The 57,671-nt window shown below is 45.1% G+C and carries 58 protein-coding genes and 1 tRNA gene (2 of these 59 only partly in view); 15 read left to right on the top strand and 44 right to left on the bottom strand.

Annotated features, from left to right (window positions below; translation table 11 throughout):
- The 5 genes from NSQ20_RS21740 to NSQ20_RS21760 form a co-directional block, all read right to left on the bottom strand.
- Positions 1 to 51, bottom strand: partial view of a YlaN family protein gene (locus tag NSQ20_RS21740; protein ID WP_036614657.1) — the start only. It extends 243 nt beyond the left edge of the window; only the first 51 of its 294 coding nucleotides appear in the window; it begins with the start codon at positions 49 to 51; the stop codon falls past the left edge of the window.
- A 225-nt stretch (positions 52 to 276) separates the two neighbouring features.
- Positions 277 to 522: an HPr family phosphocarrier protein gene (locus NSQ20_RS21745; RefSeq protein WP_036614658.1), complete on the bottom strand. Its 246-nt coding sequence runs from the start codon at positions 520 to 522 to the stop codon at positions 277 to 279.
- Positions 523 to 618: 96 nt separating this feature from the next.
- Complete coding sequence (locus tag NSQ20_RS21750; protein ID WP_076328038.1) at positions 619 to 1,734, bottom strand: aminopeptidase; 1,116 nt, start codon at positions 1,732 to 1,734, stop codon at positions 619 to 621.
- 111 nt (positions 1,735 to 1,845) lie between these two features.
- Positions 1,846 to 2,736, bottom strand: coding sequence for a hypothetical protein (locus tag NSQ20_RS21755; RefSeq protein ID WP_076250858.1), 891 nt, complete (start codon positions 2,734 to 2,736; stop codon positions 1,846 to 1,848).
- 101 nt (positions 2,737 to 2,837) lie between these two features.
- Positions 2,838 to 4,829 (bottom strand): sensor domain-containing diguanylate cyclase, encoded by a 1,992-nt coding sequence (locus NSQ20_RS21760; RefSeq protein ID WP_340017933.1) that lies wholly within the window; start codon positions 4,827 to 4,829, stop codon positions 2,838 to 2,840.
- Between the two features lie 465 nt (positions 4,830 to 5,294).
- Between NSQ20_RS21760 and rpsD the strand changes: the two genes are divergently transcribed.
- The 3 genes from rpsD to NSQ20_RS21775 all read left to right on the top strand — a co-directional run bounded on the left by rpsD (position 5,295) and on the right by NSQ20_RS21775 (position 11,513).
- Positions 5,295 to 5,894 (top strand): 30S ribosomal protein S4, encoded by a 600-nt coding sequence (gene rpsD / locus NSQ20_RS21765; protein WP_017687421.1) that lies wholly within the window; start codon positions 5,295 to 5,297, stop codon positions 5,892 to 5,894.
- Positions 5,895 to 6,082: 188 nt separating this feature from the next.
- The gene (locus NSQ20_RS21770; protein WP_340017934.1) at positions 6,083 to 8,188 is read left to right on the top strand and encodes a methyl-accepting chemotaxis protein; all 2,106 of its coding nucleotides are present in this window, start codon (positions 6,083 to 6,085) and stop codon (positions 8,186 to 8,188) included.
- Positions 8,189 to 8,417: 229 nt separating this feature from the next.
- Positions 8,418 to 11,513, top strand: a complete 3,096-nt coding sequence (locus tag NSQ20_RS21775; protein WP_340017935.1) for a transglycosylase domain-containing protein — start codon at positions 8,418 to 8,420, stop codon at positions 11,511 to 11,513.
- A gap of 238 nt (positions 11,514 to 11,751) precedes the next feature.
- Here NSQ20_RS21775 and acsA read toward each other — a convergent pair whose 3' ends face one another.
- On the bottom strand, positions 11,752 to 13,476 hold the full coding sequence (gene acsA / locus NSQ20_RS21780; RefSeq protein ID WP_076328043.1) for an acetate--CoA ligase: 1,725 nt from the start codon (positions 13,474 to 13,476) through the stop codon (positions 11,752 to 11,754).
- Between the two features lie 298 nt (positions 13,477 to 13,774).
- Here acsA and NSQ20_RS21785 point away from each other — a divergent pair, with 298 nt between their 5' ends.
- Entirely contained in the window at positions 13,775 to 14,407 is a 633-nt protein-coding gene (locus NSQ20_RS21785) for a GNAT family N-acetyltransferase (RefSeq protein ID WP_076328044.1), read from the top strand.
- Positions 14,408 to 14,542: 135 nt separating this feature from the next.
- Here the strand turns inward: NSQ20_RS21785 and NSQ20_RS21790 are convergent, their stop codons facing one another.
- From NSQ20_RS21790 to NSQ20_RS21805, 4 genes are all read right to left on the bottom strand, one after another.
- Complete coding sequence (locus tag NSQ20_RS21790) at positions 14,543 to 15,238, bottom strand: 5'-methylthioadenosine/adenosylhomocysteine nucleosidase (RefSeq protein ID WP_076328045.1); 696 nt, start codon at positions 15,236 to 15,238, stop codon at positions 14,543 to 14,545.
- Between the two features lie 123 nt (positions 15,239 to 15,361).
- Entirely contained in the window at positions 15,362 to 16,375 is a 1,014-nt protein-coding gene (ccpA, locus tag NSQ20_RS21795; protein WP_036674877.1) for a catabolite control protein A, read from the bottom strand.
- A gap of 92 nt (positions 16,376 to 16,467) precedes the next feature.
- On the bottom strand, positions 16,468 to 16,815 hold the full coding sequence (ytxJ, locus tag NSQ20_RS21800; protein ID WP_036674876.1) for a bacillithiol system redox-active protein YtxJ: 348 nt from the start codon (positions 16,813 to 16,815) through the stop codon (positions 16,468 to 16,470).
- A 122-nt stretch (positions 16,816 to 16,937) separates the two neighbouring features.
- Entirely contained in the window at positions 16,938 to 17,351 is a 414-nt protein-coding gene (locus NSQ20_RS21805) for a hypothetical protein (RefSeq protein WP_083677402.1), read from the bottom strand.
- 276 nt (positions 17,352 to 17,627) lie between these two features.
- On the opposite strand from NSQ20_RS21805, the gene NSQ20_RS21810 reads away from it, so the two are divergent.
- The gene (locus NSQ20_RS21810; RefSeq protein ID WP_076328047.1) at positions 17,628 to 18,152 is read left to right on the top strand and encodes a type 1 glutamine amidotransferase domain-containing protein; all 525 of its coding nucleotides are present in this window, start codon (positions 17,628 to 17,630) and stop codon (positions 18,150 to 18,152) included.
- A gap of 120 nt (positions 18,153 to 18,272) precedes the next feature.
- On the opposite strand, the gene ptsP is transcribed toward NSQ20_RS21810, so the two are convergent.
- From ptsP to aroA, 4 genes are all read right to left on the bottom strand, one after another.
- On the bottom strand, positions 18,273 to 20,033 hold the full coding sequence (ptsP, locus tag NSQ20_RS21815) for a phosphoenolpyruvate--protein phosphotransferase (protein ID WP_036674873.1): 1,761 nt from the start codon (positions 20,031 to 20,033) through the stop codon (positions 18,273 to 18,275).
- Positions 20,030 to 21,910 (bottom strand): glucose PTS transporter subunit IIA, encoded by a 1,881-nt coding sequence (locus tag NSQ20_RS21820; protein ID WP_036674872.1) that lies wholly within the window; start codon positions 21,908 to 21,910, stop codon positions 20,030 to 20,032. The genes ptsP and NSQ20_RS21820 overlap by 4 nt, the downstream gene beginning before the upstream one ends.
- Positions 21,911 to 22,106: 196 nt before the next feature.
- Positions 22,107 to 22,541 carry a CoA-binding protein gene (locus NSQ20_RS21825; RefSeq protein WP_017687409.1) on the bottom strand — a complete coding sequence of 145 codons (435 nt, stop codon included), beginning with the start codon at positions 22,539 to 22,541 and terminating at the stop codon, positions 22,107 to 22,109.
- Positions 22,542 to 22,600: 59 nt separating this feature from the next.
- Positions 22,601 to 23,896, bottom strand: coding sequence for a 3-phosphoshikimate 1-carboxyvinyltransferase (gene aroA / locus NSQ20_RS21830; RefSeq protein ID WP_076328048.1), 1,296 nt, complete (start codon positions 23,894 to 23,896; stop codon positions 22,601 to 22,603).
- A gap of 105 nt (positions 23,897 to 24,001) precedes the next feature.
- On the opposite strand from aroA, the gene NSQ20_RS21835 reads away from it, so the two are divergent.
- A complete protein-coding gene (locus NSQ20_RS21835; RefSeq protein ID WP_017687407.1) occupies positions 24,002 to 24,307 on the top strand; it encodes a rhodanese-like domain-containing protein in 306 nt (101 codons plus the stop codon).
- Positions 24,308 to 24,443: 136 nt separating this feature from the next.
- Here the strand turns inward: NSQ20_RS21835 and NSQ20_RS21840 are convergent, their stop codons facing one another.
- From NSQ20_RS21840 to NSQ20_RS21855, 4 genes are all read right to left on the bottom strand, one after another.
- On the bottom strand, positions 24,444 to 24,953 hold the full coding sequence (locus NSQ20_RS21840) for a shikimate kinase (protein WP_036614703.1): 510 nt from the start codon (positions 24,951 to 24,953) through the stop codon (positions 24,444 to 24,446).
- Positions 24,954 to 25,549: 596 nt separating this feature from the next.
- Positions 25,550 to 26,959: an NADP-dependent phosphogluconate dehydrogenase gene (gene gndA, locus NSQ20_RS21845; RefSeq protein WP_036614715.1), complete on the bottom strand. Its 1,410-nt coding sequence runs from the start codon at positions 26,957 to 26,959 to the stop codon at positions 25,550 to 25,552.
- 172 nt (positions 26,960 to 27,131) lie between these two features.
- The gene (locus NSQ20_RS21850; RefSeq protein WP_036614719.1) at positions 27,132 to 27,731 is read right to left on the bottom strand and encodes a hypothetical protein; all 600 of its coding nucleotides are present in this window, start codon (positions 27,729 to 27,731) and stop codon (positions 27,132 to 27,134) included.
- 253 nt (positions 27,732 to 27,984) lie between these two features.
- Positions 27,985 to 29,277, bottom strand: a complete 1,293-nt coding sequence (locus NSQ20_RS21855) for an MFS transporter (RefSeq protein ID WP_101313582.1) — start codon at positions 29,275 to 29,277, stop codon at positions 27,985 to 27,987.
- A 176-nt stretch (positions 29,278 to 29,453) separates the two neighbouring features.
- Between NSQ20_RS21855 and NSQ20_RS21860 the strand changes: the two genes are divergently transcribed.
- Positions 29,454 to 30,929: an aminotransferase class I/II-fold pyridoxal phosphate-dependent enzyme gene (locus NSQ20_RS21860; protein WP_036675042.1), complete on the top strand. Its 1,476-nt coding sequence runs from the start codon at positions 29,454 to 29,456 to the stop codon at positions 30,927 to 30,929.
- Between the two features lie 207 nt (positions 30,930 to 31,136).
- Here the strand turns inward: NSQ20_RS21860 and NSQ20_RS21865 are convergent, their stop codons facing one another.
- The 9 genes from NSQ20_RS21865 to NSQ20_RS21905 form a co-directional block, all read right to left on the bottom strand.
- Positions 31,137 to 31,454 carry a DUF1292 domain-containing protein gene (locus NSQ20_RS21865; protein ID WP_036614722.1) on the bottom strand — a complete coding sequence of 106 codons (318 nt, stop codon included), beginning with the start codon at positions 31,452 to 31,454 and terminating at the stop codon, positions 31,137 to 31,139.
- A gap of 97 nt (positions 31,455 to 31,551) precedes the next feature.
- Complete coding sequence (locus NSQ20_RS21870) at positions 31,552 to 32,106, bottom strand: copper amine oxidase (protein ID WP_036614723.1); 555 nt, start codon at positions 32,104 to 32,106, stop codon at positions 31,552 to 31,554.
- Positions 32,107 to 32,581: 475 nt separating this feature from the next.
- On the bottom strand, positions 32,582 to 32,761 hold the full coding sequence (locus tag NSQ20_RS21875; RefSeq protein WP_036614724.1) for a hypothetical protein: 180 nt from the start codon (positions 32,759 to 32,761) through the stop codon (positions 32,582 to 32,584).
- Positions 32,762 to 32,903: 142 nt separating this feature from the next.
- Positions 32,904 to 33,323 carry an organic hydroperoxide resistance protein gene (locus tag NSQ20_RS21880; protein ID WP_017687397.1) on the bottom strand — a complete coding sequence of 140 codons (420 nt, stop codon included), beginning with the start codon at positions 33,321 to 33,323 and terminating at the stop codon, positions 32,904 to 32,906.
- 201 nt (positions 33,324 to 33,524) lie between these two features.
- Complete coding sequence (locus tag NSQ20_RS21885) at positions 33,525 to 34,211, bottom strand: hypothetical protein (RefSeq protein ID WP_047843708.1); 687 nt, start codon at positions 34,209 to 34,211, stop codon at positions 33,525 to 33,527.
- 2 nt (positions 34,212 to 34,213) lie between these two features.
- Positions 34,214 to 35,212 (bottom strand): hypothetical protein, encoded by a 999-nt coding sequence (locus tag NSQ20_RS21890; protein ID WP_340030865.1) that lies wholly within the window; start codon positions 35,210 to 35,212, stop codon positions 34,214 to 34,216.
- Complete coding sequence (locus NSQ20_RS21895) at positions 35,199 to 35,471, bottom strand: hypothetical protein (protein WP_339186519.1); 273 nt, start codon at positions 35,469 to 35,471, stop codon at positions 35,199 to 35,201. Before NSQ20_RS21895 ends, NSQ20_RS21890 begins: the two co-directional genes overlap by 14 nt.
- A gap of 182 nt (positions 35,472 to 35,653) precedes the next feature.
- Complete coding sequence (locus tag NSQ20_RS21900; RefSeq protein ID WP_338706560.1) at positions 35,654 to 37,864, bottom strand: M1 family metallopeptidase; 2,211 nt, start codon at positions 37,862 to 37,864, stop codon at positions 35,654 to 35,656.
- A gap of 188 nt (positions 37,865 to 38,052) precedes the next feature.
- Positions 38,053 to 38,125 (bottom strand) — tRNA-Val (locus NSQ20_RS21905).
- A 144-nt stretch (positions 38,126 to 38,269) separates the two neighbouring features.
- On the opposite strand from NSQ20_RS21905, the gene NSQ20_RS21910 reads away from it, so the two are divergent.
- The 3 genes from NSQ20_RS21910 to NSQ20_RS21920 all read left to right on the top strand — a co-directional run bounded on the left by NSQ20_RS21910 (position 38,270) and on the right by NSQ20_RS21920 (position 39,558).
- Positions 38,270 to 38,527: a hypothetical protein gene (locus tag NSQ20_RS21910; protein ID WP_340030867.1), complete on the top strand. Its 258-nt coding sequence runs from the start codon at positions 38,270 to 38,272 to the stop codon at positions 38,525 to 38,527.
- Between the two features lie 238 nt (positions 38,528 to 38,765).
- Positions 38,766 to 39,209, top strand: a complete 444-nt coding sequence (locus NSQ20_RS21915; RefSeq protein WP_340033048.1) for a GNAT family N-acetyltransferase — start codon at positions 38,766 to 38,768, stop codon at positions 39,207 to 39,209.
- Positions 39,210 to 39,321: 112 nt separating this feature from the next.
- Entirely contained in the window at positions 39,322 to 39,558 is a 237-nt protein-coding gene (locus NSQ20_RS21920; protein WP_017687389.1) for a DUF3892 domain-containing protein, read from the top strand.
- Positions 39,559 to 39,633: 75 nt separating this feature from the next.
- Here the strand turns inward: NSQ20_RS21920 and NSQ20_RS21925 are convergent, their stop codons facing one another.
- The 4 genes from NSQ20_RS21925 to NSQ20_RS21940 all read right to left on the bottom strand — a co-directional run bounded on the left by NSQ20_RS21925 (position 39,634) and on the right by NSQ20_RS21940 (position 40,999).
- Positions 39,634 to 39,915: a hypothetical protein gene (locus NSQ20_RS21925; RefSeq protein ID WP_338706562.1), complete on the bottom strand. Its 282-nt coding sequence runs from the start codon at positions 39,913 to 39,915 to the stop codon at positions 39,634 to 39,636.
- On the bottom strand, positions 39,899 to 40,120 hold the full coding sequence (locus tag NSQ20_RS21930; RefSeq protein ID WP_017687387.1) for a hypothetical protein: 222 nt from the start codon (positions 40,118 to 40,120) through the stop codon (positions 39,899 to 39,901). Before NSQ20_RS21930 ends, NSQ20_RS21925 begins: the two co-directional genes overlap by 17 nt.
- Before the next feature lie 193 nt (positions 40,121 to 40,313).
- Positions 40,314 to 40,634 (bottom strand): DUF3889 domain-containing protein, encoded by a 321-nt coding sequence (locus tag NSQ20_RS21935; RefSeq protein ID WP_036614744.1) that lies wholly within the window; start codon positions 40,632 to 40,634, stop codon positions 40,314 to 40,316.
- Positions 40,635 to 40,690: 56 nt separating this feature from the next.
- The gene (locus NSQ20_RS21940) at positions 40,691 to 40,999 is read right to left on the bottom strand and encodes a hypothetical protein (RefSeq protein ID WP_340030868.1); all 309 of its coding nucleotides are present in this window, start codon (positions 40,997 to 40,999) and stop codon (positions 40,691 to 40,693) included.
- Positions 41,000 to 41,260: 261 nt separating this feature from the next.
- Here NSQ20_RS21940 and NSQ20_RS21945 point away from each other — a divergent pair, with 261 nt between their 5' ends.
- A complete protein-coding gene (locus NSQ20_RS21945; protein ID WP_340030870.1) occupies positions 41,261 to 42,163 on the top strand; it encodes a manganese catalase family protein in 903 nt (300 codons plus the stop codon).
- Positions 42,164 to 42,386: 223 nt separating this feature from the next.
- On the opposite strand, the gene NSQ20_RS21950 is transcribed toward NSQ20_RS21945, so the two are convergent.
- Both NSQ20_RS21950 and NSQ20_RS21955 read right to left on the bottom strand, forming a co-directional pair.
- Positions 42,387 to 42,680 (bottom strand): DUF6809 family protein, encoded by a 294-nt coding sequence (locus NSQ20_RS21950; RefSeq protein ID WP_340030871.1) that lies wholly within the window; start codon positions 42,678 to 42,680, stop codon positions 42,387 to 42,389.
- Between the two features lie 142 nt (positions 42,681 to 42,822).
- Positions 42,823 to 43,002 carry a ribbon-helix-helix protein, CopG family gene (locus NSQ20_RS21955; RefSeq protein ID WP_076328061.1) on the bottom strand — a complete coding sequence of 60 codons (180 nt, stop codon included), beginning with the start codon at positions 43,000 to 43,002 and terminating at the stop codon, positions 42,823 to 42,825.
- A 583-nt stretch (positions 43,003 to 43,585) separates the two neighbouring features.
- Between NSQ20_RS21955 and NSQ20_RS21960 the strand changes: the two genes are divergently transcribed.
- From NSQ20_RS21960 to NSQ20_RS21970, 3 genes are all read left to right on the top strand, one after another.
- A complete protein-coding gene (locus NSQ20_RS21960; protein WP_340030872.1) occupies positions 43,586 to 45,034 on the top strand; it encodes an SIR2 family protein in 1,449 nt (482 codons plus the stop codon).
- A 22-nt stretch (positions 45,035 to 45,056) separates the two neighbouring features.
- Positions 45,057 to 45,698: a TIR domain-containing protein gene (locus NSQ20_RS21965; RefSeq protein ID WP_340030873.1), complete on the top strand. Its 642-nt coding sequence runs from the start codon at positions 45,057 to 45,059 to the stop codon at positions 45,696 to 45,698.
- 337 nt (positions 45,699 to 46,035) lie between these two features.
- The gene (locus NSQ20_RS21970) at positions 46,036 to 47,226 is read left to right on the top strand and encodes a TIR domain-containing protein (protein ID WP_340030874.1); all 1,191 of its coding nucleotides are present in this window, start codon (positions 46,036 to 46,038) and stop codon (positions 47,224 to 47,226) included.
- A gap of 546 nt (positions 47,227 to 47,772) precedes the next feature.
- Here the strand turns inward: NSQ20_RS21970 and NSQ20_RS21975 are convergent.
- The 6 genes from NSQ20_RS21975 to NSQ20_RS22000 form a co-directional block, all read right to left on the bottom strand.
- A complete protein-coding gene (locus tag NSQ20_RS21975; protein WP_340030875.1) occupies positions 47,773 to 48,354 on the bottom strand; it encodes a DUF3221 domain-containing protein in 582 nt (193 codons plus the stop codon).
- A gap of 124 nt (positions 48,355 to 48,478) precedes the next feature.
- On the bottom strand, positions 48,479 to 48,808 hold the full coding sequence (locus tag NSQ20_RS21980; RefSeq protein ID WP_340030876.1) for a hypothetical protein: 330 nt from the start codon (positions 48,806 to 48,808) through the stop codon (positions 48,479 to 48,481).
- Between the two features lie 231 nt (positions 48,809 to 49,039).
- Entirely contained in the window at positions 49,040 to 50,755 is a 1,716-nt protein-coding gene (locus NSQ20_RS21985; RefSeq protein ID WP_076250814.1) for an ABC transporter ATP-binding protein, read from the bottom strand.
- Positions 50,756 to 50,799: 44 nt separating this feature from the next.
- Entirely contained in the window at positions 50,800 to 51,831 is a 1,032-nt protein-coding gene (locus NSQ20_RS21990; protein ID WP_036674863.1) for an iron ABC transporter permease, read from the bottom strand.
- A gap of 2 nt (positions 51,832 to 51,833) precedes the next feature.
- Positions 51,834 to 52,889, bottom strand: a complete 1,056-nt coding sequence (locus NSQ20_RS21995) for an iron ABC transporter permease (protein ID WP_036614761.1) — start codon at positions 52,887 to 52,889, stop codon at positions 51,834 to 51,836.
- A 272-nt stretch (positions 52,890 to 53,161) separates the two neighbouring features.
- Positions 53,162 to 53,899 carry a glycerophosphodiester phosphodiesterase gene (locus tag NSQ20_RS22000; RefSeq protein ID WP_340030877.1) on the bottom strand — a complete coding sequence of 246 codons (738 nt, stop codon included), beginning with the start codon at positions 53,897 to 53,899 and terminating at the stop codon, positions 53,162 to 53,164.
- Positions 53,900 to 54,130: 231 nt separating this feature from the next.
- Between NSQ20_RS22000 and NSQ20_RS22005 the strand changes: the two genes are divergently transcribed.
- On the top strand, positions 54,131 to 54,397 hold the full coding sequence (locus tag NSQ20_RS22005; RefSeq protein ID WP_036614763.1) for a hypothetical protein: 267 nt from the start codon (positions 54,131 to 54,133) through the stop codon (positions 54,395 to 54,397).
- A 216-nt stretch (positions 54,398 to 54,613) separates the two neighbouring features.
- Here the strand turns inward: NSQ20_RS22005 and NSQ20_RS22010 are convergent, their stop codons facing one another.
- The 5 genes from NSQ20_RS22010 to NSQ20_RS22030 all read right to left on the bottom strand — a co-directional run.
- Entirely contained in the window at positions 54,614 to 54,742 is a 129-nt protein-coding gene (locus tag NSQ20_RS22010; RefSeq protein ID WP_255319930.1) for a hypothetical protein, read from the bottom strand.
- 120 nt (positions 54,743 to 54,862) lie between these two features.
- Entirely contained in the window at positions 54,863 to 55,447 is a 585-nt protein-coding gene (locus NSQ20_RS22015) for a TIGR00730 family Rossman fold protein (RefSeq protein ID WP_076250810.1), read from the bottom strand.
- Positions 55,448 to 55,678: 231 nt separating this feature from the next.
- Entirely contained in the window at positions 55,679 to 56,098 is a 420-nt protein-coding gene (locus NSQ20_RS22020; RefSeq protein WP_017687369.1) for a hypothetical protein, read from the bottom strand.
- A 19-nt stretch (positions 56,099 to 56,117) separates the two neighbouring features.
- On the bottom strand, positions 56,118 to 56,786 hold the full coding sequence (gene ung, locus NSQ20_RS22025; protein WP_047843722.1) for a uracil-DNA glycosylase: 669 nt from the start codon (positions 56,784 to 56,786) through the stop codon (positions 56,118 to 56,120).
- Between the two features lie 240 nt (positions 56,787 to 57,026).
- Positions 57,027 to 57,671, bottom strand: partial view of a MalY/PatB family protein gene (locus NSQ20_RS22030; RefSeq protein WP_047844431.1) — the 3' portion only. 576 nt of this gene lie beyond the right edge of the window; 645 of the gene's 1,221 nt are visible here — the last part of the coding sequence; the start codon falls outside the window, past its right edge; its stop codon occupies positions 57,027 to 57,029.

Here is a 57,671-nt window from a genome sequence, read left to right on the forward strand (position 1 = left end):
AAGACTGATCGCTTTCAAACTCAGCTGGTCCTGCAGATCAGATGAAGTCATGCATTTTTCCCCCCTATGTCCCAAAAATCGCGTAAAGACGTTCTACCTCTAATATTAGACGAAATGAAGAGCTAATACAAGAACCTGACCAAAATAAGCCCGCAAAGTTAAGCCTTTTGTTGAAGCTTAATCCACCTGTTCCAGTCACGTCCAGACGAGTATTCAGATCATTCCATGCCAAAAAACACCCCTGCCAAAAAAGGCAAAGGTGCTTCTTGAGAGCTATTACTCAGATGCGATGCTTACATTCAGTCCATGCTTGGCAAATACTTCTGACATGGCTGCTTTCGCTTCAACTGCATCTGGACCATGAACATGCAGTTCATAGCTGTGCGTGCTGATCAGCGTTGTAAACAATCCGAGAATACTTTTTACATCGATATACTTGTTCTCCGAATGAAGCACGATTGAAGAAGTAAACTTGCCTGCTGTTTGAGCAATTTCTACTACAGCCGCGTTATTACTCGACATAGGAATCCCTCCGTCTTTTTACTATTGGTATCATCTATTAATTACCACTACATGATACCGTGAATCCGCTTTCCTAGCAACAGCAAAATCCTGTTCCTACTTCAAACGGTCCGGATTCAAGCATTCCAGCTCAGGAATGACAAAAATACCGTCTTTACGAATCAGCACATCGTCAAAATAAATCTCCCCGCCGCCATAATCCGGACGCTGGATTAATACGAGATCCCAGTGGATAGACGAGCGGTTGCCATTGTCGGTTTCTTCATACGCCTGACCTGGCGTAAAGTGTAAGCTGCCTGCGATTTTCTCATCAAACAGGATGTCTTTCATCGGATGAAGAATATGCGGGTTAAATCCAATTGCAAATTCACCGATATGACGAGCACCCTCATCCGAATTCAGGATTTCATTCAAACGCTCTGTATCGTTACTTGTCGCTTCAACAATTTTGCCATCCTTGAACGTGAACTTGATATTTTCAAAAGTCACTCCATTGTACAGGGTTGGCGAGTTATAACTAATCGTTCCGTTCACGGAATTGCGCACAGGGGCACTGTACACTTCGCCATCCGGGATATTTTTTTGGCCAGAACATTTCTCTGCACCGATATCTTTAATGGAGAAGCTCAGCTCTGTTCCTGGTCCGGTGATACGAACTTTATCCGTCCGCTTCATCAGGTTAGCAAGCGAGTCCTGCGCTTTGTCCATTTTGGCGTAATCCAGGTTACATACGTCGAAGTAGAAATCTTCGAACGCTTCTGTACTTGTATTGGCGAGTTGCGCCATACTTGCGTTAGGGTAACGCAGTACAACCCATTTCGTATGTTTGACACGTTGTTCACTATGTACCGGGTGGGAGTACAATGAATTGTACATTTTCATTTTTTCTTCCGGCACATCGGACAGATCATTCACATTTTCTCCCGCACGAATACCGATATAACAATCCATCTGTTTCATACGGTTCAGATCAATCTCTGCCCATGTTTTCATCATTTCTTCTGTGGCATTTTTCAGCATCGCACGCTGTACGGTTTTATCAGTCAACTGTACAAAGACGTTACCACCTTTTTTTCCTACCTCTTCAATAATGGCGTTAATCAGATCACGTTCCGATCCAATCATCTCAACCAATACATTTTCACCAGGCTGTACATCTACTGAATAGCCCACCAGGTTTGCTGCAAGCTTTTGAATTCTTGGGTCTTTCATCTTGGTAAAATCCTCCTGTCATCTGCCATACTTGAATTGAACAACGGTAAATTACGATACTATTGTAGCACGCGAACAGTCCTCCCGTCAGCAGGCAGTCCCTCACTTCGTTTATTGATATGACTTGAAGTTAACATCGGTGACAAGGGCTTCTTTGTTACTTTTACGGTTGTTGTCCGTGTAACTCATCTGACTTTCAGAGGATAAGCGAAGAGGCAGACTGCTCTTCCGATCTACCGTGAGATGATATACCGTCTGCACGCTCGCTTGTTTCATCATCTGTTGCATCGTTGTTTCACCCTGTTTCCAAACTTTCTCCAGATCCTTCTCAAGCTTCTCCTTACGCGCCCCTTTCACCGTAGCTGCCTTATGCATATATTCTGCCCGAATGGCGTTCATCTCGTCGTTTAGCTGGGTTACAGCCCATGATTTGGCGTCTTCCGGTGCAAGTTCAATCCGTAATGTTCTGGTTCGACGACCAGCACCATACTCGGATTGAATGGTTTTGTGCATCCCATCGATCTTCTCCAATTGGGCAATTGGATTAAATCGAGAAAGAGACCCACGCAGCGGCTCATGCTGCGCTGACAATGCCATCCATTGCCCTTGTTTCCGCTCGAAAGAGGCGCTAAACCCACTGGGCTGTCCATTATTTTTTACGGCAGTTGTTTGAATGCCTGTCCCCACAGCAGTTACTTCTCCAGGTAATCGGGTCTGAAGGGTCAAACGATCATGATTCTCCAGCTTGCCTTCGAATTTGAACTGATTCTCAAACAGCCCACTGTTTTCCCGTCGAAGTCCTGCCTCTCCTTCAAAACTCAACGTTTCTTTTCCCGCTATCCCCGATAAAGCCAAGGAAAAGACCTCTTCAGGCGTTTGATCTCGCTGGATTAATCCACAACCCGGAACACCAATAATCACGATGCTCACAAATAACCATAATGTACGTACCGAATGGCGGTTAAACATGTCTATCTTCACCCTTCCATGAACTTTCTCCATAGATTGCCCCGCCCGTATACGCTTATACTTCCTTCTATACACATCTTGATTCTCCCATGCACAAAAAAAGAGAACGACTCCGCAATTGGAATTGTTCTCTCTTAACGTGTTACTTCCTGTTCCTCTACAACGATTCTGTTCCGACCACCATTCTTGGCGCTGTACAAAGCCATATCAGCCCGATAAAACAAGGACTCTACACTGACCTTTTCATCCATCCAACTCCACTCTGCGATGCCACTGGATACCGTAACGGGCGGTCTGGTCTCTTCTGCGACTCTCTTTCGAATCACTTCCGCATAATCTAACGCCTGCCTTACACTCACCTGTGGCATATAGATCGCCAGTTCTTCTCCACCCCATCTGGCGCAGACATCCTCCGAGCGAACAGAGCTGGTGACGATCTCACTCACTTGCTTCAATACTTGATCCCCCGTCTGGTGTCCGAATGTGTCATTCACCTGTTTGAACTGATCAATATCCACCACAATGAGGGAGCCACAGAATTCATGAGCCTGTCGCTCGTGAATCACACTGTCCAGATAATGCCTCACGTACAGGCCTGTCAACATATCCAGATTAGCCAAGCGCCGAACCTCGGCATGCAGTGTGGCATTTGACAGGGCAAGCCCGATATGAATAGATAACATCTGCAAGAGCCTATAGTTATCATATGAAAAGTAGTGCTCTCTACTGTGTCCCAGCAAAATGGCACCCTTCACTTCACCATTGACTCTGATCGGTGATGCAATCAGTGACATGGATCCCGTATCTTCCATGAAAAAGGAGGACACTTTATCAAATTGCGCATAATTGGCTATAATAAGCGGTTCCTCTGTTCGATAGACCAAACCTGCGATACCGTAGTCTACAGAAAAGGATCGGTGAAAAACATCTTTCACGTTAGATGACATGACTTCGAAGTCATTGGTACTGTCATTGAGTTGAAGAATGCAACACGTTTCAGCCTGGAATATTTCCTTTAACTCTTGTTCGGATAATTGATAAATCTCTGAAAGATGCAGACTCTTGTTCAACCGCTGTGTAAGATCATTAATTAAACGAAGTTCCTGAATTAACATATTGGATTGTTCATGCAACTTGGCGTTCTCAAAGGCCGTTCCTGCAGTGTCTACCATCATCGTAATCAATTGCAAGTCCGATTCTTCCATAATCTCTTCATTCATTTCGATATGGAACACACCGTATATGCCTTGTTTGCCTTTCAGCGGAATCCCTACATCTACAATGCGGTTCTCTGCATCATGTGAGCGAGCAACGATCAGCTTACCTTCCATAAATGAACGCACACAAATATCTTCTCCTCGCTCGTGGACAAGCAACGGTTTAATCCGTGGATCAGAGTTGCTCTGATCCTGAGACATATACAATTTGATATAAGTGGCCGGGTACAAGTAATCCATACTGTCAAATACCTCATCCAATATGGCCTCGACATCCATTTTGTCATGCATTCGCTGAACAATCTGAAAGAGGATGGACCTCCGGTGTTCCTCACGAGCTGTTTGTTCATGAGCATGTAACAGGTCCGTCATAAATATGTATTCGAATCTTCGGTAAAAGCAGGTGTGATAATGCAATGCCTCAGATTGAACCACAGCTTCAGACGTTTCATATCCATTGGATTCATAGATCACAGCAGTGAATACGGCAAACATATCCTTGTTAGTTCTGGAGAATAAGGGATGTGTTATTATAAGATATTCTCCGTGTTCGCTTGTCCCTTTAAGGGACAGGGCCTGTCTCTTATCCAAACATTCCAATACCAGCCTGCGTGCATTTACGCCCGGATCAGTTTCATGATCGCTATCGTATCCTATGCAATCACCTTCCGTGTTCCACACGCTGTAAAAGGTTGATGGTCTGGCCAGCCTTGAACCCACTCTGGAGTTCCAGTCACTGTATGCCTGCTCTAGCAAGCTGCCCAAATATGAAAAATCAAAAGGTGTGATATCCATTTTTTGCATCCACAACACATGCTCTTCATGAGAACGAGGAGCGGCAAAAGATGCGGAATCGCCCGAACTTCGTGAATTCAAGCTGGCAGGTAAACTTCTTAGATGTTCTAACATGTCAGGCGCTCCTTTGCACCGTTTTTGCATCCACCAGGATGCATTAATCTGCAGACGTTATCGCAAACCTGCAAATTCGTTGCGATAACCTTGTTACATAAAGATGATTTAAAGTTAAGATACAATCTATTTTACTCTGTTTAAACCATTTTTGCATCCATATTTCAGAAAATTGTCCCATTATTTTAGGCCCAATGACCTATCGACAAATTTAGACGTTTTTTTGCTTTTATTCTGCGCTTGACTTTGTTTCTCTTAAACTGTAATATAAATTGTTGATGAAGACTACTAATGGGTCTTTAAATTTGGGCATTACCGGTTGTGTCACCCTCATTCTTTTTGTTGCTTTCAGGACAGCGGCTGAACTTTCCTGATCGTTCTATGCGTGGCCAAGCCCGCATCAACAAATTGGAGCGCAAACAGAGCCCTAATATGAACTTTAACTAAAAAGGAGCTACTTTAAACATGGCACGTTACACTGGTCCTAAATTTAAATTGAGCCGTCGCCTCGGCATTTCCCTTAGCGGAACAGGCAAAGAATTGAAACGTCCTTTCCCTCCAGGTCAGCACGGAGCTAACCAACGCAGAAAAATCAGCAACTACGGTATGCAATTGCAAGAAAAACAAAAATTGCGCCACATGTACGGTTTGGGCGAGAAGCAATTCCGCACACTGTTCTCTAAAGCTCAAAAAATGCAAGGTATTGCCGGTGAGAACTTCATGTTCTTGCTTGAGTGCCGCCTTGACAACCTCGTTTACCGCCTTGGGTTTGCTAACTCCCGCGCTGGAGCGCGTCAGTTGGTAGCACACGGTCACGTAACTGTAAACGGTAAAAAAGTCGATATCGCTTCTTACCAAGTAAGCACTGGCGATGTAATCGGCTTGCGTGAGAAGAGCCGCGCTCTTTCTTCCATTAAAGAAGCTTTGGAAGGCCGTTCGCATCTTCCAGCATACGTTGAATACAACGAAGCAGCTGTAGAAGGTAAATTCATCCGCTTGCCTGAGCGTGCTGAATTGTCCCAAGACATCGATGAAAAACAAATCGTCGAGTTCTACAACCGTTAATCGTTGCAATCACATTAAAGTTTCAACCCAAACAGCTGTCGAGATTTTCTCGACAGCTGTTTTTCTATGCTTTTTTTTAATTATCTTCATTATAGGAACGTAAATAACGATATAAAATATAGACTCCCTTCAGGAGAAGCACACATCCATATATACATCACAAGAATGACATCGAGGGGGATTAAAACATGCATTTTTTTCGCAATCGCAAGCTTGCTGTTAAGCTTGGACTTTTACTCGGGATCGTATTACTCTGTTGTATTGGAGCCCTGATTGCATTTAATACCAAATCCATTTACGACAAAAGCCTCCAGTACGGCGAAACCGTTGCTGGACAGGCAGCAAACCGGGCTACGAATGAGTTTATGACTGACATTAATCAGGTGAAAAACACGTTGGACACCATGAGTACCACGTTATTGGATGCAGCTCAGAACGGATCACTCAACCGTGAAGAAGTCGTCAGACTCCTTGAACAATATCTGAAGAAGGACGAGAAAGTTTTTGGCTTTTATACGGGCTGGGAACCAAATGCCTTCGATGGAAACGATGCGGAGCACATCAACAAAAAAGAATATGATGATGCTACGGGTCGATTCGTTCCATACGTTATACGTGATGGCAACTCCCTGCATTTTGAGCCTATGCCTACTTATGAGGGAAGCGGTGAAACTAGTACTTACTATCAGCATCCAAAGAAAACCAAATCCATCTATTGGTCCGAACCTGTTACCTACACGGTTGGCGGAAAAGAAACACTGCTCGTTTCGATTGTCCTCCCTCTATTAGATGAAAACAAAAATTTTCTAGGCATTGTTGGGGCCGACTTTACCATTGATCGTTTTCAACAAAATATAGCATCACTTAATCCGGATCGGGGTTATGCCATGCTTATTACTAGCGAAGGACAGATTGCTGCACACGGCTCCAAACCGGAGCTGGCTCATGAAGGAGCCGTAATTCCATCTGAAATGAAGACAGTCATTCAGCGTATACAGTCTGGCGAGTCTCAGTTTTACGCTACAGACCCTGAAGTAGGTGAAGAACTATTTATTGCCGAGCCTGCCAGGTTACAAGGAACAGATTCAAACTGGTACCTTGTATCGGCGCTGCCAAAGAGCCATATCCTTCAACCCTTCTATGACAGCTTGAACTGGTCCATACTGATTGCCGCACTGGCAGTACTTCTGCTTGCAGGTGTGGTTACCTACACCATCATCTCCATTGTTAGACAGTTGAATCAAGTTAATATCGTCGCTGGACAGCTGGCTGGCGGAGATTTGACACAAAAGTTACCTGTACGATCCAAAGATGAATTTGGCATCATGGCGGGTCATATGAATCAGATGATGGATACCCTGCGTCATACCATATCGGTTATATCCGAACATGCTTTATCTGTCGGCTCCACCTCTCAACAGTTGACCGCAGGTGCCGAAGAAACAGGTAAAGCCGCCGAACTGATTGCATTAACAGGAGTCGAACTTGCAGATAAAGCAGGTAAACAGGTGCAGGAGCTGCAAGAGTCCTCCCGTTCCATGAATGAAATATCTGCAGGGATCGGAAGAATTGCAAAGGCCGCCTCCGATGTATCCGATTCATCGCGAACTGTGGCCGAACGAACAACCATCGGAACTGATAAGATTCAGTCCGCTATGCGTATGGTCGATAGTGCCACTTCTTCTGTGCAGACGTCGATGACCGCACTGGAGAATTTCCGCCAACGTTCGGAAGAGATTGGCCATATTACAGGCATGATCACGGAAGTTAGCCGTCAAACCAACCTACTTGCACTTAATGCTTCCATTGAAGCATCGCGAGCAGGTGAACACGGGCGCGGGTTCGGTGTTGTTGCTTCCGAGATTCGTAATCTGGCTGAACAATCCAGAGTATCAGCAGCGCAGATTGCAGCGTTAATTCATAGCGTTCAGCAAGAGGTCCTTTCTCTCGTTGAAAATATGGAACATGGGAATGCCGAGGTGAGCCATATAGCGGAAGTGATTAATGAGAGTGGTGAACTATTCCTCTCGATTTCATCACAGATTTCAGATGTTAATGAGCAGATTGAGCATGTCTCAGCCATTGCGCAGCAGATGTCAGCTGGATCCCAACAGGTTGATGCCACGTTAGTGCAACTCAAAACCATTGGTCATGAGACAGCAGATCACGCAACTCGTGTCGCCTCTGCCTCTGAAGAACAACTCGCATCCATGGAAGAGATTACGGCGGCATCTGCCTCACTGGCTAATCTTACCCAGGAACTATTAGAGCTGATTCAACGATTCAAAACCTAATGTAGAAGACCTCCATTACGACACATCATTCAGGCCACCCTATGCACCTCAGCATGGAGGTGGCTTGCTTATTATGGCTTACAACTCATGAAATGTGCTTCAATATCGCATGATATATAGCATAATGCATGGCAGAATGGCAAATTTCGACCATTACTTGTATTTCTCAGGCATGCAAACCCGCCTTTTTATGCTATAATAAGTGCTGTTAAAAGGAGGAAGACACTGAATGGTTGATGTTAATAAGAAAAAGCCCGATGAACAGCCTGTACGCAAGCGTAGCTTTGCCCGCAGACTGGGAAGTTTCGTCAAATGGATGGTTGTCCTTGGCTTTATGGGGGCACTATTTGTAGGCGGTGCTTTGATGGGATACGTCAGTTCCATTGTGAAAGACGAGCCTGTCCGTTCAAGGGCCCTGATTGAACAAAAAGTCAGCGAAAACTCCATCACAGGCTTTGCTTACTTTGCCGACGGCAGTCCGATCGGTCAATTACGTACGGAAGAAGACAGGCGTCCGGTCACTACGGACCAGATCCCACAGAAGGTTATTGATGCTGTCATTTCGATTGAAGACAATCATTTTTACGAACATAAAGGTGTAGACATGAGCGGAACACTGCGTGCCGTGAAACAGAAAGTGCTGAAAGAATCAGTACAAACCGGCGGTAGTACACTGACTCAGCAATTGGCACGTCGTGTGTTTTTGAATCTGGATCGCACGGAAGATCGGAAAGTGAAAGAAATTTTGCTCTCACTCCGACTCGAACGTTTCCTGACCAAAGACGAGATCATGACAGCCTATCTGAACAAAGTTCCTTTTGGTAATGGTTCCAGCGGATACAACGTTTACGGAATCAAAGCGGCAGCCAAAGGATTGTTCAATATTAACGATCTGGAAAAAATCAACATCGCTCAAGCTGCTTATCTTGCTGGATTGCCACAACTCCCCTCCTCTTACTCCGCTTTTAACGGTAAAGGTGATTTTGTAGAGGAGAATTTTGACCGCGCAATCAACCGTCAGCATCTGGTACTACGCCGTATGCTTGAACTGGGCAAAATCAATCAGACCGAGTATGACAAAGCTCTTGCTTTTGATATCAAAAGCTCTCTCGCTCCGAAGACCATCAAGGCTTACAACACTTATCCATATCTTATGATGGAAACAGAACGACAAGCTGCACAGATTTTGATGAAACAGTTGAATTCCGACACAGCTGAATCTACAGACAAAGCTACGGATGCAGACACACCTCAGAAGGAAAGCAGTGCATTATTAGAGGAAGCTCAGACGCAACTGCGGACAGGTGGATATCGTATATACACGACCATCAACAAAAGTATCTACAAAACGATGCGTACCATTGCGGAAGATGACAGCAATTTCTCAGCAGATGATCCTGTCAAAGGAAAAGAACAAACTGCTGCTATGCTGATTAATCACAAAACCGGTGCAATTCTAGGGATGATTGAGGGACGGGATTTCCAGGATGAACAGATGAACTACGCAACGCAGATGATACGCCAGCCAGGTTCAACGATGAAACCTATAGCCGCTTATCTTCCTGCGCTAGATGAAGGTCTTGTTCAGCCAGCTTCAATTATTGATGACTCACCGATCATTCTCAAAAATGGTCCGAGCGGATACCACATTGCCAAGAATGCCAACAACCGGTATCAGGGACTAGTCACTGCCCGCAGAGCACTGAATTATTCTCTCAATATACCAGCTCTGAAGTTGTTTAATGAAGAAGTGGGGATCGAGAAGGCTTGGACCTTCGCCAAGAAACTGGGGATTACCACCATTCAGAAGGAAGACTATCAGGCTCAGACTGGTGTTCTCGGAGGTCTCCAATACGGTGTAACCGTTGAAGAATTAACCAGTGCCTATGGTGCTATCGCCAATAAGGGTGTATATAACGATTCTTACATGATTAGCAAAATTGTAGACTCCAAAGGAAACATCGTTTATAAACACGATACTGAACCTGTCCAAGCCTTCTCGGAGCAGACAGCATACCTGATGACCGATATGCTGCGGACCGTTATTACAGAAGGAACGGCAGATAAAGTACGTGAAAATTACAAATATTCCAAGAGTGTGCCAATCGTAGGTAAAACGGGTTCCACTCAAAACTACGCAGATGTGTGGTTTGAAGGTTATACACCAGATGTCACACTTGGTGTGTGGGTTGGATACAAACAGCCCGTGAATACGCTGGAAAGTAAATCACAAAGAAAACGTGCGCAGCAACTATGGTCGAAAATCCTGAACGAAGTGATCGATACGCAAAAAGATCTGTTCGTTACGGATTCGTTCAAAAAACCGTCTGGCATCGAAACGCGCACGGTGTCTGCATACAGTGGCAAGTTGCCAACATCCATGACTGATAAATTTGTTACGGATATTTTCAACAGCAAGTTTGTTCCGAAGGATAGCGATGACGGTGTAGCCAAAGCCAAGTACATTACTTACAATGGTGTAAACTATATTCCGCGTGACGGAACACCTTCGGACATGTTGAAGGAAAAAACAGTAATCAAGCGTAAAAAACCAATCTCGGATCTCATCAAAGAATTGCAAAATGCATTCTCACGTATGAGTCGACATGAGTCACTTGCTTATTATCTTCCTGAAGATGCTGGTGCAGACATGCCAACACAGATTGATCCAAGGACAGATAACGGAAAAGCTCCTGATGCACCAAGCAACGTACGCATCTCAACCTCAGGTGACAGAGCTGTCATTACATTTAATGCCACACCTGAAAATGATGTCGTGGGTTATCGTCTGTACCGTTCTGTAAACGGTGGAGGATTCCAGAACCAGGGTCAGGTTGTCCTGACTGGTGAATCCAGATCATTCTCTGCATATGCAGCGCAAGGCGGTAACTTCGCCTTCTATGTAACGGCAGTGGATGTTGCCGGCAGAGAATCTGCTCCTAGCGCTACAGTAAATAGTGCTGGTGTAGCTCCTCCTGTGGAAGAAGAGATTGATGAACCGATTGAAGTTCCAGGTACAGTCGTTACGCCGGGAGAAACGCAGACCGATAATACAACAACGACAGCCCCAGGCACACCTGGTCAAGTCAGCGTATCTGCCCTCACGCAAGGACTGCGTATTCAATGGGCGTCCAGTCCAAACGCAGATAGTTATACTGTATATTACAGTGAAACAGGCTCGGCTCCTTACACCAAAATTGGAACAACAGCGGGAAATACCATGGATTATGGAGTACCCGCATCGACCAGTGGATGGTTCAAGGTATCTGCCAGCAACAGTGCGGGTGAATCCGAGCCTTCTGCAGCCCTACATTTTCAACCCTGATTCAGGCATAGCGTTCCAAAACAAGCCGCATCCTCAGACTGTATCTGAGTGTGCGGCTTTTTATTTGTATTTACAGCAGCCAAAAAGCCTGCTTCATGCCATTGGCATAAAGCAGGCTTTTACAATCCATTTTAATGGGTAGAGTCACTGTATTTGGCTTCGTAGAGTATTAACTTCTCCCCACTACTCAATGTATCGGTATCGATAGCACCACATTGATGATCCTAGCATTATCGCGTTAGTCTTCAATGGTGGATAGATCTCCTGTTGGCAGATCAAGCTCCCAGGCCTTCAGCACACGGCGCATGATCTTGCCGGAACGTGTCTTGGGCAGTTTATCCTTGAACTCAATCTCACGCGGAGCAGCGTGGGCAGACAGGCCCTCTTTGACAAAACGATAGATCTCTTCTTTCAGCTCCGGTGTCGCCTCATATCCTTCACGAAGCGCCACAAAGGCCTTGATGATCTCCCCACGTGTCACATCCGGCTTACCGATTACACCCGCCTCTGCTACCGCAGGATGCTCCACGAGCTTGCTCTCGACCTCAAAGGGGCCAATACGCTCGCCTGACGAATTAATCACATCATCAATACGTCCCTGGAACCAGAAATATCCTTCTTCATCCATATAAGCGGAATCACCGGATACATACCAACCCGTAAGCCTGAAATACTCCTCGTATTTCACCGGGTTATTCCAGATCTTCGCCATCATGGATGGCCAAGGTGCCCGTATGGCCAGATTACCCATACTGTACGGCGGTAATTCCTGCCCGCGATCATCAATAATCGCTGCTTCGATTCCAGGCAACGGACGTCCCATGGAGCCAGGCTTAATCGGCATTCCGGGATAGTTACAGATTAGCTGTGCACCTGTTTCCGTCATCCACCATGTATCATGAATCCGCTGACCATAGGCTTTCCATCCCCAACGAACAACCTCCGGATTGAGCGGTTCACCAACAGACATGACATGACGCAGACTGCTCAGATCATGCTGGGCAATGGTCTCTTCTCCCGCTCCCATCAGCATACGAAAGGCCGTTGGTGCACTGTACCAGATCGTGACTTTGTTCTTCTGGATGGTGCTGTACCAATCTTGAGGACTGAAACGACCACCCCGTATCACATTGGTCACTCCGTTGAGCCATGGAGCAAAGATACCGTAAGAAGTGCCTGTCACCCAACCAGGGTCAGCAGTGCACCAGTATACATCATCCTCGCGTAAATCCAAGACAACCTTACCTGTATAATAGTGCTGAATCATAGCATTTTGAACATGGTACACCCCTTTGGGTTTACCCGTAGAGCCTGAGGTATAGTGAATAAGCAAACCATCCTCACGATTCAGCCACTCTACTTCCATCTCATCCGAAGCGGCTGACATCTCTGCATCAAAATCGATGAGTCCTTCCTCAGTCTGCGCGCCCCCACCCACAATAAATATATGTTTGAGCTCGGGCAATTCGGAACGTTTGATGCGTTTTAGCAATTCCGGAGTGGTGACGAGCGCTACTGCTCCGCTATCCTCCAGCCGATCCTTCACAGCCGTTTCCATAAAAGCTTCGAACAACGGGCCCGCGATGGCTCCAGCTTTCAATATGCCCAGGAGACTAAAATACAGCTCAGGACTTCGAGGCATAAAAATAAACACCCGTTCCCCTTTGACTATGCCATATTTGCGGAGAACGTTCCCGAACCGACTCGACTGTTCACTCAGATCAGCAAAAGTATAGGACTCTTCGCGTGAAGCATCGCTATACAATAAAGCGGTTTTCCCGCCCCTTCCTTCCAGTACATGACGATCAATCGCTTCATGCGCCATGTTTACTTTTCCGCTGGCGTGCCACGTAAAGTGCCTTTCCACCGATTCCCAATCGAACCGGCTTCTCGCCTCCGTGTAATCGCCCAGATTAGATTCAGACACAACCGTTTGCAGCATCTCACCATGTGCTTGACTCATGCTTGCCAGCCTCCTTCAACTCGACATTTCGATTCCCGTTAGGGGTCACTTCTCATTGCCTTTGTGTTGACTGAACTTCCAGTTAGCGCTTACATTAGTAGAGAGAACTTCTCATCATGTACTTGCTCGGCCAAACAGATGTTAACTATACTGTATTGAATTGTGAACATTTTTTGTCTACGCAATTATAGCAAATCTTTTCAATTGTCGTCTATGGCTTTTCAATTTTTTGGATTTTTGCTATAGCGTTCTTTTTGAAGAACAACCTCTAAAAGTAGGAAAGAGAGGAGCATGAACCATGGAACATATCAAAGAACATCATATGCGTTCCATCTTCAAGTCCGGCCACCGAATTACTGTTGAAGGCCCCGTGCAAGCCGAGGAGATAACCCGTCTTGCCTTCCATCCAGATCTGGATGCCTTTCGGCGCCCAACGGAGCAGCAGGAAGCTCTGGCCGAGATCGCAGCATTGCCTGAAGGGCGAATTATCATTGCACACGAAAATGAAACCATTATCGGCTATGTAACCTTTCACTATGCGGATGAGTGTGAACGCTGGTCCGAGGGCAACATGACTGATCTGATTGAGCTTGGGGCAATTGAGGTTGCGGACAACTATCGCTCGCTTGGCATTGGACGTGAGATGTTGCTCACAGCTCTGGAAGATAAACACATGGAGAACTACATTATTTTCACGACAGAATATTATTGGCATTGGGATCTGAAGGGCAGCGGACTAAACGTATGGGATTATCGCAAAATGATGGAGAGGCTGATGCAAACGATCGACATGACCTGGTATGCAACAGACGACCCCGAAATCTGTTCACATCCTGCGAACTGTTTGATGGTACGAATCGGAAGTCATGTACCCATAACATCGGAAGAACAGTTTGATCGTGTGCGTTTCCGCCACCGGTTTATGTACTAATGCAATGATCTGTTCCAAACGATATACATAACAAAAACCGCCTCTCGCAGCGTTGCTCCATACTTCATGGAACAGCTAATCAAAAGGCGGTTTTTCATTGATTTTGGGTTGGCATTGCAATCGTAATTTATGCCATTACATATTTTCTAACATATGCTCCACAATACGGTGTGAACGCTGAGAAGATTCCACGGTAAATTCAGCAAAGTTAACATGCGCAGAACCATCCGCTTTATCTGACATCCCACGCAGGACAACAAACGGTACTCGATTCATGTAACAGACCTGGGCAACTGCTGCCCCTTCCATCTCGGCACATGCACCGTCCATTTCAGTATATAACATGTTAACCGTATCTTTATTCGCAATAAATTGGTCTCCAGATAACACTTTACCGACCAGATAATTGGCTCCCTGAGCTTTACACGCTTCTTCAGCCAGTGTAATAAGCGAAGCCTCGGCAGGGAATGCAGATGTCTCCTGGTAAGGAATAACCCCGCGTGCAAACCCCAGTGGCGTTACATCCATGTCGTGCTGAACACATACAGACGATATAACCATATCTCCAATGTTCAACTCCGGGTTAACTGCACCCGCAACACCTGTGAAGATAATCCGATTAACCTGAAAACGATCAATCAAGATCTGCGTTGTAACCGCTGCATTTACTTTACCTACGCCGGATTTGCACACAACAATTTGCTTGCCCAGCCACTCGCCTGCAATGTATGTAATCCCGGTTTGTTTGACCGTCTCAAGCTGCTTCATGCCTGCCAGCAGAAGCTCGACTTCCTCATCCATCGCTCCGATAATCCCAATCGTTTCACGCATCTTCCGAATACCTCCTGTTTTCACTTTTAACCTCATTCAGCACAAAAGCTCCGTCTCCGGAGCTTTCGCATATCCACTATGTAGAGAGAACAATGACTTCTCCCTTACTGTATATAATCCCGATTAAACTACATCTGCATGACTTACAGACAGACGAAGAATCGTTTCATGCGGCAAAATAACCCGTGGGTTCTCCACATTTTCTTTCTTCATCAACTTGGTCAGCAAACGCATCGCTACTGCGCCAAGGTCGTACATTGGCTGAGCCACTGTTGTCAACTGAGGACGCACCATGGAAGCCATACGGATGTTATCCACACTAATAATGGAGAAGTCATCCGGTACTTTCAGACCGTCATCCTGAATGCTGTGAATGGCACCAATGGCCATTTCATCGGTAGCAGCAAAGATAGCTGATGGTTTTTTCTTGAGTCCAAGGAAATATTTCATTGCTTCCACACCGGATTCATATCGATAGTTACCGATTCGAACAAGATCCTCCTGGTATTCAATCCCCGCTGCTTCCAGTGCTTTTTTGTAACCTTGGAAACGGGCATATCCATTCGCCGGATCTTGCAGTGTACCACTGATCATCGCAATTTCCTTGTGTCCATGACGAATCAGGGTGTTTACCGCATCAAACGCAGCCGACTCATGGTCAATATCCACCGAAGGGAATGTGCCCTTCTCATCACTTGTTGCACAAAGTACAATCGGCACAGCCGCAGACTGGAACGCCTGAATGTGTTCGTCCGTTACTGTTCCGCCCATGAAGAGCAGTCCGTCTACTTGTTTTTCGAGCAACGTGTTGATAACACGAATTTCTTTTTCTTTCTTCTTATCTGCATTACACAAAATAATATTGTAGTGATACATATTCGCAATATCTTCAATTCCGCGGGCAATCTCCGCGAAGGTTGAGTTCGAAATATCCGGAATAACAACCCCGACCGTGGTTGTCTTCTTGCTTGCCAGACCTCTGGCTACCGCATTCGGACGATATCCCAACCGCTCGATGGCTTCATATACTTTTTTCCGCGTTTGCGGTTTGACATTAGGGTTATTATTAACTACCCGTGATACCGTTGCCATAGACACTCCAGCTTCACGTGCCACATCATAAATGGTTACCGTCACAGTACTTCTCTCCATTACCAGTAAATTTTCATACCATTTTCATTAAGATTTATATTACGACAAATTTTTGCATTAATCAATTAAAATAGGCTTTAGGACTCACTCAAAACATTCGTAAGTGTGGTTCTAGTAATATCTGAATGGGAAGTATGCCATACAGGAATTCCCTTTTTAATCAGGATCGCCTGTGGAGATTCGTGCTTAACACCCAGCTTGTCTGCTGCTTCATTGGATACCGGGCGATCTTCCACAACATAGATAATGCCATATTTCACTTGTTCATTGGCATTGTTAAGCAAATAATCGTTCATCTCCTGATAAGCGTTTGAGCTGATCGGACAGCGCGTGCTATGCTTAAACAGAAGCAAGGGTTGATCCTTGGTAGCCTCCACTGCGGAGTTTAGCTGTTCAATACTTGTCATTTTAGTCATGTCAGCCATTAGATATACATCCCCCTTTACCAGGAATACCGCTATGTTGAGCGTTTTCACTCTTCGATATCTTAACAAAAAGTGCGCGAAAAAGCCAATTTTCATGAAAACAAGCATTTTACACGTCAAAATTAGACAGCATTTGAGAAGTACTCCTGCCACACAAATCCGGATAATTGACTTAATCTACGCTCCGTGGTCTCCATCCACGCTGCATCACCAGACTTCGTTGCGTAACCCATAATGTCCAGCAGCAGATTGATACGCTCCTCCACTGCTTGCTGCATACGATGTTCCATCTCCCGATCGGTCGCATCCGGCCAGGCCAGCAGTAACTCATGAAACAGGTCTGCCAGTTCATTACGTTCACCAAAAGATACGTCTTGCTTCACGGGCTGTTCACCCAATGTGTTAATGCATTCTGTTAAGTCCGGCTTGACCGGCGGAAGCACTTCATATGATACACAGTCTGTACACGCAAATACGGGTACGTTTCGAATCTCCACTTTTTTGGCGTACACCACTGTTCTTAATTCCAACTCCATTACATGTCCACATCTGCACGACTTGCGCACCACCATCACCTCATTCGTTCTATACTCTATATAAGTACCATTCGACCTATTTCTGCTCAAATCCTGCTATAAACGAAAGGTTGCACAAATTACCACTCCCTCCAGATGAAGGTTGTCGAATGCAGGCAGTTACTGACTTGTAATCGCTTCCTCCAAACTGAATATGCACTTCCATGAAGTCCCTTGGAGAATCTGTTACAATTAAAGACGCAACAGACCTAATCACCACAAAAAGGAGAGATGGACATGAGATTAACCGGCAAAAAAGTCATCGCTCTGGTCGATGAAGAATTCGAGGATTTAGAATTGTGGTACCCTGTACATCGGGTTCGTGAAGAAGGTGCAGAAGTGCATCTTGCTGGAGAGAAAAAAGGAAAAACCTATATTGGCAAATATGGTGTGCCTGCTGAAGCCGAATACAGTTTCGATGAACTCGACAGTTCAGATTACGATGGCATTCTCGTGCCAGGCGGCTGGGCACCAGACAAGCTGCGTCGTTATCCCAAAATACTGGAGCTTGTAAAGGAAATGAATGCAGACCGGAAACCGATTGGACAGATCTGTCATGCGGGCTGGGTGCTGATTTCTGCCAAAATTCTGGACGGGGTTACAGTAACCTCTACACCAGGCATTCGGGATGACATGGAAAATGCAGGTGCTATCTGGAAAGATGAAGCCGTTGTTGTTGATGGACATATCATCTCAGCTCGTCGCCCGCCTGACCTTCCCCCTTATGGCAAGGCATTCTGTGATGCACTCGCTGACAAGTAAAAATAACCCCATTGTGCTCTCATGCACAGTGGGGTTATTTTATATAACAAGGTTTACAACAAATAATTATCATAAATGTAAATATATTAACTTAAAGGTATTTATATCCAGTTATCCTAATTACGATGCGTTCGAACCACTTTGTTCATCCGGACTTCCCGTGGAGTCATTAAAGACTTGCAGTCGCTCCTCAATATCTCCGCTGGTCCGTAAGGCGAAGCACTTTCGCGCTTCTTCTTTGGCGGTCGATGCTGTTGTGTTCAGCACTCTGTGCTTCACACGTAACAAGGATTGTGGAGACATACTCAAGTGGCGAATGCCAAGCTCCAACCAAAGCGGAATGGCACGTTCGTCCCCTGCCATCTCTCCGCACACACTGACATCAATTCCAGCCGTATGAGCCGCATCTGCTGTCGCACGAAGCATCCGCAGAACAGCCGGATGATAGGGGTGATACATATGAGCAATCTGCTCATTCATTCGATCTACTGCAAGTACATATTGAACCAGATCGTTCGTACCAATACTGAAGAAATCAGCTTCCTCTGCGAGCAGATCAGCAATCATCACCGCTGCAGGAACTTCGATCATAATTCCCACCTGAATGTGAGGATCGTATGATAATCCCCGCTCGTCCAGATCAGACATCGCCTCACGGAGAATCTCATTGGCCTGTTGAAGTTCTTCCACCGAAGAGATCATCGGGTACATGATTTTGACATTTCCGGCCGCACTGGCACGCAAGATGGCTGTAAGCTGTGTTTTGAACAGATCCTTGCGGTCGAGACTAATCCGAATGGCACGGTACCCCAGAAACGGATTGTCTTCCTCCGGCAATTCGAAATAATCGAGTTGCTTGTCACCACCGATATCCAGTGTACGAATAACAACAGATTGTCCTGCTGTTTTCTCTGCCACAAGACGATATACCTCATACTGTTCTTGCTCACCCGGGAACGTAGCACGGTCCATATACAAAAACTCTGTTCGGAACAAGCCCACACCTTTGGCTCCTTGTTTCAAAGCAAGGTCCAATTCCTTCACCGAACTGATATTGGAAGCCAAGTGCAAAACGGCCCCATCTTTGGTTACAGCATCCACGGTAGCAAGGACTTGAAGTTGTTCCTTTTTCTTCAGTTGCTTGCTGCGAAGCATGGTATACCGTTCAATGGTCTTGCGATCCGGGTCCGTAAATACCAAGCCATTGTCACCATCCACCACAAGCATATCCCCTGTCTCTACCGGCATGCCAAGACTCGCTTCCAGACCGGAAACGAGAGGAATGCCAAGGGCACGAGCCATAATCGCAGAATGTGATGTTTTCCCACCAATCAAGGTCACGATCCCTAGCACATGGGTCGGATTCAGATGCGCTAGTTGAGATGGCGACAGTTCTTTGGCAACGAGTACATACGGCTGGGTATCCGAAGGAAGTGTAATCTCCGGTGCACCGAGCAAATGCTTGAGCAGACGGTTACCCACATCCTTGATGTCAATGGCCCGCTCCTTCATATACTCGTCTTCCAGCAAATCAAACATCGTGACAAAATGGTCTATGGCTTCTTTGACCGCCACTTCTGCTGCCTTATATTGACGCTCAATAATGCCGCGAATTTCGTTCATGAATACCGGATCTTCCAGGATTGCCAGATGTGCATCAAAGATACTGGACTCCTCTGGACCAACAACTTCCTTGAACTCATTTTTAATATATTCGATCTCATCCTTTGATGTCCGTATGCCCTCATACAGCCGTTCGAACTCTTGGGCGAGATCCACCGAATCCATCTTCTGATCCGGCAGATCCCATTCCCAACTGGGCAGGACAAATGCTTTGCCGATGGCTATGCCTGCAGCTCCGTTGATGCCTTGTATCTTCATTCTACCCCTCCAACGTTCCTGTCATAGAGCACCACGGACATAACGGATGCCTGACCTTTCTTAACTTGCTTAAATGGAGCAAAACTCCACGATTTTACACGATCTGGATTCGTAATTACCATTGGTGTTGTTAGTGACGCCGCTTGCTCGCGGAGTACTGCCAGATCAAACTTGATCAACAACTGCCCCGGCTCCACCGTATCGCCCTCCTGAACAAAAGCTTCAAAATGGCCTTTCAACTGAGAGGTATCGATGCCGATATGCAGCAACACTTCAAGCCCCTCACGGGTAGATATACCCAAGGCATGCATGGTCGGGTACAAGTGCATAATCGTTCCGTACACGGGTGAGACCAGCTCTCCCTTTTCCGGGACAAAGGCTACACCATCACCGACAAGCTTGGCTGCAAAGATCTGATCCGGCACCTCTTCAATCGGGAGCATTTTGCCCTGAACGGGGGCACAGAACAGAACCTGTTGCAGATCTCTTTCCAGCAGCTTCGCGATTTCTTCCCGAATCAATTCCGAGTAGGTCCCGAATACCACCTGTACGTTACCGCCACCCAGCTTGATCAGTCCAGCGGACCCCATACTCTTCATGGCACCCGTGTCGATCAGGCGGTCATCATGCACAGTCAGACGAAGACGTGTAATACATGCTTCAACCTGTACAATGTTACTCTTCCCACCCAATGCTTCGAGGATTAAAGGTGCCTGATAAGGAATGTTACCTACCCAATCTTCCAGCATGGAGCCCTCTTCACGTCCTGGTGTTGGAATCTTGAACGTACGAATCGCCCATCGGAACAGAAAGTAGTAAACCAGCCCATATAGTATGCCAATCGGAATGAGCTTCCAAGCATTCTCCGATAGATGGAAATTGAGTATGTAATCAATAATACCTGCGGAGTAAGAAAATCCATGCCGGATATCAAGCCAGTAACTAATCCACATGGCAACGCCGGACATCACTGCATGCACGATGAACAGATATGGTGCCGCGAACAAAAAAGCAAACTCAATCTGTTCCGATACCCCGGTTAGAAAACAAACGAGTGCCGATGTCAGAAAAGTTTTCTTGATCTTTGGTTTCAGATCTTCCCTGGCTTCCTGAATAATAGCAAAGGCTATTGCCGGAATGGCAAACATCATGATGGGAAACAAACCTGCCATAAAGAATCCTGCTGTTGGATCACCTGCAAAAAATCGGGGCAAATCCCCTTGCACAATGTTACCATCAGGCGTTTCAAACGTCCCTAACTGGAACCAAAACACATTGTTAAGCAGGTGATGAAGCCCAAAAGCAACCAGCACCCTGTATAACACCCCGTAGATGAATAGTCCAAAACCCCCGAGACTGTATTCCCAGGTAGCAATGCCGTTCAATCCATGCTGTAGGATCGGAGCGAGCCATAACATAAAACAGGAGAACAATGCCGAACAGAGTCCGACAATGAGCAAAACAAACCTTGAACCTCCAAAAAATTGTAAAATTTCAGGCAGTTTAATGCTTTTAAACCGATTATGCATCCCACCGGCAAGCGCGCCGAGTATGATTCCGATTAAGGAAGCGGGCTGAACGGTGCCATCCCCGAAGTTCCGAGTCACCTGATCATATATCACGATACCAGCCAGAGCAGCAAGTCCCGCTTGTCCGGCCTGGTTGGAGAGTCCCAGTGCTACACCGACAGCGAACAGATACGGTAAGAAATAAAAAATACCGTGTCCGGCCACGGTAGACACTTCACCGACAATATCCAATCCCCAGGCGTCCCAAGGCAGACTGCCAACACTGAGCAAAATTGCGGCGGCGGGCAGGACCATTGTAGGCAGCATTACCGCTCGTCCGAGCTGCTGCAAGGATCCGAGCCAATTCATGGCGACCTCTCCTTTCTATCCTAGATGGTAAGCTTTACGCAACGTTTTGTCAAAGCAAAACAGTAACCAATTGGTAATTAATACGGCAAAAATAGAACAGAAAAAATCCCGTCAACTTCAAGTTAACGGGATTCATCCTATAATCATTCAATTGGTTCAGATCAAGAGATCATTCGATCACAGGTGAACGAGCCTCTCAGCCGCGTCCAGCGCCGCGCAGAACGATGGAATCCTCTACCTTGATACAACGATTCGTTACCGCTGTCATGCCGTTCTCTGCAGCAATCTGGACCGCTTCATCACTATGGATGCCAAGCTGCAGCCACAGCACATTTGCTTTGATGGCAGCGGCGTCACGAGCGACATCCGCGCAAAACTCTTCGCGACGAAACACATTGACAATGTCTACCGGCTCTGGAATATCCGCGAGTGTGGCATATACCGTCTCGCCAAGGATTTCACCTTGCACCTGTGGATTAACCGGGATGATGCGATAACCTCTGCTCTGCATGGCTTCTGCCACCATATAGGAAGTGCGATCTGATTTGTCTGATAAGCCGACGACTGCGATGTTGCCTGCCTTGCGCAAAAGTTGTCCAATTTCTTCACGAGTAGGGTTGTTAAATTCCATGTTCAAGCACCATCCTTTTCTGATTAAAGTGCGTGTTCAAAAAATAGGTTTTCAGTTATTTACTCTTTTACCCATTGAACCGAGGCGCCAAGCGCCTGCAAATGATCGAAATATTGCGGATAAGACTTGGCTACATGGTGTGCATCCCGAATACGAAGCGGCTCCTTGGAACGCAGACCAACAACAGTGAGCGCCATAATTACGCGATGATCGTAATGAGCGTTAATCTCAACGCCGCCTTCAACGCCTTCTGGACGTCCATGTACGATAATCTCAGCTTGACGCTCTTCAACGTTTGCTCCTGCCTTCCGCAGTTCGTTCAAGTAATCGGTGATTCGGTCACATTCCTTGTAACGCAGGTTCTCTACATTATAGAACCGTGACGTGCCTTCCGCAAACACAGCTGCGGCTACCATAGCCAAAACGGCGTCCGTGGCGGCATCCCCGTCGAATTCGATCGCTTTCAGTCTGCCATTACCTTGAACGTGTACAACATCGTTCTCATGTGTCAATGGCACTTCCATCATGCGCAGCACGTCAACGATGGCACGTTCACCCTGTTTGCTCTGCTCCATCAGGCGCAGAATTTTCACATCAGACTGTGTAACCGCTGCTGCGGCAAGAACCGCTGCTGAACCCGGGTAGTCCCCTTGAACCGTGTAGGTCGTCGGCTGGTAAGCCTGTCCACCTGGTACACGGAAGGACATGTAATCATCACTTGCATGGATAACGATACCTGCCTGCTCCAGCACTTCCAGGGTCTGTCCGATAACGACCTTGGACTTCAGGTCATTCAGTACTTCAATGGTGCTGTCTTCTGCAAGCAACGGAGTTACAAACAACAACGCACTCAGATATTGGGAGCTGACGGAGCCGGATACACGAATGTGTCCACCCTTGGCATTGCCACCCTTGATTGTAATCGGCAGGCGTCCTTGTTCATGCTGTACATCTACACCCAATTGACTAAGCGCATCGATCAGGTCATCATGTGGACGTTTGCCCAGCGAATCCGGGTACGTATTCACAAAAGTAACTTCAGGGCAGAGGGCTGTAACGCCCATCAGGAAACGAAGTACAGCACCCGCATTCCCAACATTCAATTCACGCACATCACGGGGATGACTGCCAAAACCCTGGATCACAATCTTGCTGTCGTCTTCTTCAAGTACTGCCCCCAGATCGCGAATACATCTGCGCATGGCGTCACTGTCTTCACTGTGTGCCGGGAAATGAATAGTACTTGTGCCTTCTGCCAGCGCAGCAGCCAGCAAATAGCGAGTCGTGTAGTTTTTAGAGGACAGAGCCCCGATTTCCCCGTTCAGAGTGGGGGTTGGTTTAACAATAACGTCCATGGATGAAATTCTCCTTCATTGATTATATTGTGGCCAAATTGACATTCCGTGCATCGCTTGGGTATCATTATAGCGTTAAGTCCATACAGAAAAGAGGACCTGAATATGACACAAATAGCTGAAATTGAAACGTCTGAGCTGCGCCGCCGTTTACAGGCGGGAGAGAAGTTGCAGATGATAGACGTCCGTGAGGACGATGAAGTCGCGCAAGGCATGATCGAAGGAGCCAAGCATATTCCGCTTGGACAGATTCCGGACCGTCTGTCTGAGATTGAGAAATCAGGCGAGATCGTGATCATCTGTCGTAGCGGTTACCGCAGTGAGCGTGCATGTGAATATCTGCAGCAACTGGGATATGAAGGCTGTACAAACATGGTCGGCGGTATGCTTCAGTGGCAACAGGAAGACTAGAGAAGCTCGGAGAGAAGCGAAGTCATTTGTAACCTTGTGACCTCAGCTCTGCTCCACTCCTAGAAACGGGCCTATATGGCCCGTTTTGTTATATCTGCCACCACCTATCACCCATCAAACTTCGATGATAACAAGCTTAGACGCGGTAATGCGCTAAAATTAAACGAGTCACTTCAGCAGCGGATAACTCGGTTGTATCCACCGTATAATGTGCGAACCGATATGCGTCTTTCCGTTCTTCCATAATTGCCTGAATGCGTTCCTCTGCATTGCCTGCGAGGAGTGGGCGATTGTCACAGCCACTAACACGCTCTACAATCACTGCCGGATCAGCAGTCAAGGCAACAACCCAACCATTCTTCAACATCACGTCACAATTATCCGAACGCAGCACCACGCCACCTCCGGTCGCTATGACCTGTGACTTCTTCTCCAGCACCGAGCATAACATGCGGCTCTCGGCATCACGGAAATACGTCTCTCCCTTGCCAGTGAACAATTCCGGAATCGTACAGCCTTCCTCTTTTTCCACCGCGGCGTCTACATCAATCAATCGATAACCAAGCTCGCGTGCAAGCATGTCAGCGACGGTTGATTTGCCGGTTCCCATCATACCGATGAGAATAATATTGTTAGACTTGCTCAAGGTGTACACTCCTTTAATTCAAGCAATTCGTGAGCACTTTTGTCCTATCATAACACAGCCCTGCGGACTGGGAAAGACCATCTCCTCACTGACTTCCTTTCGACCATCCGCAAGTACTTCCAAGACAGATTAAGTAACTCCCGGCATCTAAGCCTACGGCAGATCACCCTTAAGCAGTTTTGAGCCCCCAAACGTTTTCAATCAGTGACCAACTAGTAACTTAACGAACAGCAATGAGCTTATTTACGTAAAATAGGAGCAGATAAACTTCTAACGAATCTCAGTAAACTTATTTCAAAAAAATCACCGTCAAAACAGCGAAATCTCGCTGCAAATTATTGAAATAGGGCCTATTGAGTTCGTTAAAAAATAGAACCGGCTCATTTTTCCAAAATAGAGTGTCTCATGTTCATTAGGTCTAGAACCAGCAACATATCTTCTCCATCAACACTATTACTGTATAACACAGTAAAAAAAGAGGCCTAGCGTTAACCGGCAATCACCGGAACGCCAAACCTCTTTTGAGCTCCTTAGCAGGCCAAACCTGCCACTTAAAGGGGCACTAGCCAAATCATAATAGAATTGTATATGTGGTACTACTCCATCCAGTTGTGGTGGAAGCTGCCTTCTTTGTCCACACGTTTGAACGTGTGAGCACCGAAGTAGTCACGTTGAGCTTGCAGCAAGTTTGCTGGCAAACGCTCTGTACGGTAGCTGTCGTAGTAAGAAAGAGCGCTGGAGAAGCCAGGTACCGGAACACCTTGTTTTACAGCAGCCGCTACAACTTCACGCCACGCGCCTTGATAAGACTCAACGATGTTTTGGAAGTAAGGATCCAAGAGCAGGTTTTTCAGTGCTGCGTCTTTATCATAAGCTTCTTTGATGTTTTGCAGGAACTGTGAACGGATGATGCAGCCACCACGGAAGATCATGGCAATGTTGCCGTATTTCAGATCCCAGCCATACTCGTCGGAAGCTGCACGCATTTGTGCAAATCCTTGTGCGTAGGATACGATTTTACTTGCAAACAATGCTTTACGAACGCTCTCGATGAACGCTTTTTTGTCGCCGGAGAACGCTTCAGTCGCTGGTCCATTCAGGATTTTGCTAGCTGCTACACGCTCGTCCTTCATGGCAGACAGGAAACGGGAGAATACGGATTCTGTAATCATGGACAATGGAACGCCGAGATCCAGCGCACTTTGGCTTGTCCATTTACCTGTTCCTTTTTGTCCAGCAGCGTCCAGAATAACGTCAACCATTGGTTTGCCGGTTTCCGGATCGTATTTAGAGAAGATATCTGCCGTGATTTCGATCAGGTAGCTATCCAGCTCTCCTTGATTCCATTCCGTAAAGATCGCATGCAGCTCTTCAACGGAAACGTTCAATACGGATTTGAGCAAGTGGTACGCTTCACCAATCAACTGCATATCTCCGTACTCGATACCGTTATGCACCATTTTCACATAGTGTCCGGCACCGTCTGGTCCAATATATGTACAACATGGATCGTCACCGACTTTGGCCGAGATTGCCGTCAGGATCGGTTCAACCAGTTTATAAGCACTTTCCTGTCCACCTGGCATGATGGAAGGGCCTTTCAGTGCGCCTTCTTCACCACCGGATACACCTGTACCGATGAAACGAATGCCTTTGTCTTCCAACTCTTTGCTGCGACGTTGCGTGTCAGGGAAGTATGCGTTCCCTCCATCAATGATGATGTCGCCCTCATCCAGGTGAGGAAGCAGTTGTTCAATGGTAGCGTCGGTCGCTTTACCAGCTTGTACCATGATCAAAATTTTGCGCGGGGATTCCAGGGATGCTACGAACTCTTCAATGGAGAATGAGCCTGTCAGGTTTTTACCTTCAGCTTCTTTCAGAAGATCATTGGTTTTCTCCGGGGAACGGTTAAATACCGATACTGAGAAACCTTTGCTTTCAATGTTAAGGGCCAAATTTTTGCCCATGACAGCCAGGCCAATTACGCCAATTTGTTGTTTTGTCATCTGGTCCTCCATCCTTTGCTCCAATTAATTTTATTGAAATAAATTCTCAACAATACTCCCATTTTAACGGTTTTATGTATAGAAGTGAACCCCGTGGCACAGCTACGCAACGAGAAAACACCCCAATCTGCTGAGGTGTTCATCGTATTTTCATAAATACGGCCTTATCTTGTCATCCTTCCAACATTAACAGATGTCCAGACAACTGTTTTAAGACTTGACGGCAAGCATTTGCTTTTTCGATATTATCCATCTGCATGGCCGTGTAGAGGCGCTCCAGTTCATCGTCTACTTCCATGCGCAACAACATGAGCCTTTCCTCGCCTTCACGCGAGAGGAACATTTCTTCCATCTCTTCCGCCGTCGGCGCAGGTTCCTTTTGAAAAATGACACGCTGTTTGAACCCAGACACTTCCACGAGCCGAATGACTTCACCGAATAAAATATTCTCCACGGTCATCTGCTGATCCTTAAATCGCTTCACAACCGCATGCCCGCGTGTATCTCCAATTAGCTTCTCCAGCCACTCTGCAAGTTTTGCATCCTTAATGATATAATCTCCAGTCATCTTGTAGTTCCCCGTGCGCGTCTGTTGAAAGCGGAGCTTTACCAGCTTGCGGCCGGTCCGGACTGACAGGATAAAAAAGGATTCGTCCTCGCTCCAATATAGTGAATATCCCTCACGAATAAGGTCTCTGATCAAATTTTGGATATGCCGACGGTTGAACCGCAGCTCCAGATTGCAATATTCAACTTCATAACTCTTATTCACGGCACTCCCTCCATCTGTACCGGATCAACTCCGGCCCTCGTCTTCAATCGCTTCTACTCAATCGGCTTACCCTATTTTATACTTCATTTTATGTAAGGGTACTTGGTTATTTGACTATTTTTCACCGAAAGGACCGCCGGATTGCAGCTTTCCGCAGACGCACAGGGGCAAGCCCCCGATTATCGTGATATATTGGACGCGAAAAAGGAAGCCCCACAACCAATACAGTTGGTGGAACTCCCTTTTCTTTTGCTTATTTGGCCGGAGCGGTGCGAAACGGATTGCGGGATAACACAAAGTGCACAACGGCAAGTCCTGCCATGACGATGGCACTGCCGATGAATGGAGCCGGATGGCTCACGTGGTCCCACAGCAGTCCGGAAACAATGGGGCCTACAACCATGCCTGATCCCTGCAATGTAAGGAAGAATCCCCAGATCGCACCCCGCTCCCCTTTGGGAATCAGCGTGGCTACAAAAGCATTCCAGGCGGGCAAAATCATGGCATAACTGATGCCCACCAGCATGACAACACCAAACACCACCGGAATGGATGTTATGGAGGAGAATGCAAACAGACTTGCCGCCGCCATCAAAAAACCAACATTCAGGAACGGTTTCGTCCCAAACCTGTCTACCATTTTACCAACAGGCAGCAAGGCAATAACGGTTATTCCACCACCCGCAATCAGCAACAAACTGTATAGATTCGGTGAGATGTGCAGGTCTGTGCGTGTATATAGCGTGATTACTGGACTGAGCAGCCCGATGACAAACGACTGCATAAACAGGGCAGGATAAACCAGTGGATTAACATTAAGTGTGCTGCGTACCCGTTGCAGTGTGTCCTTCACACTCTTTTGCAGCCGGATGAACGGCGTGAGCAGATTTGGTTTGGCTGGATATTTCACATCACTATTCTTCGCTGCTTGCTCGGCATGCTCTCCTTCAACAATGACACGTCCAGGAAGAATCATGGCCACCAGAATAACGAGAATGGCACAACCCATCAGCACGAGGAATATGGTGCGATAATCATGATGCGTGCGCTCCAGTAGCCAGTTCATGCCTATAGGTCCAAGCCCCGTTCCGCCGAGAGCAGCCATCTCCAGCGCCCCCATTGCTGTACCATTTTTGTTCTGTGGGCCTGACATCGCCGTCACGCCTGTCATGGCGCAAGGCCAGAGTGGTGACGTACCAATGCCAAGAATCAGACAGGCCATGGCCAGTCCAACGGCACTTTTGAGAAAAAGGATCATAATAACAGCGATTAAGGTACAGATTAATGCTGTAACCATCGTTGCGCGGAACCCGATCCGTTCTGCTGCCCAGCCGGAAGGCGCCCGAAACAGATTATCTCCCAAATATTGAAGAGCAAATGCCACACCAATGACGCCTGCAGACAGACCCAGTATATTGTCCATATACACCGGCAGAACTGCTACCAACAGGGCCCCTTTGATAATTTCAACTAGAAAAAGTGTCAGCCACATCGCGATAAAAAATGGTGATCGCAAAATTTTGGCTGGTTTTGTATCGGTTTGCATTCTTTTTCCCCTTTCGGCGTTCATTTGCCTATTCCCTATCCTTAGTGTAACCGTGGGGAATGTGTCCAAATCTCGGCAATTCAAAAAATTGTCGATTATACTGTTGCATTCGGTTCTTAATTTGCTATACTCATCTTTGTTTACCAATTTTATTAGGAAGGGTTGTGACAGCACTGATGAATCACCACCGTACGCCGCTGTTTACCGCTTTAAAAAATCATGCGGCACTCAATCCGGTACAGTTTCATATTCCGGGCCATAAAAAAGGATTGGGAGCGGATACCGAATTCCGTGAATTTATTGGCGATAATGCCTTCTCCATAGATTTGATTAACATCGCACCGTTGGATGACCTGCATCAGCCAACCGGTGTCATTCAGGAAGCACAGATTTTGGCAGCAGATGCCTTCGGAGCCGATTATACCTATTTTAGTGTACAAGGCACAAGCAGTGCCATTATGACCATGATTCTGTCTGTATGCTCACCGGGTGACAAAATTATTGTGCCCCGTAATGTGCATAAATCGGTTCTGTCCGCGATTATTTTCTCAGGCGCCAAACCCGTATTTGTTTCTCCTTCACAAGATCCCAATCTGGGCATTGACCACGGAGTGACCACACAGTCTATCCGTCGCGCACTTGAGCGTCATCCAGATGCCAAGGCATTGCTTGTAATTAACCCGACCTATTACGGCGTGGTTACAGATCTGAAAGAGATTGTTGAGCTGGCACACAGCTATCAAGTCCCTGTCCTTGTTGATGAAGCACACGGTGTACTCATTCATTTCCATGAGGATCTGCCGTTGTCTGCGATGGCAGCAGGTGCCGATATGGCTGCAACCAGTGTTCACAAGCTTGGTGGCTCCATGACACAGAGTTCCGTACTCAACCTGAACACGAAGAATGGGTTCGTGAATCCACAGCGTGTACAGACGATCCTGAGTCTGCTCACCTCAACATCAACTTCATACATTTTGCTTGCTTCACTCGATACATCAAGACGTAACCTGGCCCTCCACGGTCGTGAAATTGCACAGAAGGCGATTGAACTAGCTGAGTTTGCCAGACGTTCGATTAACGATATGGATGGCCTGTATTGCTTCGGTAGAGAGCTGCTGGGTACAGAAGCGACCTTCAATTATGACCCAACCAAAGTAACGATCCATGTTCGCCATCTGGGCATTACAGGGTATGAGACAGAGAACTGGCTGCGTGAACATTACAACATTGAGGTCGAACTTAGTGATATGTACAATATTCTGTGTCTCATTACGCCAGGAGATACGGATAATAGTGTGGATATCTTGCTGAACGCTTTGCAGGATCTCTCCCGTACCTATTATCAAGTGAACCCGGCCCATGAACTGGTCGTAAAAGTTCCGGATATTCCACAGTTGATGCTGACTCCACGTGATGCATTCTACGGTGATACCGAAGTGATTCCGTTTAAGGAATCCGCAGGACGTATTATCTCGGAATTCATCTATGTCTATCCGCCAGGAATTCCGATCCTGTTACCGGGTGAGGTTATCACCCAGGAAAACATCGACTACATCATCGATCATGTCGAAGTTGGATTACCCGTCAAAGGACCCGAAGATCGCAGCGTAACCAACGTTAAAGTGATCGTGGAAGCCGATGCCATTTTCTAGAACAACCTCCTTGCGCTGTGCAGGGGATAAACTTAAAGGACCAAGCCCTAGCTTGGTCCGTTTTTATTTTATGGGACAAGCGAGTTTGCATTTTCCCGTCTATTTCGTAGTTCAAACCGGTGGTGTAAATGCTCGTATACCTCTTAAAAAACAAACAAAAGGCCCCCTGAGATCAAGGAGCCTTCATGTTATGTTCCAAAAGAATGACTATTCTTGTGATGCAACGAGTTCGTTGTAAGCCGCTTCAACGCGGTTCCACTCTTCTTCGTCTTCAATATTGTAGAGCACCATTTCCTCGTCTTCTTCTTCCATACGCAGGATGATGCCGTCAGCTTCAGGATTGTTACGTTCCAGCAGGAGCGCATAAACATGCTTCTCCACGTCAAACGTCTCCACCAAAACCATCTCCACGTCTTGGCCGTTCTCGTCTGTTAATGTGAGAAGGACTTCTTCATGCTCGTGGTCGTGGTCGTGGTCTTGCCCGCATCCGCAGCCATCGCCGTGTTCATGTGTGTGATCGCTCATTGAAATACCTCGCTTTATAAATAGAAATTGTGTAACCTTGCATATCGTAACATGTTCAATGACACAGGTCAATTTAACTCACAGGGTTATTTTCGCTTCAATCGTTCAGCGCTGTAATGATTTTCTCCGCTACCAGGACGTAGCTGCTGTTTGCATTTTCTTTAATATGAAAGCCGACCTGATACTTGCCGGCACGACTGAAATCATACGTAAAATCATATGTGCGGAACCAGAAGTTATCCTTCTGGGTCGTAAGCTCCTGTGACTGGATATCCTTCACCTGACCGCTTGGATTGGTAATCGTTACTTTCACCGCAGCTACATCTGCTGTCAGACTGTCCACTTGTGAAAATACATTGAATTTCAGCTTACCTACGTTAACGTTGCCAAATACAGTGTCTCCCTTGAAGAGAAAAATATGTACATTCGGTTTGATCACCGTTACTCTCTTGTTACTGCTGTCCCATTTGACGACGCCTCCGGCTTCCCTGACAGGTACATAGGTCGTTCCATCAATGAGATAACCTCCATCAGCTGCTTCCTTGCCGTTAATGAGAACACGAATCTTCTCGTTCACCGAATCTGCAAACAATAAAGACCCGCCGAGCAAGGAGAATACCGTGACACAAAGCAATATTCGTTTCCATTTCATCCCGTCAATATTCCCTCCCCTGCTGCTAGCTGTTGTACATTTATACTGCAGATTCATCCACAAAGTTGCGCTGTTTTTCATCATTTTTCATTTTTTATCCAGAATTTTTTCCACCCCTTGGAATGCACAAAAAGAGGCGATCCTCATTAAAGGATGCCCCTGATCTATAATTGTTATATATACGGGATTATACGAAGAGTTTATGAAGAAGTATGGCGGGTCAATATACAGGGAACGCCCTTGCCTAAAGCCCCTTCAATTCTCATACGTGCAGCGTAATCCATACCTCGTGTACATGGTGTCTTACATCTCTCGCATACATCCGATGTGACCAACTTCATGGATACACGTATTTTATCACTCTTTAATGCGGGAGCTTTCTTACCTTTTGCCTTTGCCATCCCGGATTCCCCATTTCCCCAAGTGCTTACTGATGTAATGCATCATATGGGGATTCGCCCGGTTGTGTGTCTATTTAGAAAACGTATTTAAATAATAAAAATATGACAAGGAGGATACCTCCGAGAATGAGCCAGTTGCTGATTTCATACCAAATACCCTTGCCTCCGGACAGGTATTTCTGTTCATTCTCCTGATGACGCTGACGGTGGGTATCGGTCTCAGAGCCATGGGGTGGTTTGCTAAAATCCATCATAAGTACATTCCCCTTTCAGCAGTTTTGTGTAAACTTACTACCATTATAACCCACAATTGAGTGCGAAATTGATTTTTATGCATAAAAAACCAAAAAACCTCCGATTTCTCGGAGGCTTCTTATCAACAAATAGTATCAGTGATTACGCGAGTTCCACGTTAACATTCACGTTCCCTTTGATTCCTTTGGAATATGGGCAGTAGTCATGGGCAAGTTTCACAAACTTCTGTGCTGTTTCTTCATCTAGACCAAGGATTTTAACTTCCAAATCGACTTGAAGCTTCACGCCGTTATCCTCAGAGTCCGTCACCAACATTACGGTTGCAGCTACCGTACTTCTTTCAATCTCAACTTTGTGTTTCTTCAATTGAAACTCCAGTGCGGAGTTAAAACAAGCACTATATCCTGCTGCAAACAACTGCTCCGGATTGGTAGCTGTCGTCACTTGTCCTCCGAGTTCAGGCGGTGCAGCAACATCCAACATAAACACGTTATCTGGGGATTGTACGATGCCTTGACGTCCACCTGTATTGATTACTGTAGTTTCATATAATGTTTTCATGTGTAAGACTCCTCTTCAACATTTATTTGTATTGGTTAAACATGATTTCTTGTTTTTTTGTTTTGCTAACAATTTGATTGTACACAATTTAATTGTGTTTGTAAACCATTATTTAAACAATAAAAGAAGAAGCCGCTTACATAGCGACTTCTAAGCGAAACTTTTATCGTCATCACAGGTCATACACGATCGTCATTCCAATCAGTTACTCCAGATATCCACTTTCATCTGTGCACATTTGAAATACTTGGCCTCAGCCTTACTTGTAGTCAGTTTCAAAAGACATTGCAGTTCTCCATGTTGGAACAACCCACCGCTAAGGTCAGCAGCAACACCGCCATATTGATCATCCGCACCAAGCCATACGGACGGTCTCTCGAACCCAGCTGAGAACTGTAATCCGGTACAGAGCAACACAGTGAGATTCTTACGGTTCTGTGCTTCATCTCCTGCTACGCCATGTGTGGTGAAGAACACCATGTTTTGATTAAAATCCGTGTACGTTCCATCTGCTTTATAGGCACGGACCATACCATATTTCTGATTTACGTTTTGAAAAAAAGTGATTCCGGCCTTGCTATCCTTCGATTTAATGCCAACCTGAACTGAGATTCCAATGTTCCCGTTTAATTGCAGCGCTTCCAAAGTGATTGCAATTGCTGTTACTTTCGAGCTGTCAATCAGATGTTTCATTTTTAACTCTGCCGTGGCTCCTGCCGTTGTCGGAGTTGTAACAGTAATGGTCCCTCTGTCGGGCAAAGGTTCAAACGTAGGGGTGCCCACCACCTCCACCCAATCCGGTAACGTTCCGTAAAGAAAATCAGCCACAAGCTGTTTGTGAACCTTTCCAAAGGGCACAATCTGACCCGCTGCATCACGTATAACCATCTCTACACCCCCACCGAATAGGCTACACCGATATTATGATCGGTATTGTAATACACGTACACTACGCCGTCCATAACGGACACCATCAAGGATTGCATGTTGGTCGTTTCCCAATTCAATGCCGGAAAATATATATCTGTAGGTTTGTCCAGCAGTTGACGAAAGTCTGCGCTGATCTTGGCAATGGCAGGCCGGGCTACCGTCGTAACCCCACCGGAAGCATAAGCTGATAACATACCCAGCCACCACATGCTCCCTTTGTACATAAATACACCAGCATTGGGTCTCGAAATGTTTTCTCCTGCACTTAAAGTGGCATCATTCCCACCCATTAATGGTCTTGGATCAGCTAACCAGCTACGTCCGTCATGTGAATGCCAGATACATTTACGACCAAAGTCCCCACCGCCCATCACTGAGAAACCGATCCATTTGCCACCATTTCTGAAACACGAGAAATATCCGGTATGACCATCACCTGGGAACCCGGGAGGTTTGTCCAAAATCAAACCCACTCTTGTCCAGTTGATCATGTCTACAGAGGTCGCAAGTGCCGTTGATTGATTGATCCCCAGTCCGTTTTGTTGATAATACATAAAGAACAATTGTTCTTCTTCGTTCCAGATCACAAATGGAGTTTCCGTCGAATTCCCAACCACAGTATCGAGATACACCTGTCCGTGTTTAGTCCATGGTCCTGTCGGGCTGTTCGAGTAGGCTAGTCCAATTCCTCCGATGTGATTATGGTTGGTAGAATACGTAGCATAATAATCTGCTTTTGCATCAGGAATAAGCCCCTTCACCTTGATCGCCCGAAACCAATAGATCGATTGAAGGCCCGCCATTGCAGCGGTATACATAGGATTGTCCATTTTTTTATCAAATTGAGGCGTGTACATCCGTCTGGATTCTGCATCGCAATAATCATAAGGCGCAACGGCCCTGTTTGCCTTCATCGCTGCGTCGAGTGCTGTCTGAGCAATATTTTCAGTCATAGACATGGGAACTCAACTCCTTCGTACGTAGGGTAATACAGTGTACCAGTGGCATATATAAAATATCCGAAGTATATTTTAATAGGATTGAAAAATTAACAACATTACCCTCATTCGCAGCCGGCTTCTGAGTAATACAAATGATAGGACAAATTCTAGCATTATATGAATACGCTTTCATTTTGTTTATTCCTTTATTTCCTTTACAGTTGTAATCAGCAACTGTCCCTTTCATTGGTACGCCCGGATAATGTTGATCCTTCATATTAATCCCTCCTATTGTTTTCTCCCGATAAGTATATTCATGAAGTTGCCTTTGTGTTAAAGCATTATGCCCATCTTACAGCCTATTATTCTAAGTCTGGTTTTCATATAAAACATAAACAGGCTAACCAATACAAATTGGCTAACCTGTTTGAACGAAGAAACTGCAAAACCAATTCCTTATTACTCCGCAAAAAGTGAAGATATGGGATTCGCAACTTTTTTATTGGATTTCTCCTTGCCTTGGTTATCCAATACATAGTACTGGTAAAAGTCGTTAGTGAAGCCGATAGACTCCTGTATTTTCAGCTTAAAAGCTTCAAATGCCTCATCACTCAGATGATCCTCATTCCAGAAATAATGAAGCATCAATCGATTCTGGTTATAGGGATGTTTGATAACATATGCACCAGCCGTGAGAGGTTGATTCATGGTATTCTTCCAAGGAAACCCCGTCTGTTTCGTTCGATCAATAATGTTAAGTTTTAAAGCCTGCACCAATCCGTTTGACTTGGCATTGCCAATGACAATAAGGTTGCTGTTGCCGATCTTTTTTTTCATCTTTTGCTTCAGTTCCTTACGATCCCTTATAATGTCGTATTTCATACCAGTCATATCAAGGAATCCGGTCAACTGATTAACCATATCTTCCTGCTGTTTAGTTGCAAGCTTACTCACCTGATCGCTGAGCACAATGGTTAATTCCTCGCCTTGAAGGGCTTTGTCCATCAATCGATTCATCACTTCATAAGGCAGATTAGGAACCATACCCATGACAGCCTGATATTGCACTTGTAAGACATCATGCACATAGGCGGCGGTCTCTTCCTGTGATAATTGGTATTCCGGCTTTAAGACAAAATCAGGCTGATATAGGGCCATCTGCATTTCTGAACGTATTTCTTTACCAAGCACATCTTCAATGGTTTGAAGCAGCCCCTCTACCGTTGCATTTTGGTACACGTAGCGTTTGAAATATGTCCTCATCAACTCGTCAAATTTCTCTTCACCGACGGAACGGTAAAGCTGATAGATCGCTTGTCGCCCCTTCTGATAATATACCAAACTTGCCAAATCCCCAGCTTCATCGTTTGTTGACGCAATCGCCATATCTACGGGCGCAGTATCAAACTGTATGGATCTGAACCCATTTAGCTTGTCTCCCTGTTTCTCGGCAAAATACACCATGGAGAAATCAGCAAAGCCTTCATCCAGAAAGGATTCTGTCTCCGAATTATTACCGATCAATGCATGGAACCACTGATGCGCTATTTCATGAACAAATGTTGTGTCTTCTTCTGGAACAGCACCATTTTGAATCTGTCCCATCTGGATGAGCCTCGCATACTCCACGGCAACGCCTTGTACATACGTCTCGACAATTCGGAACTCTGGATAGGGATACTTGCCATATTTCTCACTATAGAAATCGATGACCTTGAATGCCTGATTAATGTAGCGGTCAACTATCTTTTTCTTGGATGGATCATCGTTGTAATAATAGTATTCCACCGTCAGACCGTTACGAGTAACACTCTCCACTTGAAGGTTTGGGCTAGCAAAGAATACAAACTCCCTTGTGTTCTCGGCCACAGCAGAAACAACTTTACGACCATGTTCTATACTGATTTGAGTGGTGATCGTACCCGGCATGGCTACTTGATACTTATCAGGAACATTTAATTGAACTTCAAAGTCCGATGAGGTGTAATAATCGCTCTCAAATGTTTGACTATACGGTGCCTTGTTCCATTGATGCTTAACCTCGTCGTATACAGACATCACCGGGAACCAATGTGCACCATTGATCATGTCCTTGTAGTAGGAAACTCGCTGGGAGCCGTAGGGTATATTCAACTGAAACTCCAGTTGGAATGATACCGATTCACCTGGTTGTACGGGCTTCTTCAACTGCACGGTCAACGCTTGGTTTTCCTTATGGAAGTCCAGCGATTGGCTATCTGCGCTTACAGCCTGAATATCGATGCCACCCAGAAAGTCCTCCGCTGTCTTCTCCGGGTGATCTTCACTAATCTTCTCATTATGCTGTTGGTACATGCTCGCCTGTGTAGACTTGGAGAGGTTTGCATCAGCATATGTATGAAGAACCACCTGCTGGAGGGTATCCTTGCTTGTGTTGTGATACGTTACCTTCTCGCTCCCCTGGATCGTCATGTCCTTCTCATTCAGCCGAGCCTGAATTTGGTATTGAATTGGCGTCTGCTCTAGAGAGTCTTTTGGTGTGTTATATATCTTCGTAGATACAGGTGCTGGGCCTGCTTCCGCGGCAACAACCCCCATGTTGGCAAGTGGGCTTGTTGCCAGTATTAAAGCCAGTGTACCCGCGATCCCTACTCTGGCTAACTTTGATGTAAATGGACTTGAATAGTTCATAAGTTCTCTCCTTCTTCTGTTCTATGTTGACCTCAGAACCAAGTATAGAAGACGAACCTTACGCTGAATTTATGTTTTATTTAAGTTTTGTTTAAAAAGAGGAAGAGAAACTGAAACTATCGCAAATCGCATTCATGTCTGTATGTAAAAAAAGAAAAGAAGCCTTACAATGTAAGGCTTCTCATGTATGATCTGTAGTGGGCTCGAACCACTGACCCCTACCCTGTCAAGATAGTGCTCTCCCAGCTGAGCTAACAGATCATGATATATAATTGTTTCCCAATCAAGTAACAGTATCATATCAAGTAACCGTGTTCATTGTCAATGATTTATTTGGTTATAATTCACCCGAAATGGTGCACAATAAAGGAAAGATTACCATTTCTACAACGAGGTGAATTCCCTATGAGAAACATAACAAAACGGTCAAAATCTAATAAACATACATTTACCAAATGCTTCTTTCTCTTTGCTGGGCTTATGATTCTCATTACAACCGTCACTGGTTGCGGCTTGGAGAAGGATGAACATACGGTACAATTCCAACAATTACAACAGCCCAATGAAAATAGTGAGTCTCTGCCCGTCTGGCTGGACGTATACTCCAAATCTGTAATTCATGATGTGTATTCTCCGCGAGGAAGCAGTGAAGTCTTGCCGTGAAGGTTAACAGGTGAATTACTCATCTTCATCCCACTTGCGTGAGTATGCTTTCTTCGTAACGTAATACAACAGAGTAATCATTCCCGCCGACATTAGCAATGTAATTACCATGATGCCTGTCATGCCCATCACTACCCCCTCCTCTCCCAATATGTTCCAGACTTCACTATACAGGAAAAACATTTTTTTGTATAATTCAGTCTGATATGTCGCGCAAGAGCAGAAAGAAGGAATGGAATTGGCAGCTGAGATTAGTTATGTATCGACAGAAGAACAACTGGAGCAAGCCTTGGGAATTCGCCATCACGTTTTTGTAATCGAGCAACAGGTGCCTGCCGAGATTGAGATTGATCAATATGATGTCATCAGTCCGGATGTGCATCATGTATTGTTAAGTACGGATGGCCAAGCTGTAGCCACAGGACGTCTGATCTATTACAGCAAGGATACGGCCAAAATGCAGCGGATCGCTGTGCTTGAATCTCATCGTTCATTTGGTTATGGACGTGTGCTTCTGCTCGCGATGGAGGAGCTGGCACGTGAACTCGGCTTATCCTATTCTGTACTGGATGCGCAGTGTCAGGCACAGAAATTCTATGAAAAACTGGGTTATGGAGTGATTTCGGAAGAACCTTTTTATGATGCAGATATTCTGCATGTTCGTATGAGAAAGAGCTTGTAAAACCTCGACGTTGGCAGCTCTTATCAGCATATGGTGCATACTTCCGAGGAAATCGGATAGGCTAATCAGGTAGACAGATTCCTATCTCGTCATATAAGGAGAGTGTGACATCATGGATCAAACGACACGCGAGAGTTTCACAGCAGTACAGAAAAATGGTGACGGTGACCTGACAGCTTTTCAGACTTCAGCAGGACGCGTACTGGATTATCAGCAGGCACTTGCAGAAGTAAAAGCTGGTGCTATTGCCGGTGTGAATGTATTTAAAGGCAAGGATGGCGAAATGTACATTCGCGGAGATGCCGACGGTGACCCAACCAACAACCTGGACCAACTTCCCCATTTCTAAAATAGATGCACATGTCGTACATGTGACACAATAAGCGCCGATCCGGATATCCGGGTTGGCGTTTTCTTATTAGAATTAATAGTCCGTAAAATATTTTACGGAATCACCGGAAGGTTGGCTTTTGCGAATCGGCTGTTGTGCCTGTTCCCATGCCTGCAAAATCTGTATCCCTTCAAGACTAGATCGGTTCTCCCACGCGATGTGCCCGGTGCGTTCAAGCTCCAGCAATGAGTCATGAATGTAAGCTTTGCTTCGTCCCGTCTTGGTCTCCAGTTCATCCATACGCGGCAGCCTGCGCCGTTGTCCTGCATAGTTCACCATAATACGTAAAATCTTGCGTTCAAAGTCGTTCAGCATACTTCACCTCCCCATTCAGATCGGTAACAGGACGCCATGCCAGAATACCTTGCTCCAGAAATGTACGGGGCGAGCCTTCTTTTCCCGCTGATGCTCTAATCATCCCGCCACGTACACTGTTAATTCGAATCTGTCGCTGCGTAATCTGCCCTGCACGATCCATGTAGACAAGCTCCACCATCTGGCCAATATATTTCCCTAGCATAATCATCCCTCCGGTAAGAACGTTTGTTTGTATTTCATATTATATGCGAACATAAGTTCTTTATTCAATAGTAAAAAAAGGATTTTGTAAAATAAAAAAAACCAGACTTTCACCTTAATGATTAAGGCAGTCTGGTTCAACCCATAGTATAGCTAATATGAAAACATGGCTTGTAATGACCAAGTCCAGCGGATCAGTGTCGATCCGATTCGGAAAATTGTACTTTCTTTAATTGCTGTGTAGATGGATTAAAATCAACATTTACATAGACTGCGAATTGCTTGCCGTCTTTCGCACGAACCCATAGCTTGAACTGTTCCCGTGATTGATCTGCTGTTAGAGAGGTGCGACCGATATGCTTATAGTCCAAAATATCCACATTATACTTGGTCTGTGTTTCTTTGACCGCAATAATTCCCCACTTCGCATAATCAGGGATGGCGGCGCCTGTGCCTGATGTAATTCCGGCTAAACTCAGAACTACCGACATGACGGTAACGATGAGCATTCTCATTTCACTCACTCCTTGGGACAATATGTTTCTGTTATATTGCCCGTCCGGGTTTCATTTTACACGAATAAACGAAAGATCCAGGCCAGTGGCCGTAGGGAAAAAGGAACCACATGAACAAGTCGGTCAAACGAATCAGGAGGCTCCGTCCGGAAACTCATTCCCCAGTCACCCGAGAAAAAGTGTTGTTGTGTCTTCGGCTCCTCAGGACGATCCAACCCGTATTTCTTTTCAAGTAACTGCCGTGTTTCTTCATCCACCTGAACCTCATTCGTAACGACATATGCTGTGGCAAACTCGCTGCTTATGTACATCTGAATCATTAGAAACATCACAATCCCAACTATTTGTATCCAACGCTTGTTCATCTCTTACTCCTTTATGGATTCATGACTCTCTTCTCTTGTACGTGAAGACTCGTTTGAATGTTTGATTATACATAAATTTGACCGTATTGGAAATAACAAATGGGAGAAGAGTTGGGGCATGCGTTATGCGATGCTTAAGTCCCATTTGGTTGATTTTTTGTTTAAAAAACCCAATAGACGTGTAATAGGCCATGACAGAGTGACTCCACGATCTGAAACCCTACACGATCTGCAATACCAATATGAGGAGGCTACACCCGAATGTTCAAACGCTTGGATGAAATCCTGATTGAGATTCCCAATGTCGAGAAGCCAGATCCGAATGCTGCGGCAGCTATACAAGAATTACTCGGCGGCAAATTCGGAGAAATGTCAACGTTGAACAACTACCTCTATCAATCGTTTAATTTTCGATCCAAAGAAAAGCTGAAGCCCTTCTATGACCTCGTCATGAGCATTACGGCCGAAGAATTGGGTCATGTTGAGCTCGTGTCTCATGGCATCAATCACTGTCTGCGGGGTTCTACAGAATACAAAGAACCGGACGATACACCGCTGGGTTCGGTCAAAGACGCGCGTCTCTCCTATCACTATCTTGCAGGAGCTCAAGGTGCGATGCCATTCGACTCCATGGGCAACCCGTGGACGGGGGCGAATGTATTTAACAGCGGTAATCTGGTCGAGGATCTGCTGCATAACTTCTTCCTTGAATGTGGCGCTCGTACCCATAAGATGAAAGTATATGAGATGACGGATCACCCGGCAGCCCGGGAAGTGGTTGGTTTCCTACTGGTACGTGGCGGCGTGCATGTTGTCGCATATGCAAAAGCACTTGAGATTGCAACTGGCGTAAATGTGACCAAGCTGGTTCCCATTCCTTCACTGAACAACAAAGCCTTCAACGAGGCTCGCAAATATGAAGAAAAAGGGGTACACACCAAGCTGTATACCTATAGTGATAAAGATTTCAATACGATTGGACAGATCTGGAAAGGAACTCACCCGGAAGATGGACAACCTCTTGAAGTCATTCAAGGGATACCTGAAGGATTCCCGATTCCAGAAGCCCCTGCGGTCGAGGAAGAGTTCGCACCGGGCATCTCACAAGAAGACTTTAAGGAAATTGCACGTCGTCTGAAAATGGCGGGGAATATTGCGGATTAAGGAACATTTGTTTAACAGGTTCTTTCCCTATATATAGGTTTTTTAACTCTATGTTTAAGTGAAGCCCTCGAACCCTGCTGCTTAATGCAGAGAGGATTGGAGGGCTTTGTTATACTAAATTTATGATACAATTTTATGGTGCAAAATAAGTATGTTGTATGCACGTCATTTCCTGAGAACTTAGCTGTAAAAGTAAACCGGATCTCTGCTGACATCGTTAAACTTAGTTAAACTCCAACACCGATTCCTCACGCTGACTCATGACTTCAATTAACATGTTGGCACCCAGACGAAAACCTTGTGCAAACGCTGCTTCCGTATGCATGCCCTCACATCTGCCACACAAGTCAAATAACTGTTCAAGCTCACGGAATTCTTCATCGCTCAATCGATTCTTCCATTGCTCTGTCAGAGCTGCAATCTGCCGTCCTAACGCTTGGTATTCAGGATGTGTCGGCATCATCATCTCATCCGGTCGAAGTCGTCCATTATATAATGCTTCTAATATCGAATTCATTTGCATCCTCCTGTATATCAATTCGCACCTCACTTGAATGAACGTTCTACACATGGTAGGATATTTATGCAGTCGCTCATTTAAGTGATTGCGGGATAGGAAGCAGCGGTGTTCTTCGTCGGACTTACGCTGCTTTCTTTTTTTATTTTTGGAGTTCGTCGTAAATCTTCTCAATCCCTTTGCGAACGATGTCTGATCGATTCGTATTCAGCTTCTCAGCCGAAATATCGAGCTTGTTCATAATTTCCTGATCAACACGGATTTTGATCGTTTCGCTTTTGGGATTGTCAGACAGCGGACGTCCCATCTTCTTGGCGGACATTGCTTCACCTCACTTTTTGTGCCAACAATAATAGTATAGTTGTTGTTGGCACAAAAAGTCAACGCAAATAACCTGCCGATAAACAGCTTTTCTTCTCGGCAGGTTATTGCTTTTAGAACATAAAAACATAAAAACTGCTGTCTTGTGTAGCGACAATCACTGAATATATCCAACCATATTCCCTTGTTATGAGCTCTGCCCCTAAAGCCTCCGTGTTTCACATGCTATTTTTTTCTATATGCTTTATGTCCAGTTTAACCAACTTCAAAAAAGCTTCACTGTAATTTCTTCACGAAACGCTGGAATTCAAACTAAGTCATCGTAATACTTTTACCCTTTTCAAACTCTAGAAAAAATTGCATAATATAAATGTAATATGTTTCCATGCAAACAACCTCGACATTATTTCATTGCCACAACATAGTTCAATATAATCCATTACTCCTTTTAAAAGCGGAGCAGTAAGAGTAGGTCTTGTAATAGCATCAAAGTTATACAAGTATCTTCGACCGTAGTTTGTTTAAGATTTGGAATAATTCAGGATTCAATATCTTAATATGTAATAATGATAGGGGGAAATACTTTGATAACTAAAGATATTATCGAATTTTTAAAAAGCTATACAATCGCTATTGAAGAATCTAATGCTGCTGTATTTGCAGGAGCAGGATTATCAAAACCTGCTGGATTCGTCAATTGGAAAGAACTGCTCAGAGACATAGCGGAAGAAATCAGTTTGAATATTGACAAAGAAAGTGATCTTATAGCAGTAGCTCAATATCATGTTAATGAAAGCGGAGGAAATAGAGGGAAAATTAATCAGACACTAGTTGATGAGTTTACAAAAGATGCAGAGTTCACTGAAAACCACAAAATTTTATCAAGATTACCTATAAATACATATTGGACAACAAACTATGATACTCTCATTGAAGGAGCTCTGAAGAGTGAAGGTAAAAGAATTGACACCAAAATCACTACAGAAAATTTGGCAATCACCAGATCAAATAGCGATGCCAAAATTTATAAAATGCATGGAGACATATCATTACCTCATGATGCTGTATTAACTAAGGACGATTATGAAAATTACAATAGTAAAAGACAATTATTCACAACCGCTCTTCAAGGCGATTTAGTCTCAAAAACGATGCTTTTTATTGGATTTAGTTTCGACGATCCTAATTTAGAATATATACTTAGCCGAATAAGAATACTTTTAGAGCAAAATAAACGAACCCATTACTGTTTTATGAAAAAGGTACAACGGGAAGACTTTAATGAAGAAACAGAGTTCCATTATGCTGAGATAAAACAGAAATTGAAAGTTAATGATCTGAAAAGATATAGCATAAAAGTGTTATTAGTGAATGAATATCCAGACATTACTACCATACTCAAAGAATTAGAACAACAATACAAGAGGAGAAATGTATTTATTTCTGGTAGTGCTTCAAATTATGGTAGTTGGGGTGAAAAACGCTGTTTAGAATTTGCTAGTAACCTTAGTAAAGCTATTATTAAGAATGGTAACAATATTGTTACGGGTTTTGGCCTCGGAGTAGGCAGTTGTGTAATCTCTGGAGCATTAGAGGAAATTTATAAAACGCGAAGTCAACGAGTGGAAGAACGGTTGATCTCACGACCATTTCCGCAAAATACAACTGGTCAAATACCTTTGAACGAATTATGGACTACACATCGAAATAACATGATTCAAAATGTCGGGATTTCTGTATTCATATTTGGTAATAAAATCGATATATCCACAGGAAATGTTACTCAGGCTAGCGGTATGATTGAAGAGTTCAAAATAAGTTTAAGTTGCGGTGCAGTTCCCATTCCAATCGGTGCAACTGGCTTCACTGCCAAAGAAATTTGGGAGACCGTTATGAGAGAATTCGATTGTTACGTCCCTATTCCCAGTTTAAAACCATTATTTAGTTTATTAGGTGATGAAACCAAATCAGACGAAGCATTGATCAAAACTGTAATTGAGATCATCAAAAAGCTCGCAAATCGAAATAAATAGTCTAACCAAGGAGGAACTAAATATGGCTCACAAAACCTTCATTTCCTACAAGTTTAAAGAAGCACAACAAACAAGGGATAGAATAATAAGCGCTCTAAAAGATGATGCTCGATATTACAAAGGTGAAACGAGTACTTCGCCGAATCTGACTGATAGGAAAACAGAAACTATTAAATTCCACCTTAAAAATATGATTTTTAACACATCTGTTACTATAGTTATAATATCTCCCAATTTAAAACAAAGTAACTGGATTGACTGGGAAATTGAATATTCTCTTAAAGAGGTTAAACGTGAAGAATCAATTTCAAGAAGCAATGGTATTGTGGGTGTGATTCAAAAAGATTATTTAGGCGGATATGGATGGATACTCAAATCAGTTGTGAATGCCGATGGATGTACCTCAAGAAGTATTGACGACAGTAAGCTATATGACATTATTAATAAAAATCGAATGAATTTGAAGAACCCAGTTTACTCTTGTCAACATTGTAAGTCTGTAAGCTCAATGGATGGCTCTTATATCTCTTTGGTTACCGAAGATGACTTTATTGCTAAACCCCAAAAATATATTGAGAATGCATATGAAAAGAGTAAAAGGATTTCCGATTTTAATATCACCAAACTAAATCAATCTCAAAAGAGCTGGTGGTCAGCTTGGTGAATTTTTATAATATGTATACTCAGGGATAATATCAAGCTATTTTTTTGAGTAGGTCAAATGTTTTGTTTCCCACAAACAATAACTGTCTGGAAAACACGAACCGTAGTAAAAGTGGGCTTAGAGGAGGAGGACAAGACGTTTTATACCTTACCCTCGTTTTACTTGTCTTGCAACGTGATTTACGAACACAGCATAAAATCTGCAACATTCATTATGAATTCGAAGAAAGAAATGTCCTTTACACGCTGTTTTCATATTTCATGTCTACTTCTAGACTTAAAATTGAAATTGAAAATTAGCATTCGCTCAACAACAAACAATAATAGGAGTTGATACATTGTCTGGGTATACTAAACATATGTGTGACAGTGATACTTTCAAAGCTAAAAATGATTTGAATAAATTCACACGCTCGATTATAACAATTTTACCATATGACTATAGTTCCGAAACAATTGTCGAATTATTGTATAAATATTACCCTTACGAGATGTTTTTAATTAATGAGAAACATAGATATTATTCAGATAAAGAAAAAAGTTTGACTTCAAGAGGAAGAAAATCAAGATACAATTTCCCTTCACTACATAGCTTAACTAAATCATTATCAGTACACAACAAATTAATTTCAAATGATTATAAAATTCAACACCAACAAAAATTTGATGAAACAAAACAACTTGAAAACATCAAGACTTTTTCAATTGAAAGAACTCCTAAGATCAAAAAAGTAGTTGATAAAATTGAAAAAGCGAAACAGAAAACACAACAAGTCGAGCCGGAATTTCTTGACTCTTTAATGGGACTCTATGATAGAAAAAACACATCACAAAAAGATAAATTGTACATTATTAGAGAACTTCAAAAGTATTACTGCCCTAAAGTAATCAGATTTTTCAGTAAAAAGGTAGATACTGAATTCAACAACCAACTAAGAGAAATGGCATTCTTTCATTTACAATCATTAGGCTTCCAGCCTGTATTGAGAAAGCAGAAATATATGAGAATCCCAAGTAAAAACGAAAAAAGACGAGACTTTCTTAAAAACATATATATGAAAGAACGCTATAACATAAAAGAAATCCCGCAAGAACTGGAGTACAGAATTGAGAACTCAAAGGAACAAAAAATAAAAACGTATGACTTTTTCATCTCTCATAGTAGTGCTGATTATAGTGTAGTACAAATGTTGGTTCAACATCTTAATAAAAATAAAAAGAACATCTATTGTGACTGGATAAATGATAATGATTATTTAAAACGACACCTTGCAGGAGAGGCTACTCTCAATGTAATCTTAAAAAGGCTACAGCAATCAAAAGAACTTATATTTGTAATATCAGAAAACTCTTTAAAATCAAATTGGTGCAAATATGAATTGAATGAAGTCTATCTTCAAAAAAAAGAAATCTACTTCATAAAAAAGGAGGATATAGAAACAGGTAATTTTGAGTACTCAAGATACAAGAATGATTGGTTTATTGACGCGTCATATAAACAAATGAACTTATTTGAAATGGCAACATAATTATAGATAGTCATTATAATGTAATAATAGTATGAAGATCACACCGTACAGTGCTTAGCTACATGACGGCGGTCGAGTCGAACCAAAGAATAATATAATCATGAAAGGCCACCTTGCCGGTTCTGAAGGTGGCCTTTCATGTCGATTTATTGCTGATTCCCATGTTTTCAAATCTACCTCGTAAAAAACAAACCACGGATTATTCGACACATATGCATACAAATTCAAACTCAACGGATCATTTCACCGTTGTACTAATATCCTACTTGTGCCGTGTCTCTCTTGACTTGAGTCATATAGTTGCAGGTATCATGCCGATATTCACTAGTGACAGCCTTGATCTCTTTGTCCAAATCTCAGGAGTAAATCTTCTATGTATCTGGAAATGGACTCACTTCCGTCTTGTTCAGTGAAATTTCTTTTAACTACTCGTTAATTCATACACTTAACTTACGCACCGATTCCAAATCATGTTTATCTCGGGGTAACATCTCTCTAATATTCATACAATGTTCTCTCCCCACCATCATAATGCCATGAATCCCCTCAATTTCCGCCCTGCTTCCCCACTTGCTCCTCGTCCTTCACGGTCACATGCACGGCTTGCCCTTCATTCGCTGTCATCGCATCTCGAATAAGAAGGGTCCATGCCCCTGAATCTGCATCAAACCGCTTGTCCTCAATGACTGGAACACGGATGTTCTCTGCATCAGATGAAAGAAGTCCGCTACGAATCGCATCGGCATCTGTCATATGCGCACCATCCGGTGCCACTGGACAAGATACCGCTATCTTTTCTGCTCTGGCCTCCCCAGGATAGGGTTGATTTTCCGGGCCTCCATCCGTCCAGACTTCAATATAAGAGCCGATCTGCGGATCAGGCGCATTGGAGAACCATTTTGCCGGATAATACCGACTTCCTCCTCCGTTCGCATTGAAATCCTCATATGCGGGATCAACCACAAGAATGGAATTGTCTTTACGATCAACCACATAACCAGTGAATCCATCTTCACTTGGTGCATTCGCTTGAGTCTGCACAGAGTTGCACTCGATATGTCCTGAACATCCCGTAAGGCATACGATTAGGATTGAGAGCAATATGAGGACTAAACGAAGATTGGACATCTGTAAATCCCCTTTAATAACACCTCTTTCTAAATTTAACGTTCCATATCAGTTTATTGTTACAAATACAGCGGTTAGCTCACCCTTAACTTCCTGACGGGCTCAACACGATCAACCCAAATATTCACTTCTTCATATCCCTTTTATACACGTACCTTCCCCATACCACCAACGCCGCACACAACAAGATCACACAATAAGCCCATACAAAAAACATAGCAAGCCCCAACCCGATGTTGGCATCCAGGCGCTTATCAAAGATCTCTGTGTATAGCGAAAAACCGAGTGGCACGGCGCCAACAACGAAAAGTCCAATGGACCATCCACCCCAGCGTTGGAAACCGGACCCCGCACGACTTCTGGAAAGTTTGCGAATCCCTTGAGTCAGTAGCCACCAAATCAGAATAAATAATAGACAGGTTATAAGAATTTTCAGCATATCGTTCAACTGCATATCGTGTACCTCCTATATCTTGCAAGATGATGAACATATCTTACACGTTAAGTGTTCTCTTTACTATATTACCCGTTTCCACATCCATGATCACAGGCAGATATGAGCACAGTACCCCTGACCCACAATTGATCATGAAAAAGAAAAAAACGCCAACGTCCTGACTCCTTCCAAGTCAAGAACGATGGCGTTACTTCTCGTATTTACATTGTTACATCCACATCGAATAGGTTACGCGCCAAACTGCGCATAGTGAAGGCGGCTGTACACCCCACCTGCTGCGAGTAATTCTTCATGACGCCCCTGCTCCGTAATGCCTTGTTCAGCAACGACAATAATGCGGTCTGCATTTTTGATCGTAGCCAATCGGTGAGCAATAACCAGTGTGGTCCGGCCCTCGGACAGCTCAGCAAGGGATTGCTGAATCGCCGCTTCCGTTTCTGTATCCAGAGCAGATGTTGCTTCGTCCAGGATCAGAATTGGCGGGTTTTTCAGGAACATACGGGCAATAGACAAACGCTGTTTCTGTCCACCGGACAGCTTCACGCCGCGTTCACCAATTAACGTATCCAATCCTTCCGGCATCGATTGAATCAAAGGTTCCATCTGTGCACGTCTGGCGGCCATCCAGATTTCTTCTTCGGATGCATCCAGCTTGCCGTAGGCAATATTCTCCCGAATGCTTCCATCGAAGAGGAACACGTCCTGTTGTACAATTCCGATATGACTACGTAAGGAGTCCAGTGTCATATCCTGTATCTCCTGCCCATCAATCGTGATGCGACCTTCCAGCACATCATAGAACCGTGGCAGCAGACTGCATAGCGTTGTTTTACCTGCCCCCGATGGACCGACAAGCGCTACGGTTTCACCTGCACGTACGTTTAGATCAATACCTTTGAGCACAGGCTCCTGATCGGAATAACCAAAGGTCACTTGCTCATAACGGATATCTCCACGCAAATGGGATACCGTAACGGCTCCTGGACGATCTTCCACATCCGGTTCCATATCAAGCAGCTCCGTATAACGTTTGAAGCCTGCAATCCCTTTTGGATACGTCTCAATAACCGAGTTGATCTTCTGGATCGGTGTCAGGAACACATTGGATAACATAATAAATGCAATGAACTGACCGTAGGTCATACTGCCTTGAATGACAAACCACGTTCCGCATACCAGGACAAAGAGGGATACCAACTTCATCAGCATATAACTGACAGAGGAGTTCCAGGCCATGATTTTGTATGCGATTAGCTTGGTCTGACGGAAACGACCGTTGTTCACAGCGAATTGTGCTTTTTCATGCTCTTCATTAGCAAAAGCCTGAACAACACGGATACCCGTAATATTGTTCTCTACGCGAGCGTTGAAGTCCGCAATATCTCCGAACATTCGGCTGAATGCCTTGGACATTTTGCTACCAAAGTAGAGCGACAGATAGATAATCAGCGGTACGATAATAAAGGTTAACACCGCCAGATTCCCGTTAATGCTCATCATGATGCTAAATGCACCAATCAGTGTCATCACCGCAATAAATACATCCTCTGGACCATGATGGGCAATCTCACCGATATCCATCAGGTCGTTAGTCATGCGGGACACGAGGTGTCCTGTTTTTGTATTATCGAAGAAACGGAACGATAACTTCTGCACATGATTGAACAGACTTTTACGCATATCCGTCTCGATGTTAATACCGAGCTTGTGTCCCCAATAGGTAACCACGAAGTTGAGAAATGAATTCAATAAGTAGATGCCGAGCAATGCCAGACACGCCCATAGAATCCAGTCCCAGCGGCCGCCTGGCAGCAGATCATCGACTACCCGGTTGACTGCCAGTGGAAAAGCCAGCTCCAGCAGGGCGACTAAAATCGCACAACTGAAGTCAAGAATAAAGAGCTTTTTGTAAGGCCTATAATAGGCAAAGAAACGGCGAAGCATGGACTGAAGTCCTCCTTATGCAACCACACAATGGTGATTACGTTCTATTTCGTCTTGCTTAAGAGGTACAGGAAGTATGGCGCACCAATAATGGCAACCAGGATCCCCGCAGGAATCTCCGAAGGCTGCAGGATGACACGACCCAGCGTATCTGCAACCAGCACAAGCAATGAACCTATCAGTGCAGATGCGGGTAACAGGAATTGATGTTTTGGACCCACCAGACGACGTGCCAAATGCGGTCCGATCAGACCTACAAAACCGATCCCCCCACTCACAGATACACATGAGCCGGCAAGTCCTACAGCAGCCGCAAGCAAAATCAGTCGCTCACGCTCAACCGGAGTCCCGAGTCCGCTTGCAGTCTGGTCCCCCAGATTCAACACGTTCAATACACGTGCCTTATACAGAACAAGCGGGACAAGAATAATAAGAAACGGTAGCAATGCCGTTACAAATTTCCAGTTCGAACCCCAGATGCTGCCTGCCATCCAGGTAGCTACAAATTGATACTTTTCCGGACTAAGCCGTAACGTAAGCACGATCATGGCAGAACTGATTCCCGCCGCTACCCCGATCCCCGTAAGTAACATACGAGTAGGCATAATGCCCTCTCCTTTTTTGTAAGAGAGAACGTAGATCAGAAATGCAGCAAAACCGGAACCGATCAGGGCCAGAATTGGCAAAAGAAATACCGGCGCTGCTGTCGTTGTCGGGAAAAAGGAAACAAATAACATGACGACCAGACCAGCACCTGCATTAATCCCGAGGATCCCCGGATCTGCCAACGCATTCCGAGATACTCCCTGCAAAATACAACCAGATAACGCAAGTCCGGCACCGACCAGCACCGAAATCACAATACGTGGCAGACGGAATTCAAACAGGATCAATTCCTGTTTCGCCGTGCCTCCACCAAACAGGGTTCGCAACACCTCAAGCGGCGAAAGCTTGGTAAAACCTGTGTTCATGCTCACCACAAAAGCCGTAATAATTAATAGGGCAAGCACAATGAGGACAATCGTACTCTTGGTTCTCTTCTTGCGCTCTGCTCCAACTATTGTTGAGGATTCCATCGTTACAGAGTCCTCCTTTCTTTACGCGCCAGATACAGGAAGAATGGTACCCCGATGAGGGCAACCAAAGCGCCAATTGGCGTCTCGTACGGCGGGTTAATCATACGTGCAGCCAGATCCGCAAATACAAGCAGCAGACTGCCCATCACAGCGGAACATGGAATAATCCAGCGATAATCTACCCCAACCAGCTTCCGCGTGAGATGGGGAATAATGAGTCCAACAAAACCGACCGCACCCACCACGGACACAGCTGTACCCGCGAGAATCAGTACAACAATCAGGCCTATGAGCTTGATCAGCCCAGTACGTTGCCCCAAGCCCACCGCAATATCTTCTCCGAGACTAAGCAGCGTAATGGAACGGGAGATGAGAAGACCTGCGATCAGTGCCGCGAGTACCCAGGGGAACATGACCTCAAGTTGAGACCACTTCGTTCCGGCTACACCACCAGCTGTCCAGAAAGCCAAATCTTGTCCAATTCTGAAATATAATGCAATCCCTTCACTGAGTGCCGACAACATCGCAGATACAGCCGCACCTGCAAGCACAAGGCGTAGTGGTGTAAGACCCGATTTAGAAGCTGCACCAAAACCATACACCAACAGGACACCAAGCCCTGCACCAAGGAAGGAATACATGATGATATACATAAATGGCAAGCCAGGGAAGAAGGCAAAACAAACTGCAAGCGCAAATCCAGCTCCCGCATTTAACCCAAGCAGACCTGAATCGGCCAGCGGGTTACGAGTCATGCCCTGCATGATCGCACCAGCTACAGCGAAACATGCACCTACCATTGCTCCTCCAAGGATACGTGGTAACCGAATCTCCCATATGATCTGATGTGGAGTCAGCTCAGGATTGAAATCAAAGATGGCCTTCCAGACTACACTAAGCTTAATATCAGCAGCGCCAAAAGAAATGGACAACGCCATACCCAGAGCGAGTAGCAAAACTCCCCCTGTAAGAATAAGTGTTGCCGCCCACGGACGAGTGTGTATCTTCGCTGTGGGTGAATCCGGATTATGTTTTTCTGGTGAAGCTTGTGAACTCATACGCGCCCACCCTCGTTATGAGTAGAGCTGCTCAAACCTATGTACATAACAATCACCTCTCTATAAATACCGAACTTTAATGATATTGATTCTCATTCCCATAGACCATTGTAAGTGAATCCACCGGCTCTGGCAATGGACAAATAGGACATGTTTATTGCATATATGAAGATTTGCACACAATTTTACCCGCAAAAAGGCTGCGCAAGAGCCAAAAAGCTCGAACACAGCCTTATCATTGCATATGTAGAACATGTAAAATACAGACTCGATTAACGGGCATGTACCGTAAGTAAGGATGCCAAGACATCTGGAACATCGGTAATGATCCCTTGCACACCCATATCAATCATGGCCTGCATCTCGGCAGGATCATTCACCGTAAATGGATAGGTAACAATGCCATGTGCCAATGCAGCAGCAACATCTTCTTGTGTGACAGCCAGCTTGTAGGGATGAAGGCCTGAAGCTTCGAGTTTGACGGCATAATCATAGGGTCGATACAGCTTTTCCATATATAGAAGTGCTGTACGAATCTCCGGGGCAAGACGTTTACATCTCACGAGCGAAGCATGATTGAAGCTGGACAGCACGACCTGTTGCTCCAGATTCCAGTCCCGGATCGCCTGTATAACCTTCTCTTCCATCCCTTTATAACTCACAATACCATTTTTCAATTCCAGATTAAGTAGGGTTCCTTTCCCCTGTACCAGCTTGAATAACTCCTCCAGAGAAGGAATACGTTCCCCGGTAAAATCAGCATGGAACCAGGACCCGGCATCCCGTGTGCGCAATTGATCGTAAGTCGTATCTTTAACCCAACCTTCTGCGCCGCCAGTTCGACTTAACGTCTCATCATGAATCAGTACCAGTCTGCCATCACTCGTCATCTGCACATCGGTCTCAATGCCTGTTGCTCCAAGCTCCAGACTCCGTTCAAAAGCGCTCATCGTATTCTCCGGGCATACGGCAGATGCACCACGGTGGGCAATAATCTCCATGTTCCTCATTCCAGCGCCTCCTGTGTTCAAGCTTCACTCTATGATCCTTACTATAAACACCGTTTGTTAGACCTGTATTAACAGAGCGTATAATGGGTTACCTGCTTCGCTAATACTAGCGACCGGGTTCAACATCTAACGGGCTGGGGATTCACTCATTTTTGCGAACTCAATCTGAAAATCGACATAACATAGTATGAACGATGGAAGCACTGAACTCCGTTATAAGGAGGTTGACTATTGAATCCCTCAAAGAAAAAATCGATACCTACGCGTCCTCACACATCCCAGTTACAGTCGGCTTCCAGGCTTTCCAGATCATCTGTCCATATCAAAAACAAATCCGGCAAGACGGCTAATCAGCGTTCTCTTAACTCCAGTTCACCCAACACACTGGATCAGCTGGCTATTGTTGCAGCAATACTCTCCTTAATTGCAGCCGCCATCGGGCTATATATCGCCTGGAAATCGTTAAGTAATCCGGATCAAACTGCTGTTGTGGTGTAAGCTGCTTGTTGCGCAGCTAATGGCTCAGGAGGCTCTCTCCTGCTTCTGACCTTATTCAGGGGCAGGTTTTTGCTTTTTCAATTATTTACGTATGCTGGAAACGTCAAAAAACCGTTCCCCTGAAACGCCGGCTTATACCGGCGTCTCTTTGGAAAGGTCATTTTTTATTCGGGCGCTGCCTCTGCAGCGTGATCCCCGTCCCGGGATTTGACCGAATTACAGAATGAATGTGCGAGAGATAATAACCAACAGAATGAACAATACCAGAATTGCACCTGTTGATGTCCATGCTCCACCACCGAAGCCTCCGCAATATCCGTAACCTGTACCTTTGAGTTCGCTCATCAGTGACACTCCCCTCTTCATCGAAGTACACTATAGACTATGTCCGATAGCGCAACTTGCTTGGGCAGATCGAAAATTATCCCGAGGAACGAGTGGGGTCAGGCCCGTCTTCTTATGCACTCATTTCCCGTTGAGTTGTGACCACTTCTGAGTCAGCTCTGCAGGAATATAGGATGACATTTGTTTGATCAGTTCAGCCGGATCAGCTTCCAGACTCCACAGACTGAGATGGGAGGTGTTGGAGAATCCTTCCTGTACGCTGTGTTCTACCATCTTCATCAGCGGTCCATAATATCCGTTGACATTTAATAAGCCAACAGGCTTACGATGAATACCGATCTGTGCCCAGCATAGTACCTCGAATAGTTCTTCAAATGTACCCATACCTCCGGGAAGTGCAATGAATCCATCGGATAATTCAGCCATCGTAGCCTTCCGTTCATGCATGGTTCCCACTTCAATCAGTTGTGTGAGTCCTCCATGAACAACCTCTCCCCGGAACAATCCGGTAGGCATAACCCCGATGACCTCTCCCCCTTGCTCAAGAGCAGCATCGGCTACTGCACCCATCAAGCCCATGCAAGAACCACCATAGACCAGTGCATAACCACTATCAGCAATCTGTTTGCCCAGTTGAATAGCCTTCTCTGTATAATCGGGGTGATTTCCCGGATTGGAGCCTGCAAAAACAGCTATACGTTTCATTGGGTTTCACTCCTTCTCATGATCTATTTTAATAGTATACAACATGAATGTAATGGGTATGTACAACAGGTTAACAGAACCAATGGACAAAAAAAACCCGACCGTTTGCAGCCGGTCGGGCTCCCATTTCAATACACATCAATTTAGAAGGGGTTGTTACTATCTAATATACAGACCGAACATTAAATCCATATGATCTTTGCATGAAATGAATATTAAATCTTCGTATAACTAACGTATCCCACGGCGTGAACGTACGACAAACATATGCTTGTCTTTACGAAGAACCCGACCATCTGCAAGTTCGACCTGATCCTCGTCATGACGCAAAATAGTGGTGGATAATGCTACAATTTTGGCCCGTCGCCAGATCATCACCTGTGACTTGAAATAGATCGCATTTTCGAACTGAATCGCCTTTTTCATCACATATCCAACCTTGTGCACTTCAGAACGTGCTTTCTTTAAGGGAAGACTCTCTTCGGGAAGAGGTCTGATCATTGCGATATTGTCAAACGATACCTTAATCCGTTTCGGTCCGATCCGTACACATTCCGCTTCTTCATCCCACTCGACCAGCGTTCCCTTTAATGGCTCCCGTATGCCTGTTGCACGATATACCGCTACTTTTCGTCCTATCCAATGTCGCAATGTTCTCACCTCCATCTGTCTAGTTTTCAGGTATCTTCCAATCGATCGGTTCAATACCTTTGGAGGTCAAGAAATCATTGGCTTTGGAAAAGGGACGACTGCCGAGGAATCCACGATGCGCAGCCAGCGGACTGGGATGTGTAGACTCCAGTACCAGGTGCTTGTCTCTGTTAATAAAAGCACCTTTCTTCTGGGCATGACTGCCCCACAGCATATATACCATCGGCTCTGAACGTTCATTCAGCGCACGAATGACAGCATCCGTAAACGTCTGCCAGCCCAGTGCCTGATGGGAGTTCGGCTGACCTTCACGAACCGTCAGAACAGCATTTAATAGCAGGACTCCCTGCTGTGCCCAATGAACGAGAGATCCATGATTCGGAATGGGCAGGTCCAGATCAGCCTGAAGTTCCTTATATATATTTTTCAGAGAAGGCGGTACACGTACCCCCGGTCTAACCGAAAAACTTAATCCATGAGCCTGACCCGCTCCGTGATAAGGGTCCTGACCAATAATAACGGCCTTAACCTGATGATATGGCGTCAGCTTCAGTGCGGAGAACAGGTCTTCTTTGGGCGGAAAGACCGTCTGCGTTTTATACTCGGCGGCGAGGGTGTATCTAATCTTGTTGAAATATTCGGCTTCCGTCTCTTCCTGAAGCACCTTGTCCCAATCGTTTCCAAACATATGTATAGACTCCTTTCCCCTGATGAATGCAGTTTCGCGCAGCCCAACTACTGGGCTCTTCCTTCTGAGAGCCGCATGTCATGCAACTCATAGACTATCCACCATTTTAACATAACCGGGGACAGCAGACCAGAATTGCGCATCAGGTATAAGTCCACCTCAAAAAAAATCGTATTCTTGCTACATTTCGTATGCTCATACAAAAAAGTCACCTCGCTATTGCGTGGTGACTTGATGACTTTATACTTGAACGGGCACCTCTTCGACTTCTTTCACAAGCACACTGCTGATTCTCCGTAACCCTTCCTGAAGGACAGAACGGGGACAAGCCAGATTCAACCGAATGCAACCCTCACCATTTGCTACAAACATATGACCATCTTCCAGCAACACACCCGCTTGCTCCGCGAAGAATAAAGGTAGACTTACATGCTCGGGAGCATATGCCGAAATATCGATCCAGGCCAGATACGTGGCTTCCGGGATGTGAAAAACAGCCCGTGGCAGATGCTGCTTCACATACTGTTCTACGCAGGCAAAATTGGCGTCGAGATACCCTTTTAATTGTTTCAGCCATTCATCACCCGTTTCGTAAGCCGCTTGAGTGGCAGCGATGCTCAGTGGGTTTTTGAAACCATAGTGGCGTGCCTGCCAGATGTCTCGAAGTGCCTTATTTGGAATGATGACATTGGAGAACATCAGACCAGCCATGTTGAATGTTTTGCTCGGAGACATACATGTAATGATTCGATCCGTATCCGGGAACAGCTTGGCGAGTGGGGTATGTCTCTTGCCCGTCCGCAGCAGATCACAGTGAATTTCATCCGAAATAACCCATACGTTGTTCCGCAGGCAGATCTCACCCACACGTTGTAACTCTTCCGT

Source organism: Paenibacillus sp. FSL K6-1122, from assembly GCF_037977015.1.
In the GTDB taxonomy this organism is placed as follows: Bacteria; Bacillota; Bacilli; order Paenibacillales; family Paenibacillaceae; genus Paenibacillus; species Paenibacillus amylolyticus.

What these genes read in the sequence shown, in the direction of transcription:
- NSQ20_RS21745 (WP_036614658.1), bottom strand. Translation starts at nt 522, where the DNA reads ATGTCGAGTAATAACGCGGCTGTAGTAGAAATTGCTCAAACAGCAGGC.
- NSQ20_RS21750 (WP_076328038.1), bottom strand. Translation starts at nt 1,734, where the DNA reads ATGAAAGACCCAAGAATTCAAAAGCTTGCAGCAAACCTGGTGGGCTAT.
- NSQ20_RS21755 (WP_076250858.1), bottom strand. Translation starts at nt 2,736, where the DNA reads ATGGAGAAAGTTCATGGAAGGGTGAAGATAGACATGTTTAACCGCCAT.
- NSQ20_RS21760 (WP_340017933.1), bottom strand. Translation starts at nt 4,829, where the DNA reads ATGTTAGAACATCTAAGAAGTTTACCTGCCAGCTTGAATTCACGAAGT.
- rpsD (WP_017687421.1), top strand. Translation starts at nt 5,295, where the DNA reads ATGGCACGTTACACTGGTCCTAAATTTAAATTGAGCCGTCGCCTCGGC.
- NSQ20_RS21770 (WP_340017934.1), top strand. Translation starts at nt 6,083, where the DNA reads ATGCATTTTTTTCGCAATCGCAAGCTTGCTGTTAAGCTTGGACTTTTA.
- NSQ20_RS21775 (WP_340017935.1), top strand. Translation starts at nt 8,418, where the DNA reads ATGGTTGATGTTAATAAGAAAAAGCCCGATGAACAGCCTGTACGCAAG.
- acsA (WP_076328043.1), bottom strand. Translation starts at nt 13,476, where the DNA reads ATGAGTCAAGCACATGGTGAGATGCTGCAAACGGTTGTGTCTGAATCT.
- NSQ20_RS21785 (WP_076328044.1), top strand. Translation starts at nt 13,775, where the DNA reads ATGGAACATATCAAAGAACATCATATGCGTTCCATCTTCAAGTCCGGC.
- NSQ20_RS21790 (WP_076328045.1), bottom strand. Translation starts at nt 15,238, where the DNA reads ATGCGTGAAACGATTGGGATTATCGGAGCGATGGATGAGGAAGTCGAG.
- ytxJ (WP_036674876.1), bottom strand. Translation starts at nt 16,815, where the DNA reads ATGGCTGACATGACTAAAATGACAAGTATTGAACAGCTAAACTCCGCA.
- NSQ20_RS21805 (WP_083677402.1), bottom strand. Translation starts at nt 17,351, where the DNA reads ATGGAGTTGGAATTAAGAACAGTGGTGTACGCCAAAAAAGTGGAGATT.
- NSQ20_RS21810 (WP_076328047.1), top strand. Translation starts at nt 17,628, where the DNA reads ATGAGATTAACCGGCAAAAAAGTCATCGCTCTGGTCGATGAAGAATTC.
- ptsP (WP_036674873.1), bottom strand. Translation starts at nt 20,033, where the DNA reads ATGAAGATACAAGGCATCAACGGAGCTGCAGGCATAGCCATCGGCAAA.
- NSQ20_RS21820 (WP_036674872.1), bottom strand. Translation starts at nt 21,910, where the DNA reads ATGAATTGGCTCGGATCCTTGCAGCAGCTCGGACGAGCGGTAATGCTG.
- NSQ20_RS21825 (WP_017687409.1), bottom strand. Translation starts at nt 22,541, where the DNA reads ATGGAATTTAACAACCCTACTCGTGAAGAAATTGGACAACTTTTGCGC.
- aroA (WP_076328048.1), bottom strand. Translation starts at nt 23,896, where the DNA reads ATGGACGTTATTGTTAAACCAACCCCCACTCTGAACGGGGAAATCGGG.
- NSQ20_RS21835 (WP_017687407.1), top strand. Translation starts at nt 24,002, where the DNA reads ATGACACAAATAGCTGAAATTGAAACGTCTGAGCTGCGCCGCCGTTTA.
- gndA (WP_036614715.1), bottom strand. Translation starts at nt 26,959, where the DNA reads ATGACAAAACAACAAATTGGCGTAATTGGCCTGGCTGTCATGGGCAAA.
- NSQ20_RS21855 (WP_101313582.1), bottom strand. Translation starts at nt 29,277, where the DNA reads ATGCAAACCGATACAAAACCAGCCAAAATTTTGCGATCACCATTTTTT.
- NSQ20_RS21860 (WP_036675042.1), top strand. Translation starts at nt 29,454, where the DNA reads ATGAATCACCACCGTACGCCGCTGTTTACCGCTTTAAAAAATCATGCG.
- NSQ20_RS21865 (WP_036614722.1), bottom strand. Translation starts at nt 31,454, where the DNA reads ATGAGCGATCACACACATGAACACGGCGATGGCTGCGGATGCGGGCAA.
- NSQ20_RS21870 (WP_036614723.1), bottom strand. Translation starts at nt 32,106, where the DNA reads ATGAAATGGAAACGAATATTGCTTTGTGTCACGGTATTCTCCTTGCTC.
- NSQ20_RS21875 (WP_036614724.1), bottom strand. Translation starts at nt 32,761, where the DNA reads ATGATGGATTTTAGCAAACCACCCCATGGCTCTGAGACCGATACCCAC.
- NSQ20_RS21880 (WP_017687397.1), bottom strand. Translation starts at nt 33,323, where the DNA reads ATGAAAACATTATATGAAACTACAGTAATCAATACAGGTGGACGTCAA.
- NSQ20_RS21885 (WP_047843708.1), bottom strand. Translation starts at nt 34,211, where the DNA reads ATGGTTATACGTGATGCAGCGGGTCAGATTGTGCCCTTTGGAAAGGTT.
- NSQ20_RS21890 (WP_340030865.1), bottom strand. Translation starts at nt 35,212, where the DNA reads ATGTCTATGACTGAAAATATTGCTCAGACAGCACTCGACGCAGCGATG.
- NSQ20_RS21895 (WP_339186519.1), bottom strand. Translation starts at nt 35,471, where the DNA reads ATGAAGGATCAACATTATCCGGGCGTACCAATGAAAGGGACAGTTGCT.
- NSQ20_RS21900 (WP_338706560.1), bottom strand. Translation starts at nt 37,864, where the DNA reads ATGAACTATTCAAGTCCATTTACATCAAAGTTAGCCAGAGTAGGGATC.
- NSQ20_RS21910 (WP_340030867.1), top strand. Translation starts at nt 38,270, where the DNA reads ATGAGAAACATAACAAAACGGTCAAAATCTAATAAACATACATTTACC.
- NSQ20_RS21920 (WP_017687389.1), top strand. Translation starts at nt 39,322, where the DNA reads ATGGATCAAACGACACGCGAGAGTTTCACAGCAGTACAGAAAAATGGT.
- NSQ20_RS21925 (WP_338706562.1), bottom strand. Translation starts at nt 39,915, where the DNA reads ATGCTGAACGACTTTGAACGCAAGATTTTACGTATTATGGTGAACTAT.
- NSQ20_RS21930 (WP_017687387.1), bottom strand. Translation starts at nt 40,120, where the DNA reads ATGCTAGGGAAATATATTGGCCAGATGGTGGAGCTTGTCTACATGGAT.
- NSQ20_RS21935 (WP_036614744.1), bottom strand. Translation starts at nt 40,634, where the DNA reads ATGAGAATGCTCATCGTTACCGTCATGTCGGTAGTTCTGAGTTTAGCC.
- NSQ20_RS21940 (WP_340030868.1), bottom strand. Translation starts at nt 40,999, where the DNA reads ATGAACAAGCGTTGGATACAAATAGTTGGGATTGTGATGTTTCTAATG.
- NSQ20_RS21945 (WP_340030870.1), top strand. Translation starts at nt 41,261, where the DNA reads ATGTTCAAACGCTTGGATGAAATCCTGATTGAGATTCCCAATGTCGAG.
- NSQ20_RS21950 (WP_340030871.1), bottom strand. Translation starts at nt 42,680, where the DNA reads ATGAATTCGATATTAGAAGCATTATATAATGGACGACTTCGACCGGAT.
- NSQ20_RS21955 (WP_076328061.1), bottom strand. Translation starts at nt 43,002, where the DNA reads ATGTCCGCCAAGAAGATGGGACGTCCGCTGTCTGACAATCCCAAAAGC.
- NSQ20_RS21965 (WP_340030873.1), top strand. Translation starts at nt 45,057, where the DNA reads ATGGCTCACAAAACCTTCATTTCCTACAAGTTTAAAGAAGCACAACAA.
- NSQ20_RS21975 (WP_340030875.1), bottom strand. Translation starts at nt 48,354, where the DNA reads ATGTCCAATCTTCGTTTAGTCCTCATATTGCTCTCAATCCTAATCGTA.
- NSQ20_RS21980 (WP_340030876.1), bottom strand. Translation starts at nt 48,808, where the DNA reads ATGCAGTTGAACGATATGCTGAAAATTCTTATAACCTGTCTATTATTT.
- NSQ20_RS21985 (WP_076250814.1), bottom strand. Translation starts at nt 50,755, where the DNA reads ATGCTTCGCCGTTTCTTTGCCTATTATAGGCCTTACAAAAAGCTCTTT.
- NSQ20_RS21990 (WP_036674863.1), bottom strand. Translation starts at nt 51,831, where the DNA reads ATGGAATCCTCAACAATAGTTGGAGCAGAGCGCAAGAAGAGAACCAAG.
- NSQ20_RS21995 (WP_036614761.1), bottom strand. Translation starts at nt 52,889, where the DNA reads ATGAGTTCACAAGCTTCACCAGAAAAACATAATCCGGATTCACCCACA.
- NSQ20_RS22000 (WP_340030877.1), bottom strand. Translation starts at nt 53,899, where the DNA reads ATGAGGAACATGGAGATTATTGCCCACCGTGGTGCATCTGCCGTATGC.
- NSQ20_RS22010 (WP_255319930.1), bottom strand. Translation starts at nt 54,742, where the DNA reads ATGAGCGAACTCAAAGGTACAGGTTACGGATATTGCGGAGGCTTCGGT.
- NSQ20_RS22015 (WP_076250810.1), bottom strand. Translation starts at nt 55,447, where the DNA reads ATGAAACGTATAGCTGTTTTTGCAGGCTCCAATCCGGGAAATCACCCC.
- ung (WP_047843722.1), bottom strand. Translation starts at nt 56,786, where the DNA reads ATGTTTGGAAACGATTGGGACAAGGTGCTTCAGGAAGAGACGGAAGCC.